40 protein-coding genes, 2 tRNA genes and 1 other annotated feature are annotated in these 48,527 nt (G+C 45.8%); of the genes, 2 read left to right on the top strand and 40 right to left on the bottom strand.

Features of this window, described 5'->3' with window-relative positions; translation table 11 throughout:
• Window positions 1-584: 584 nt before the first annotated feature.
• The 13 genes from ACWNM1_RS21590 to lspA all read right to left on the bottom strand — a co-directional run bounded on the left by ACWNM1_RS21590 (window position 585) and on the right by lspA (window position 15,639).
• Window positions 585-658: transfer RNA gene (locus tag ACWNM1_RS21590), tRNA-Ile, on the bottom strand.
• Window positions 659-702: 44 nt separating this feature from the next.
• A tRNA-Met gene (locus ACWNM1_RS21595) sits at window positions 703-779 on the bottom strand.
• A 359-nt stretch (window positions 780-1,138) separates the two neighbouring features.
• Window positions 1,139-2,626 carry an ABC transporter substrate-binding protein gene (locus ACWNM1_RS21600; protein ID WP_449602600.1) on the bottom strand — a complete coding sequence of 496 codons (1,488 nt, stop codon included), beginning with the start codon at window positions 2,624-2,626 and terminating at the stop codon, window positions 1,139-1,141.
• 563 nt (window positions 2,627-3,189) lie between these two features.
• Window positions 3,190-3,828, bottom strand: a complete 639-nt coding sequence (pyrE, locus tag ACWNM1_RS21605; protein WP_449602601.1) for an orotate phosphoribosyltransferase — start codon at window positions 3,826-3,828, stop codon at window positions 3,190-3,192.
• Window positions 3,825-4,541, bottom strand: a complete 717-nt coding sequence (gene pyrF / locus ACWNM1_RS21610) for an orotidine-5'-phosphate decarboxylase (protein WP_449602616.1) — start codon at window positions 4,539-4,541, stop codon at window positions 3,825-3,827. The genes pyrE and pyrF overlap by 4 nt, the downstream gene beginning before the upstream one ends.
• 140 nt (window positions 4,542-4,681) lie before the next feature.
• On the bottom strand, window positions 4,682-7,909 hold the full coding sequence (gene carB / locus ACWNM1_RS21615; RefSeq protein WP_449602602.1) for a carbamoyl-phosphate synthase large subunit: 3,228 nt from the start codon (window positions 7,907-7,909) through the stop codon (window positions 4,682-4,684).
• A gap of 1 nt (window position 7,910) precedes the next feature.
• On the bottom strand, window positions 7,911-9,089 hold the full coding sequence (gene carA / locus ACWNM1_RS21620; RefSeq protein WP_042190808.1) for a glutamine-hydrolyzing carbamoyl-phosphate synthase small subunit: 1,179 nt from the start codon (window positions 9,087-9,089) through the stop codon (window positions 7,911-7,913).
• 118 nt (window positions 9,090-9,207) lie between these two features.
• The gene (locus ACWNM1_RS21625; RefSeq protein WP_042190810.1) at window positions 9,208-10,491 is read right to left on the bottom strand and encodes a dihydroorotase; all 1,284 of its coding nucleotides are present in this window, start codon (window positions 10,489-10,491) and stop codon (window positions 9,208-9,210) included.
• 110 nt (window positions 10,492-10,601) lie between these two features.
• A complete protein-coding gene (locus ACWNM1_RS21630; protein WP_042190812.1) occupies window positions 10,602-11,507 on the bottom strand; it encodes an aspartate carbamoyltransferase catalytic subunit in 906 nt (301 codons plus the stop codon).
• Window positions 11,508-11,511: 4 nt separating this feature from the next.
• A complete protein-coding gene (pyrR, locus tag ACWNM1_RS21635; RefSeq protein ID WP_149647673.1) occupies window positions 11,512-12,075 on the bottom strand; it encodes a bifunctional pyr operon transcriptional regulator/uracil phosphoribosyltransferase PyrR in 564 nt (187 codons plus the stop codon).
• A 626-nt stretch (window positions 12,076-12,701) separates the two neighbouring features.
• Window positions 12,702-13,955 carry an LL-diaminopimelate aminotransferase gene (locus tag ACWNM1_RS21640; protein ID WP_341128912.1) on the bottom strand — a complete coding sequence of 418 codons (1,254 nt, stop codon included), beginning with the start codon at window positions 13,953-13,955 and terminating at the stop codon, window positions 12,702-12,704.
• A 207-nt stretch (window positions 13,956-14,162) separates the two neighbouring features.
• Entirely contained in the window at window positions 14,163-15,134 is a 972-nt protein-coding gene (locus ACWNM1_RS21645) for an RluA family pseudouridine synthase (protein ID WP_449602603.1), read from the bottom strand.
• A complete protein-coding gene (gene lspA, locus ACWNM1_RS21650) occupies window positions 15,127-15,639 on the bottom strand; it encodes a signal peptidase II (protein ID WP_042190823.1) in 513 nt (170 codons plus the stop codon). The genes ACWNM1_RS21645 and lspA overlap by 8 nt, the downstream gene beginning before the upstream one ends.
• Before the next feature lie 246 nt (window positions 15,640-15,885).
• On the opposite strand from lspA, the gene ACWNM1_RS21655 reads away from it, so the two are divergent.
• On the top strand, window positions 15,886-16,611 hold the full coding sequence (locus ACWNM1_RS21655; protein ID WP_449602604.1) for a TraR/DksA C4-type zinc finger protein: 726 nt from the start codon (window positions 15,886-15,888) through the stop codon (window positions 16,609-16,611).
• Window positions 16,612-17,037: 426 nt separating this feature from the next.
• Here ACWNM1_RS21655 and ACWNM1_RS21660 read toward each other — a convergent pair whose 3' ends face one another.
• The 12 genes from ACWNM1_RS21660 to spoIIGA all read right to left on the bottom strand — a co-directional run bounded on the left by ACWNM1_RS21660 (window position 17,038) and on the right by spoIIGA (window position 28,736).
• Complete coding sequence (locus tag ACWNM1_RS21660) at window positions 17,038-17,328, bottom strand: DUF5665 domain-containing protein (RefSeq protein ID WP_371915735.1); 291 nt, start codon at window positions 17,326-17,328, stop codon at window positions 17,038-17,040.
• Between the two features lie 335 nt (window positions 17,329-17,663).
• On the bottom strand, window positions 17,664-20,756 hold the full coding sequence (gene ileS, locus ACWNM1_RS21665) for an isoleucine--tRNA ligase (RefSeq protein ID WP_449602605.1): 3,093 nt from the start codon (window positions 20,754-20,756) through the stop codon (window positions 17,664-17,666).
• A 384-nt stretch (window positions 20,757-21,140) separates the two neighbouring features.
• Window positions 21,141-21,415 (bottom strand) — a binding site (T-box leader).
• A gap of 241 nt (window positions 21,416-21,656) precedes the next feature.
• A complete protein-coding gene (locus ACWNM1_RS21670; RefSeq protein WP_076299650.1) occupies window positions 21,657-22,169 on the bottom strand; it encodes a DivIVA domain-containing protein in 513 nt (170 codons plus the stop codon).
• Window positions 22,170-22,396: 227 nt separating this feature from the next.
• Complete coding sequence (locus tag ACWNM1_RS21675) at window positions 22,397-23,179, bottom strand: YlmH family RNA-binding protein (protein ID WP_449602606.1); 783 nt, start codon at window positions 23,177-23,179, stop codon at window positions 22,397-22,399.
• A 9-nt stretch (window positions 23,180-23,188) separates the two neighbouring features.
• Complete coding sequence (locus tag ACWNM1_RS21680) at window positions 23,189-23,428, bottom strand: YggT family protein (protein WP_042194359.1); 240 nt, start codon at window positions 23,426-23,428, stop codon at window positions 23,189-23,191.
• Between the two features lie 34 nt (window positions 23,429-23,462).
• Window positions 23,463-23,903, bottom strand: a complete 441-nt coding sequence (locus tag ACWNM1_RS21685; protein ID WP_042190833.1) for a cell division protein SepF — start codon at window positions 23,901-23,903, stop codon at window positions 23,463-23,465.
• Window positions 23,904-23,914: 11 nt separating this feature from the next.
• Window positions 23,915-24,601, bottom strand: coding sequence for a YggS family pyridoxal phosphate-dependent enzyme (locus tag ACWNM1_RS21690; protein ID WP_449602607.1), 687 nt, complete (start codon window positions 24,599-24,601; stop codon window positions 23,915-23,917).
• Between the two features lie 3 nt (window positions 24,602-24,604).
• The gene (gene pgeF / locus ACWNM1_RS21695; RefSeq protein WP_449602608.1) at window positions 24,605-25,462 is read right to left on the bottom strand and encodes a peptidoglycan editing factor PgeF; all 858 of its coding nucleotides are present in this window, start codon (window positions 25,460-25,462) and stop codon (window positions 24,605-24,607) included.
• A 133-nt stretch (window positions 25,463-25,595) separates the two neighbouring features.
• Window positions 25,596-25,940 carry a YlmC/YmxH family sporulation protein gene (locus ACWNM1_RS21700; protein WP_076284758.1) on the bottom strand — a complete coding sequence of 115 codons (345 nt, stop codon included), beginning with the start codon at window positions 25,938-25,940 and terminating at the stop codon, window positions 25,596-25,598.
• A 173-nt stretch (window positions 25,941-26,113) separates the two neighbouring features.
• The gene (gene sigG, locus ACWNM1_RS21705; protein ID WP_036683631.1) at window positions 26,114-26,896 is read right to left on the bottom strand and encodes an RNA polymerase sporulation sigma factor SigG; all 783 of its coding nucleotides are present in this window, start codon (window positions 26,894-26,896) and stop codon (window positions 26,114-26,116) included.
• Window positions 26,897-26,974: 78 nt separating this feature from the next.
• A complete protein-coding gene (gene sigE / locus ACWNM1_RS21710) occupies window positions 26,975-27,697 on the bottom strand; it encodes an RNA polymerase sporulation sigma factor SigE (RefSeq protein ID WP_028530613.1) in 723 nt (240 codons plus the stop codon).
• A 91-nt stretch (window positions 27,698-27,788) separates the two neighbouring features.
• Window positions 27,789-28,736, bottom strand: coding sequence for a sigma-E processing peptidase SpoIIGA (gene spoIIGA, locus ACWNM1_RS21715; protein ID WP_449602617.1), 948 nt, complete (start codon window positions 28,734-28,736; stop codon window positions 27,789-27,791).
• 173 nt (window positions 28,737-28,909) lie between these two features.
• On the opposite strand from spoIIGA, the gene ACWNM1_RS21720 reads away from it, so the two are divergent.
• Window positions 28,910-29,077 carry a hypothetical protein gene (locus tag ACWNM1_RS21720; protein ID WP_449602609.1) on the top strand — a complete coding sequence of 56 codons (168 nt, stop codon included), beginning with the start codon at window positions 28,910-28,912 and terminating at the stop codon, window positions 29,075-29,077.
• Between the two features lie 143 nt (window positions 29,078-29,220).
• Here ACWNM1_RS21720 and ftsZ read toward each other — a convergent pair whose 3' ends face one another.
• The 15 genes from ftsZ to mraZ form a co-directional block, all read right to left on the bottom strand.
• Window positions 29,221-30,342 carry a cell division protein FtsZ gene (ftsZ, locus tag ACWNM1_RS21725; RefSeq protein ID WP_042130228.1) on the bottom strand — a complete coding sequence of 374 codons (1,122 nt, stop codon included), beginning with the start codon at window positions 30,340-30,342 and terminating at the stop codon, window positions 29,221-29,223.
• Window positions 30,343-30,403: 61 nt separating this feature from the next.
• Window positions 30,404-31,666, bottom strand: coding sequence for a cell division protein FtsA (ftsA, locus tag ACWNM1_RS21730; RefSeq protein WP_449602610.1), 1,263 nt, complete (start codon window positions 31,664-31,666; stop codon window positions 30,404-30,406).
• 344 nt (window positions 31,667-32,010) lie between these two features.
• Entirely contained in the window at window positions 32,011-32,781 is a 771-nt protein-coding gene (locus ACWNM1_RS21735) for a cell division protein FtsQ/DivIB (RefSeq protein WP_449602611.1), read from the bottom strand.
• 63 nt (window positions 32,782-32,844) lie between these two features.
• A complete protein-coding gene (gene murA, locus ACWNM1_RS21740) occupies window positions 32,845-34,128 on the bottom strand; it encodes a UDP-N-acetylglucosamine 1-carboxyvinyltransferase (RefSeq protein WP_449602612.1) in 1,284 nt (427 codons plus the stop codon).
• A 308-nt stretch (window positions 34,129-34,436) separates the two neighbouring features.
• Window positions 34,437-35,549 carry an undecaprenyldiphospho-muramoylpentapeptide beta-N-acetylglucosaminyltransferase gene (gene murG, locus ACWNM1_RS21745; RefSeq protein WP_042190850.1) on the bottom strand — a complete coding sequence of 371 codons (1,113 nt, stop codon included), beginning with the start codon at window positions 35,547-35,549 and terminating at the stop codon, window positions 34,437-34,439.
• Window positions 35,550-35,554: 5 nt separating this feature from the next.
• Entirely contained in the window at window positions 35,555-36,652 is a 1,098-nt protein-coding gene (gene spoVE, locus ACWNM1_RS21750; RefSeq protein WP_042130238.1) for a stage V sporulation protein E, read from the bottom strand.
• A 54-nt stretch (window positions 36,653-36,706) separates the two neighbouring features.
• A complete protein-coding gene (gene murD / locus ACWNM1_RS21755) occupies window positions 36,707-38,128 on the bottom strand; it encodes a UDP-N-acetylmuramoyl-L-alanine--D-glutamate ligase (RefSeq protein ID WP_449602613.1) in 1,422 nt (473 codons plus the stop codon).
• 3 nt (window positions 38,129-38,131) lie between these two features.
• Window positions 38,132-39,097, bottom strand: a complete 966-nt coding sequence (mraY, locus tag ACWNM1_RS21760; RefSeq protein ID WP_042190854.1) for a phospho-N-acetylmuramoyl-pentapeptide-transferase — start codon at window positions 39,095-39,097, stop codon at window positions 38,132-38,134.
• Between the two features lie 21 nt (window positions 39,098-39,118).
• Window positions 39,119-40,522, bottom strand: a complete 1,404-nt coding sequence (locus ACWNM1_RS21765; RefSeq protein ID WP_449602618.1) for a UDP-N-acetylmuramoyl-tripeptide--D-alanyl-D-alanine ligase — start codon at window positions 40,520-40,522, stop codon at window positions 39,119-39,121.
• Entirely contained in the window at window positions 40,522-42,009 is a 1,488-nt protein-coding gene (locus ACWNM1_RS21770; RefSeq protein ID WP_449602614.1) for a UDP-N-acetylmuramoyl-L-alanyl-D-glutamate--2,6-diaminopimelate ligase, read from the bottom strand. Before ACWNM1_RS21770 ends, ACWNM1_RS21765 begins: the two co-directional genes overlap by 1 nt.
• A gap of 154 nt (window positions 42,010-42,163) precedes the next feature.
• Window positions 42,164-44,089 (bottom strand): stage V sporulation protein D, encoded by a 1,926-nt coding sequence (locus ACWNM1_RS21775; RefSeq protein WP_076299654.1) that lies wholly within the window; start codon window positions 44,087-44,089, stop codon window positions 42,164-42,166.
• An 80-nt stretch (window positions 44,090-44,169) separates the two neighbouring features.
• Window positions 44,170-46,401, bottom strand: coding sequence for a penicillin-binding transpeptidase domain-containing protein (locus ACWNM1_RS21780; protein ID WP_449602615.1), 2,232 nt, complete (start codon window positions 46,399-46,401; stop codon window positions 44,170-44,172).
• A 45-nt stretch (window positions 46,402-46,446) separates the two neighbouring features.
• The gene (locus ACWNM1_RS21785; RefSeq protein WP_076284765.1) at window positions 46,447-46,839 is read right to left on the bottom strand and encodes a septum formation initiator family protein; all 393 of its coding nucleotides are present in this window, start codon (window positions 46,837-46,839) and stop codon (window positions 46,447-46,449) included.
• A gap of 23 nt (window positions 46,840-46,862) precedes the next feature.
• On the bottom strand, window positions 46,863-47,816 hold the full coding sequence (gene rsmH / locus ACWNM1_RS21790; RefSeq protein ID WP_042190866.1) for a 16S rRNA (cytosine(1402)-N(4))-methyltransferase RsmH: 954 nt from the start codon (window positions 47,814-47,816) through the stop codon (window positions 46,863-46,865).
• Window positions 47,817-47,852: 36 nt separating this feature from the next.
• Complete coding sequence (gene mraZ / locus ACWNM1_RS21795; RefSeq protein ID WP_042130255.1) at window positions 47,853-48,290, bottom strand: division/cell wall cluster transcriptional repressor MraZ; 438 nt, start codon at window positions 48,288-48,290, stop codon at window positions 47,853-47,855.
• Between the last annotated feature and the right edge of the window lie 237 nt (window positions 48,291-48,527).

The raw sequence follows: 48,527 nt of genomic DNA on the forward strand, positions 1-48,527 counted from the left end.
GTTTAATTAATTTCAAACCTAATTGCATAGTATAAGTCCTACAGCCTTCATAATAATCTATTTTCTATCAATTTAAAATTTGGAGCGCCGCCAAACGAGACTTTACTTAAACCAACTAACTGTGTCTAAGGCCAAAATAAAAACGCCGCATAGGGCGCGATGGTATAGTCATCCGACGGGTAAAACTCTTTCAGAATATTATTGATGACCCTAAGGAACGCTACAAGCAAATCGAGGAATATAAAAAAGAATATGGAGACTCATATGAGGATAATGACTTAGTATGTTACTAGCTGGTGGAGGCTATATATATCCAAGGTAGCTCAACGGCTGGGTATGACTCTAGCGATGTTCAACGAACGATACTCACACCTACTCCCAACCATGCAGGAAGAGGCCGTTGACAAAAATGAAGCAGAACTGAATAAATACGCTGAAAAACAGCTCGAAACTGCAGAAAAATAATTTCCGTTAGCAAATCCGTTAGCAAGCTCATAATTCTGGCCTTTATCCACTCTATTTTCTCAGTATTGCTAAGCCTATAGACAGCAAAAAACCCTTACAAAGTAAGGGTTTTTGATAAGTGGGCCCTGAGGGACTCGAACCCCCGACCAATCGGTTATGAGCCGACCGCTCTAACCAACTGAGCTAAGGGCCCGGATCTAAAAATATCCGAATGTAGAATTGCTGTTGTAAATAAATTGGTTGCGGGGGCAGGATTTGAACCTGCGGCCTTCGGGTTATGAGCCCGACGAGCTACCGGGCTGCTCCACCCCGCGTCAGAAAAAATATTCAAACAGCGACAATAAATAATATACAGTACAAATCGGGTCTACGTCAAGGAAGAATTTATAAAATTTCTCAAGGCAGAAATCTAACCCCGTACCTTCCCTTACGGGATCGATAAATTTCCACAAAACTTGGGTCATGATAACCGTAAATCCAGCCATCTTGCTCCAATCTTTTAGCCAAACAACCTGCTTGAAATCTGGTCCTGAACAGTTTCGCGAAGTATATCCAATTCATGATGCCCTCTTCTCCTTTTCGCAAATTTATGATACACCGCTCTGAACTTATCATGCCCAAGTTCCACAAAATAAGCCACCAGAAAACTGGTGGCTAAGGGCATATTCCAGAGTCATTCACTGATCGAGTCGAAATAGACTGTGGGATCTTTTTCAAGTGTATCCAGCATGGTATTCCCTTGCTTCTCCCAAGCTTTGAGTGCATTCTCAACGGTTTTCTTCCCCTGATAAACATCAATGAATAATTGACGTCCAACATCGCTAATCCGGCTAATTCCAGGCTTCTGCATCTGTAAACTGATCAATAAAGGATCAGTTGCAGGTAAAGGCTTAAGCGTATAAAAAGCTTCCAAATTTACAGAAGGGGTCTGAGCGGTAATATAATCCTTACGGGAAGTCAGTTCACTCTTGTTATGGGCTTTAATTTTCGCAACCTCATTACTGTTGACGAACTTAATCAAATCCCAGGCATCTTCCTTATTAGTAGCCGTAGAACTAATAGCCATCATATTACCAAGCCATGTTCCAATGGCAACATCCGGTTTTTCCTGAAAGGTAGGTACAGTAACCACACCCCATTTGATGGGACTGTAACTTTTGATCTTAGCAGCATTACGGGCCACTCCCGCCAGTTCATTGAGATAACCATATTCTCCAACGACCATTGCTGCTTTTCCTGTGAGGAACAGATCGCCTTGGATTGGACTGTAGGCATTCCCTTCTGTTCCTGCAAAATCCAACCCATTTAGCTCTGGTACAATTTGTTTCTTAACCAACTGGCTGTAAGTAGTCCATGCCTGATTCCACTGTGTAGTATTTACAGTCATGTGCTGACCCTTATTATCGTACATCGTAAGTTCTAGCGGTGCGACATAGCTCTGCATATCCCAGAATGGATCACTTAAGTAACGGTTCATCGAGAACCCGTATATCCGAGTTTCTTTATTAGATGACTTCTTCGTCACCTTATCTGCCAGCGTAAACAGTTCATTCCAAGTCATCTTGTCCGTTGGATAGCCCACACCAGCAGCATCAAAGATTCCCTTGTTATAAAAAAGCGCACTAGACGAGAAGATCGGCGCCAACGCAAAAAGACTACCTCTACCCAGCTCACGAACTCCATTCAGCATCGTAGGCGCCATATTGCTTAAATCATACTGATCACGCGCTATAAGCGGCTCCAGCGATTGGACAAGATTATGATCCACCAAACTCTTCACTAATGCGCTATCACCGACGATCACATCAACAGGCTTATCCCCGCCCATAATCGCTCGGATATTTTCCAAATTGTCAGAACTTGCGTCTGAGGAGGTGTTATTGTACCGAAGGTCATTCGTATCTATAGCCGGAATAATCTCCAATTTGATTTCTGGATGCTGCAACTCATACATATCCGTAAACTGCTGACGAAAAAACGAATCGTCCTCCCCAGACCATAGACTCCCAATACGCAATACACGTTGCTCCACTGAAGCCTTAGAAGGCTCAGCCCAAGCCGTATTCCACCCATCAGAGATTAGTGGTAGTATCAGCGCAGCGCATACCCCAAAGCTTAACCAGCGGCGCCACAGCCGTTTATTGTTGTTTATATGATTCATTATTATATCCTCCCATAAAATACTTGATTCTTCTACATCTTATGGATAAATAATCCATAAGCCTAGTAACAGTATAAAGCTTTAATCAAGAAGGGAAGTTACAGGACGTTTAAAGTTATACTACGATTTCTTCATATTACTCTCATAAAAATGTTACTAGGAGCTTTTGCAGATACACGATCTCCACTTTCCCACTCACACTTGCTCACTTGCTACATCTCCATTGAGCGACACAATCCTACCCTCTACGACTGGATAGTTGCACTTTCTGCAACTATTAGAGCTCATTTATTTTATTTTTCCTTTTAATTGCACTCTGTACAGTTAAAAACCGTTACTAGAAGGTTTCGGCAGATACTAGGCTGATTATAATTGCACAAAGTGCAACTAGAATGCCAATTCCTCTAAGAAAAGTTAGTTTAAGTGTACGAAATACAACTATTCGTGTCTTGTATGACAGTTGAGTATGCTGTGCTTCTCTTTCCCACTCTATGCAATTAAAAAATAAAAGCCCCTCACTGAAAAGTGAGAGACTCGCCTAAACTATACTCATTTATTTAAGCTTAAACACCAAATGATGAAGGATCTTTTCTCCAAGACTTCAGTACTTCTACGTCCGTCGATTCAATTTTACCTTGTGCAAGAGCCACATCAATCAATGTGCTGTAGTTGGACAAGCTTTGCAATGGCATTTCAGCTGCAGCAAAAGCATCCACTGCACGATCCAGCTCATAGCTGAAGATTGCAAGTACAGCTAACACTTCTGCGCCAGCTTCTTGCACGGCCTGAGCCGCTTTAATGGAGCTTCCACCTGTGGAGATCAGATCTTCAATAACAACTACCTTTTGTCCCGGCTTAATCAGACCTTCGATCTGATTCTGCTTGCCGTGGCCTTTAGCTTTATCACGGATATAAGCCATAGGCAGATTGAGTTTATCTGCTACCCAAGCCGCGTGTGGAATACCCGCGGTTGCTGTACCTGCGATCACTTCAGCGTCCGGATACTCGCTCTTAATAAGCTGAGCAAAGGCATCTGCAATATAGTTACGAACCTCTGGGTAAGCCATAGTCAGACGGTTGTCGCAATAGATCGGCGATTTGATACCAGAGGTCCATGTAAAAGGCTCCTGTGGACGCAGTGCTACTGCTCCAATCGTAAGCAGATAACTTGCTACTTGTTCACTTCTATTTAATGCGCTCATGCTAGGGTCATCTCCTCAATAATGTTTAGTGCTGCTTGACGTGGATCTGGTGAAGCTGTAATCGGCCGTCCTACAACAAGGTAGTGACTACCCTGACGAATGGCTTTTCCAGGTGTCATAACCCGGGACTGATCGTCCAAGGAAGCACCTGCTGGCCGGATACCCGGTGTAACCGTGCAAAATGCCGGGCCGCAAGCTTCTGCGATAGCTGCAGATTCTTGTGGCGAAGCCACTACACCATCTAGACCTGCATCGGCAGCCAACTTGGCGTATCTTACCACAGTATCAGCTACCTCTCCAGCGATCCCAATTTCGTTATTCATCACTTCTTGACTTGTACTGGTTAACTGGGTAACTGCAATAATCAAAGGCATCTTAAGGGCAGCATTAGCACTAACTGCTGAAGCCGCTCCTTCGCGTGCTGCAGCCATCATGGCTGAGCCCCCTGCCGCGTGTACGTTAAACATATCAGCGCCAAGATTCGTAAGACTTTGAGCGCCACCTTTTACCGTGTTAGGAATATCATGCATTTTCACGTCAACGAACACAGAATAGCCACGAGATTTCAGCTCTTGAATAAATTCTGGTCCTGCCGCATAGAACAGCTGCATGCCTACCTTCATATAGCAAGGAATTCCTTCCAGCTTATCGATCAAGGCTCTTGCTCCATTCACATCAGGATAATCCAAAGCGATCATCAGACGGTTCGCCATTGCTTTCCACTCTACTTCTCCTACTCCCACAACCATGCTCCTATCCAGTGCAGACTAATTCCACACCCTTTATTTATTAGACCCTAGGCATAGCGGAACGGTCTGCGTAAACGCAAACCGCCCTATGCATCTTTATGAGATTAGTTCAATTGTCCGACAAAAGCAGGCATGGACTGTGACGAGAAGTTAATCGTCTGCAGCATTCTGAGAAGTGCCGTCACTGTATCCAATGAAGTCATACATACGACGCCATTCTCAACCGCTTCACGGCGGATTCGGAATCCGTCACGTTCTGGCGTTTTGCCTTTAGTCAGTGTATTAAAGACGAAGTTAGCTTGCCCACCACGAATCAAGTCGAGAATGTTTGGTGCACCTTCATCCAGCTTGTTTACATTCATTACGTTGAGGCCTGCTTCTTCAAGCGCTTGTGCCGTGCCTCCAGTTGCAATGATTTTGTAACCCATGGAGTGGAAGCCCTTCATAAGTTCAACAGCTTCTGCTTTATCTTTATCTGCCACCGTAACGATGATAGCGCCTGTCGCTGGAATTTTCATCCCTGCTCCGATCAGACCTTTGTATAAAGCTTTTGCGTACAATTTATCACGGCCCATAACCTCACCGGTTGATTTCATTTCAGGTCCGAGTGTAGGTTCTACTCTGCGTAGTTTGGCAAAAGAGAACACTGGCACTTTAACCGATACATAATCGCTTTCCGGCCACAAACCTTCTGTATAACCGTCATCCTTCAGCTTGCTGCCGAGAATGATTTTGGTTGCCAAATGCGCCATTGGAATTCCTGTCACCTTACTCAGGAAAGGAACCGTACGCGAGGAGCGTGGATTTACCTCGATTACGTATACTTCGTTCTGATAGATAACAAACTGGATGTTGACCAGTCCAATCGTCTTCAGTTCCTTAGCGATTTTAATTGTGATCTCAGCGATTTTCTCTTTTAGACCTTCATCCAGATATTGCGGAGGATATACGGCGATAGAGTCACCGGAGTGAACACCTGCGCGTTCGACATGTTCCATGATGCCTGGAATAACTACTGTCTCACCATCACAAATCGCGTCTACCTCAACCTCTTTACCTAGCATGTAACGGTCAATCAATACCGGATGCTCCGGATTCACTTTCACCGCTTCTACCATGTAGCTAAGCAGTTCAGTATCGTTATATACGATTTCCATTGCACGTCCGCCTAGTACGTAGGAAGGACGTACCAGCACCGGATACCCAAGAGATTGTGCAGTTTCTACAGCTTGATCCACGTCCGTAACCGTCTTTCCTTTCGGTTGAGCGATATCAAGGCGTGCCAGCAAAGCTTCAAATTTCTTACGGTTCTCAGCTTCATCAATGCTATCAAGGCTAGTTCCAAGAATCTTCACACCAGCAGCACTTAGAGGTGCCGCAAGGTTAATCGCTGTCTGACCACCGAATTGAACGATAACTCCAATCGGATTCTCTTGCGCAATTACGTTCATGACATCTTCGAAGAATAGGGGTTCAAAATACAACCGGTCCGAAGTATTAAAGTCTGTAGATACAGTCTCAGGGTTATTATTGATGATAACCGCCTCATATCCAGCCTTTTGAATAGCCCATACCGCATGGACTGTGGAGTAATCGAACTCAATCCCTTGACCGATCCGGATTGGACCAGATCCCAGCACGATAACCTTTTGCTTATCAGAATGAATGACTTCATTCTCAGTTTCATAAGTCGAGTAGTAGTAAGGTGTAGTAGCTTCGAACTCAGCCGCACAAGTATCTACCATTTTGAACACAGGTGTTAACCCTTGCTCCAAACGCAGCGCACGCACATCAGCTTCTTTAGTAAACTTGCCGTTCGCTTGTCCTTCTGCACGAATCTCAGCAATCGCACGGTCTGTAAAGCCTTTACGTTTCGCTTGGTATAGAGTTTCCGCAGACAACGTTTCTTCGCCGCGAATAACCTCTTCAAAGTTAATCAAACCTTCAATTTTGGAGAGGAACCACCAGTCTACGTTCGTAATATCCTGAATTTCTTGCAAACCGTAACCACGGCGGAAAGCTTCAGCAATCAGGAACAGACGCTCATCGTCAGGCTTCGCAAGACGTTCACGCAGCACGCTCTCTTCCAGTGTCTCTGCACCTGGCAGACGGAACCGGTGAACACCAATTTCCAAGGAACGGATCGCTTTATGAATCGACTCTTCAAAAGTACGGCCGATCGCCATTACTTCGCCTGTCGCTTTCATTTGCGTACCCAGCTTACGGTTCGCATGAATGAACTTGTCGAACGGCCAGCGTGGAATTTTACTTACGATATAGTCAAGTGTAGGCTCAAAGCATGCATAAGTCTGTCCGGTAACCGGATTGACGATTTCATCCAGCGTGTAACCCATCGCGATTTTGGCAGCCATTTTGGCAATCGGATATCCAGTTGCTTTGGACGCCAAAGCCGAGGAACGGCTGACACGCGGGTTTACTTCGATTACATAATATTGATAACTTTGCGGATCAAGTGCGAATTGTACGTTACATCCACCTTCAATATTCAGGGCGCGGATGATTTTGAGCGAAGCTGTGCGCAGCATTTGGTATTCGCGATCCGATAACGTCTGGCTAGGTGCCACAACGATACTGTCACCTGTATGTACACCTACAGGATCAAAGTTTTCCATGTTGCAGACAACGATACAGTTGTCATTAGCATCACGCATAACCTCGTATTCAACTTCCTTCATGCCGGCAATACTCTTCTCAACCAGACATTGTCCGATCGGGCTGTAACGAATTCCTGCTTTGACAGTTTCACGCAGCTCTTCTTCGTTATCGCAGATCCCGCCGCCTGTGCCGCCAAGTGTATAAGCTGGACGTACAATCAGAGGGAATCCAATTTCCTCAGCGAATTTCATTGCTTCATCTACAGTAGTGATAATGGTGCTGTCCGGTACAGGTTGATCCAATTCACGCATTAGATCACGGAACAAATCGCGATCTTCTGCTTTCTCAATGGAATCAAGCTGTGTACCGAGAAGTTTAACATTTTCTTGCTCAAGTACACCTGCACGAGCCAATTCTACAGCCATATTTAGGCCAGTTTGACCGCCAAGCGTTGGAAGCAATCCATCTGGACGCTCTTGGCGAATAATCGCAGTTACGAATTCAAGCGTAATAGGCTCGATGTACACTTTATCTGCAATATTTGTATCTGTCATAATCGTTGCTGGATTGCTGTTAATCAGTACGACTTCCACGCCTTCTTCTTTAAGGGCTTGGCAAGCCTGAGTTCCTGCGTAGTCAAACTCCGCTGCTTGGCCGATGACGATCGGTCCGGAACCGATCACTAGTATTTTTTTAAGTTTATCGTTCTTTGGCATGTTATAGAGCTCCTTTCACGGCTTCAAGCTGTAAGTTAGTTTTTGGCGCCGTGATTCTGGCGTTTGCCGCAAGTTGTGCCTGACGTGAAACAACAGGTGTCTTTGCTTTATGATCGGCAATCAATTGAAGGAAGCGATCAAACAAGTAGCTGCTGTCATGTGGTCCTGGCGCCGCTTCTGGATGATATTGCACCGAAAATGCTGGGTAACGAGTATGTTTAATACCTTCAACAGTCTTATCATTATTATTAATGTGAGTAACTTCTAGTTCAGTGTTCTTCACAGATTCCTCATTTACGGTATAACCATGGTTCTGGGAAGTGATGAAGCAGCGTCCGCTTTCCAGTTCCTTCACAGGGTGATTCCCACCACGGTGACCGAATTTCAGCTTCTCTGTATCCGCTCCACAAGCAAGTGCAAACAACTGATGACCAAGGCAGATGCCGAAGATCGGATATTCACCAAGCAATTCGGAAATCGTCTTGACAGCGTGAGGCACATCTTTCGGGTCCCCAGGGCCGTTGGACAGTAGGATACCATCTGGGTTCAGACGGCGAACTTCTTCCGCTTTTACATCATGCGGCACTACAACAACATCACAACCACGTTCGTTAAGCTCACGTAAGATACCAGCCTTCGCACCGTAATCCACAAGTACAATTCTTTCTTTGTTGCCTGGGCTGCTGTACGAACTTGCAGTTGATGTACGAGCTACCTGATTGCGCAATTCCTCAATCGTAGTATTTCCCATCATTTCCATCAGTTCCTCTACACGTTTGTTAGAGGTGGTCAGAATCGCTTTCATTGTTCCGTAGTGTCGAATAATCCGAGTCAACATCCGAGTATCAATCTCGCTGATCCCTGGAATATCGTATTCTTTCAACAAGTCGTCCACACTATATTCAGCACGCCAGTTACTAGGTACTTCTTCATGACGGCGCACTACAAAGCCGTGTACGAAAGGTCGAACAGATTCAAAGTCATCCCGAGTAATCCCGTAGTTCCCGATCAATGGGTAAGTCATAGTAACGATTTGTCCGCAATATGAAGGGTCAGACAGCACCTCTTGATATCCTGTAATTCCTGTATTAAAAACAACCTCGCCTGTCTTTTCGCCCTCAGCGCCAAATGCGGTACCTGTAAATAAAGTTCCGTCTTGCAGCAGCAATCTCGCCTGCATTCCATTCCACTCCTTCTTGTTTCTGTAGTCTAATACTTATGCCTTACAAGCCTTCCGGAGTGAACGTGTACACCATCGCTGCATCCGTAAAGATCAGCAACTCCGCCCCACCAGTCCGCTAGTTTTTCTCAGTCCATACGGCTTTGCCGTCTACCCATGTCATTACTGGCCAGCCCTTAAGCTTCCAGCCACCAAAAGGAGTATTCCGTCCTTTACTTGCGAAAGATCCTGGGTCTACTTCTTTCTCCTGCTCCAAATCAATCAGTGTCAAATCTGCAGGAGCTCCGATATCCATCACACCGGTGTTCAGTCTGAATACCCGTGCAGGATCAGCAGTCATTCTTTGTACTAGTAAGGATAAATCCCATTTCCCTGTTGCTACAAACGCTGTGTATAGTAGTGGGAAAGCTGTTTCGAATCCAACGATACCAAAAGGTGCAAGTTGCATGCCTTTAGCCTTCTCTTCCTCACTATGCGGCGCATGATCCGTAACAATCATATCTAGTGTGCCGTCAAGCAAACCTTCGATACATGCTTCAACATCGCGACGGGAGCGAAGCGGCGGGTTCATTTTCCAATTGGCATCAAGGCCTGGAATATCTTCTTCAGAGAGCAGCAAGTGATGCGGACACACTTCAGCAGTTACTTTAATGCCGATTTCTTTCGCTTGGCGAATCAGTCGCACCGATTGTTCAGTACTTACATGGCACACATGGTAATGAACGCCTGTCGCTTCAGCCAACAAAATATCGCGTCCAACATGGATCGCTTCTGACTCATTTGGAATTCCTTTCAGGCCATGCTTTCTTGCGAACTCACCTTCGGCTACACAGCAGCCTTCAACCAGTGAATTATCCTCGCAGTGAGCAATGACTGGCATATCCAGTGCTGCGGCGATGTTCATAGCATCTTTCATCATTTGAGCACTTTGCACGCCCACGCCGTCGTCGGTATAACCAATAGCTCCAGCTTCTTTAAGCGCTGCAAAATCAGTCAGCTCACGTCCGAGCTCATTTTTTGTAATGGCTGCATAAGGAAGTACTTTAACGAGTCCTGCTTCACGCGCTTTATCTTTGACAAATTGTACGATTTCCGGGGTATCTGTTACTGGACGGGTATTAGGCATACAAGCGATGGTTGTAAATCCGCCTTTGGCAGCCGAACGACTTCCGGTTTCCACTGTTTCCTTGTGTTCAAATCCCGGTTCGCGTAAATGCACATGCATATCAATGAGTCCTGGAATGAGCAGCTTGCCTTCAGCATCAATGATCTCTCCAGCTTCTGGAGCAGCTTCATTTCCATCGATTAAGGCCGAGATAACACCTTCTTCAAGTACAATATGTTTCCGCTCTAACAAGCCTTCCTTAGTCAATACGCTGGCGTTTCTAATAATCACTGTCATGATTCTACCTTTACCCACAGATCCCGACTGCGGGCCCTCTCGTTATTATATAATAAAAATTCATGTTTGTGTATATTTATTAGTCCTTATTCATCATCATTCTTTTAACTTTATAGTAAAGCTCTTTCGAGAACCGCCATCCGAACCGGAACCCCATTAGACATTTGCGGGAAAATCCTTGATTGACTGCTCTCTACAACTGCATCATCAATCTCGACATTCCGGTTAACCGGAGCTGGGTGCATAATGATTGTATCTTTTGCGAGCTTAGCTGCGCGTTCTTCCGTTAAACCATAATGTCTGCGGTAATCTTCCGCGGAAAGTACGATACCAGAAGAATGACGTTCCAGCTGCACACGAAGCATCATAACTACATCTGCTTTAAGAGCTTCCTCTATGGTTACATAAGGTGCATATTCCATAAGCTCAGGAGCCTTCATATTCTCCGGTGCACAGAATTGCACTTTAGCCCCTAACTTTGTAAGTCCCCACAGATTGGAGCGTGCTACCCGGCTATGCATGATGTCCCCGATAATAGAAACCGTGAGACCCTTTAAATCTCCAAACGTTTTGGTCATGGTGTAAAGATCAAGCAGCGCTTGTGTTGGATGTTCATTGTTGCCGTCACCCGCATTAATAAGCGGTATGGACACCTTCTCAGCTAACTGCTGCAGCACACCTGCAGGCTTCAAACGCACAACTCCGGCATCGATCCCCATCGATTCCAGTGTGCGTACTGTATCGTAGATCGACTCCCCTTTTTCTACACTAGAAGCTGCAGCCGTAAAATTCAGTACTTGTGCACCCAGTCGTTTTTCTGCCATTTCAAAGGAGAAACGAGTGCGTGTGCTGTTCTCAAAGAACATGTTAGAAATAAAATGCGAGTTCAAAATGGGAGTTAGCTTCTCGCTCTGATTGTCCCAGTACGCTGTTCTGTCCAGCAACCCAGTGATTTCCGACCGGTCAAGCTCTTTTATTCCCAGCAGACTACGTTCCTTTACCTTGGTAAGTGTCATGATGTTATCGTTCCTCCCGGTTTGAAATAATGTAGACCTCGTCTTTGCCGTCGTATTCCTTCAGCGCCACTTCAATCTGCTCATGCTTTGAGGTAGGTACATTCTTACCGATGTAGTCTGGTCGGATCGGCAGCTCGCGGTGGCCACGGTCAGCCAGTACTGCCAGTTGAATCATTCGCGGGCGTCCGCAATCCATCAAAGCGTCCATCGCCGCGCGGATCGTGCGTCCAGTGTAAAGTACATCATCGAACAAAATAACCTTCTTATCATGGATGCCATCATTGCCGGAAGTAATAATGACGTTACTCTTCACTACTGCTTCACTGCCTCCTACTTCACGGTCATCCCGATAATGCGTGATGTCGAGTTCGCCGTAAGGAATCTCGACGCCTTCAATTTCCTTGATCCGCTCAGCGATGCGCTGTGCTAGGTATACGCCTCGTGTCCGGATACCGACCAGCAGACAATTCTCAATCCCTTTGTTCTTCTCCAAAATCTCATGAGCAATACGCGATAATGCCCGGCGGATCGCCGTTTCGTCCATAATTACATTTTTCTCAGTAACCATAATCTTGTCACCCTCCACTTGTTTCGCCTGTTCAAGTTCCTGGAAATCAAAAAACTCCTTGCCTATAACAGGCAAGGAGTGAAATCCGCAGATGAAGAAGATGGTGGCCGCGCGCATAAAAAGACAGTCCGGTGTATACACACGGATACCTTTCTAAGAGTCGCGAACCTCGATTCACGTTACCTTGCCAGCCTCACAGGACTGAATTAAAGGCGCTATTCATTTAATGAGAATTATGACAGAACAAACCCTGCATGTCAACTTTATCTACCTAAACTACAACACTTTCCAAGCCTGCTTCTATTAACAACAAAAGGAAGGCGGTATTATAGGGAAAACCGGAAAACCTCCCTATAATTAGGCCACAATAGTCATTATGCTCAGGTTATGCGGAATTCCTCCCTATAAATTGAAGGATTTCCTTGAGTACAACCAAATATGCTGAAATAGAGGGGGAAATTCCCTATATTCTAGCGGATTGAAGCTAAAACACAAAATTAGAGGGAAGAATTCCCTATCTTACAATAGCTCTATTCTACAGTAGTCTAATCCACAGTAGACTAGCCACTACATAAAGAAAAGCCACCCAAGGTTTCCCCTAGACGGCTTAAATGTCTAACTAATGTTTAAAATTCAAACTCCACATCGCTTAAGCGTCTTTGGATTTCAGAGATGACACGTCTTTCTTCCTCTTCCCCTTTAGCAATAAAGGTAACAGAGAAACGTACAAACGGACCTGCATCATCCCAAGGCACGGTGGAGATTAGCTTCTCACGGATCAGGAATTGCGAGAAATCCTCACCGGATTCGAAACGGCGACCACCTTTGACACCCTTAGGTGCTGCAACATAAAGGAAGAAGGAGCCCTTTGGTTTCTCAGCTTGGAAGCCCAGGCTGTTCAGTGCATCTACCAACAGGTTGTGACGACGAGAATACTTGGCAGCAATCGCTTCAGTAATCTCTGGATGAGCAAGACCGTAAGCCGCAGCTTTTTGAATTGCGATAAATTGACCGGAATCATTATTATCCTTCACATCACTGAAGGCTTTAACCACTAAAGGATTCCCAGCAACAAAACCGATTCTCCAGCCTGTCATATTGTAGGACTTGGACAAAGAATGCAGCTCCACGCCAACATCCTTAGCACCTGGCACAGAGAGGAAGCTAAGCGGCTTTAAACCGTCATAGGTCAAGGCAGCATATGGTGCATCGTGGATAACGACTACATCATATTTTTTAGCCCATGCAACTACCTCAGCAAAAAACTCAGGAGTCGCACTAGCGCCCGTCGGATTGTTTGGATAGTTCAAGTAAAGAAGCTTGGCTTTATGAGCAACTTCTTCTGGAATTTCGTTCAGATCTGGAAGGAAGTTATTCTCCTTCTTCAGCTCTACTGTAAACACTTGTCCACCCAAGTATTTAGTGTGTGTACCCAGCACTGGATAACCCGGCACCGTCATGATCGTAATATCTCCTGGGTTAATGAAGCAAGAAGGCAACATCGCCAGTGCAGGCTTAGAACCGATAGAGTGAACTACCTCCGTAACGGGATCAATGCCTTCAACACGGAATACTTCCCGCAAGTAATCAGCAGCAGCTGTCTTAAATTCAGCAATTCCATTGTCCGCATAGCCACGGTTTTCTTCCTTAGCTGCTTCTTCAGCAAGCTTAGCCACGATACCTGCATCAGCCATCTCATCTGGCTCGCCTACGCCCATATCGATCAATTCAATATCAGGAAAATCCAGTTTTGCGGATGCTTTAGCACGTTTGATTTTCTCGAATTTATAAATCGAAGTGTCCTTGCCGTAGTTCGCACCGCCGATGCGGTCTGCAAAATTAGTCTGAATGAAGCTGTCTTGGTATTGTTCAATACTCATACTTTCATCTCATCTCCTGGCTATCTATTCTAATTTTAGAAGAAACGGCTTCGCCGTCCCTTGGATGGCTTATGTTTCTAGAGATCCGTTTCTGTGATAAAAAATAAGGATAAAGAATAAGGCATAACCTTCTCTTTATCCTTATGTTATTAAATATGATGGAAAGCAGAGTTCAATACCATAGACTAATTATCACTTCATTTGTACTTATCTGCTGCGCAATGTGAACAGAACTTCTTCCATGTCTTCCGGAATAGGTCTGCTGAATTCTTTATATTCACCTGATGTAGGATGAATAAATCCAAGCACCGCTGCATGTAACGCCTGTCCATTCATAGCTGTTCCTTTGCTACGTCCATAAACCGGATCACCTACAAGCGGATGACCAATGAATTTCATATGCACCCTGATCTGATGCGTGCGGCCAGTCTCCAATTGCAGCTCCAGTAGAGTACATTCACCGAAACGTTCCATCACCGTAAAATGGGTCACAGATTTCTTACTGTTCTTTTCTGTTACAGTGTATAGCTTGCGATCATGTGGATCTCTACCGATTGGAGCATCAACCGTACCTTTGTCATGCGACAAGTTGCCGTGTACAACAGCTATATAGCGGCGTGTTACACTGTGCTCTTTAAGCTGTGCTGCGAGCGACGCGTGACTGGCATCATTTTTAGCCACCATAATAAGACCAGAGGTATCCTTATCAATACGATGTACAATACCTGGACGAATCTCACCATTAATACCGGATAGATCCTTACAATGATACATCAGCGCATTTACCAAGGTGCCAGACGGGTGCCCGGCAGCCGGATGTACAACCATACCACGCGGCTTATTTATAACAATGACATCGCTGTCTTCGTATACAACTTCAAGAGGAATATTCTCTGGGATCAAGTCGGTCACTTCTGCTTCAGGAACGATGATGGAAACTACATCCCCTTCTGAGAGCTTATAATTAGCTTTCACGGGTGCTCCATTAACCGTAACATGGCCACCACTGATCCACAGCTGCACCTGAGAACGAGAAACATCCTCTTCCCAAGATTCCGTAATATATTTATCGATACGCTCCCGCGCGTTCTCTGCTGAAACGGTCCACTCCGTGACGTCCCTCTCTTCTTCGCTCGTAGATGCCGCTTGGTGATTGACGTCTTTACTCAAATCATTCATTCCCTTCTTTTACTTCCTTTGCTTCTTTTACTTCTTTGATTTCCGTGATTTCTTCACCATTCTTAAGATCGCGGAAGGAGTCCAAAAGAATCAACCCAACCCCAATGACGATACATGAATCCGCAACGTTAAAAATTGGGAAGCTATAGCTTCCAAAATTAAACAGAAGGAAATCGACAACCTCACCACTGATCATCCGGTCTAGGAAGTTACCTATCGCTCCACCCAGAACAAGTCCAAGGGCGACCGATAGCATCTTCCGCGAATGTCTAGTTTTGTTCAAGTACCAAACGATACCTGCAACCACTACAACCGTAACTAAAAAGAAGAACCATTGCTGACCTTGTAGAATCCCAAAAGCAGCCCCGCGATTACGATGTGAGGTAATTAGGAAAAAATTCCCGATCACCGGAATCTGTTCCCCAAGCTCCAGACGTGTGGCAATGAGATACTTCGTTCCTTGATCCACCAAAAATACAATAAGAGCAATCAAATAGTACACCACAGAAGTTGTCACTCCGTTCTTATTTTTCCCGCCAAATGCGGTACGAATACTGTTATAAGACTTGTATATTGTAGCACAGCCCTTAGAAGATCGTCTATTGCGTGACACCTCTCGGGCGCTTAATCTTGGGGACTATTTTCCATCGCTAAAATAACGCCTCTCAGGTCAACCTAACAAAGAACCATCCGGTGCAAATCGGTTTGTCGGAAGGATTCTTAAAAAAGTACAGAAAGGAGCTTACTCATCATGACGCACCTGACAGTACAGCAGCTCTCAGAGCTACGCGCCCGATTAGAAAAAGACCGTGATACCATTCAGCACAGGCTTCAGAATAATGAAAATTACGGCTTACAGGAATCCATGCGGGATGGCACCGGAGAACTTTCCGAGAATGACAACCATCCAGGAGATGCAGCCACCGATTTGTATAACCGCTCCATGGATATTTCACTGCTAGAGCGGGACGAGCATGAGCTGGATGATATTGAAGCTGCTCTCAACGCTATGGATGAAGGCACCTATGGGATATGTAAGGCTAGCGGTCAACCGATCCCTTTTGAGCGTCTATCCGCCATTCCCTCCACGCTTTATTGTAAAGAGCACGCCCCACGTCAAAATGCACCCTTTACTCGGCCCATTGAAGAAGAATTTTTGTCTCCTCCATTTGGGCGTACGAGTCTCGATGAACGAGAGGATCAAAACGGCTTTGACGGTGAGGATGCCTGGCAGATTGTAGAAAGCTATGGCAGCTCCAATTCCCCCGCTATGGCGGAGGGCAATAATATTGACTCCTATAATAATATGGAAATTGAAGCGGATGAGCTGGAAGGCTGTGTGGAGCCTTGGGAGAACTTTATCGCTACCGATATTACAGGTAATCATTTAATTGTAGTGCCGGGACGTAGCTACGAGCGTTATAAGGATAGCGACGAGGGAAGTTTCATGCTTGATCCACTCGAAGGCGAGGAGTAAAAGCATCGTCCCCACAAAAAAATGAACAGCGTGCGGTTCCAGTTTCATCGTGGAATGGCCCGCTGTTTTTTTATTTTTTCTGCGCTATGTCATTCTGTTAAGAAAATGTTCAGATTCAACTGGTAAACTGATCTAACGCATGCTGAAATCGACATACAAGGAGTGTAACGTAAGTGAATCACGACTATTTTAAAAATGTACAACAACTCAGTCATGAAGATGACCGACGATATTTATTATTAATGAGAGGCTTACGCATCTTACACGAGGAAAAAAAGCAGCGCAGCCCTCTCCAAAGATTAAAAAAGGAAAGGTACGGACTGGGGAGAAATATAGAAGTCCAAGGTTGGATAAATCCACCAAAGGAGATTGACCGAACCCCACTCTCTCCTACAAACCAAGTAAAGACAGCTACGCCTTAAAAAGCTATTTGAATTCCAGCTGACGCTGAACAATTCGTACAATATCCGCAATATAATCTCCGATGATCGGTAGATTCAAGGCTCCAAGAACCTGAAGAACATAGATGATCGTTGCCGCAAAAAAAGTAAAGCCAAGCGCGATCCCTACTCCACGAGCCGCTCCATATAAAATGTTTTTCCAAATTAGAGTCCAAGGTGAATATAACAGCTCCGTATACTGATAAATTCGTGATTTCTCTAAGATATGGGCCCATTCAAAGGTTAATCGATACATTGTATTCATTTTTTCTTCCAGTGGAATGTCTTCTGGATTGCGATGGTCTGCTGTTAAACGCTCAGGGTTTTCCTCAGGAATAACCTTTTTCTCCACTCCCTTATCTGGGCTGTTCTTGTTGCCGGATGTCTTGACGGAGATTCTGTTCTTCTGATCCTCCACAGCCACAGCTCCTCTCATACGTCTATATTCGCCACAAAGTAAACGAGCCCGGTCAAAGAGAATACATCTCCTTGAGCACGAGGCTCGTTATTTTCGCGGGCAAAATATAAAGACTATATTTCCCGCATAAACAGAAGTTCTCTGTTTACACTTGTGCCGCTAGTATATGCTGTTTTGGGACAGGTAATGCAGATTTACACTTCAATATGGATACCGATGGATTTACCACCGACATCTACCGTTTCAAAAGCGTGTTCTCCGCCAAAATCAACCGTAGTCACAAGTACATTGTCTCGCAATACATTCTCAAAGGCTGTAACTGCTGCTTTAAGCTCATCGTCTACACTCAGCGTGAGTGCGATCCGTTTCTCGATCGGCAGATCCAAACGTTTACGGTAATCTTGAACCGCACGAATGATCTCACGAACCCAGCCTTCTTGTTCAAGCTCAGGTGTGATTTCGGTATTGAGCGCAACCGTAATTCCATATCCGGAAGCTGCGGCGAAACCTGCTTTAGCTTCTTTTTCAACGAGTAGCTCTTCAGAAGTGATCACCAGCTCTTCTCCCTCTGGCGTCGCAATCGCGATTGAGCCATCTTGCACCGCTTTGCGGGTAGAGTCACTGTCCAAAGCTTTTAGGAAGCCTTGCAGGAAGCCGACGTTTTTACCGTATTTTTTACCGGCAACTTTAAGATTTAGCTTGAGTGTGAAGTCAACAAATCCACTGTCGCTAGTTTCTAGCACGATGTTCTTGATGTTGATCTCGTCTTTGATGATCTCTTCATACTCAGCCAAATGGAAGTCACGGTTCATCGAAACGATCAGCTCAGACAGCGGTTGACGATTTTTAATGCCTGTTTCGTTACGCACATTACGCGCCAGCTCAACGATTTGTCTCGCACTTTCCATATCCTCTTCCAGCTCTTTATCGATCAAGCTCTCATCAGCAACCGGATAATCTGCTAAATGCACACTTTCACCACCGCCAAGGTTCGTGAAGATATCTTCAGACAACATCGGTGTAAATGGAGCCATCAAAGACGCTGTCTTCAAAAGCACATGGGTCAGTGTACGGTAAGCATCCAGCTTATCTTCACCTAGACCACTACCCCAGAAACGGTCACGGGAACGACGGATATACCAGTTGCTCAGCTCATCTATAAAGTTCTCAATACCTTTGGATGTATTCACGAAGTCATTTACTGCAAGTCCTTTGTCTACCAAAAGAATCAAGCTGTTCAAACGGGACAAAATCCAGCGGTCCAGCTTATGTTCCGATACTTTAAAAGGATGATCGGCAGGATCATAACCATCGATGCCTGCATAAAGCGTCAAGAACGCATGCGTATTCACCAGTGTATCTACAACTTTGGATTTGGTTTCCCCTACAAGACCACGAGAGAAACGTTTGTTATTCCACGGTGCACTATCGGATAGAATCGCCCAACGGAAAGCATCCGTGCCGTAATCGTTCATGATATCCCAAGGATCAATAACATTGCCTTTTGATTTGGACATTTTTTGACCATTCTCATCAAGGATATGACCGTGAGCAATAACAGCTTTATATGGAGCTTTACCTTTAAACAAGGTAGATACAGCTAGTAAGCTGTAGAACCATCCACGTGTCTGGTCGATCCCTTCACAGATCATATCCGCTGGATATTGATCATTCAGCTTATCCTCGTTCTCAAATGGATAATGACTTTGCGCAAATGGCATCGAACCACTATCGAACCAAACATCGATAACTTCTGGTGTCCGAACCATCTCTGCCCCTTCGCTGAAAGGACTGCGTAGCTTGATCTTATCTACAAAAGGCTTATGCAGCTCGATATCCTCAGGTACATCGCCAATCGCCATCGCTCTCAGTTCTTCAATGCTGTGTGGAGCGAACTCTTTGCCCGTTTCTTGACATACCCAAACATTAAGCGGTGTACCCCAGTAACGATTACGGCTGATGTTCCAGTCCACCAGTTCATCCAGGAACTTCCCGAAACGGCCTTCACGTACATGCTCAGGATACCAATCTACACTGTTGTTGTTAGCAATCAGCTGATCTTTGATCGCTGTAGTGTTGATGAACCAGCTGTCTGTTGCGTAGTACAAGAGTGGTGTATCACAACGCCAGCAGAACGGATAGCTGTGCTCGTATTTTTCTTTACCATAAAGCAGTCCTTTTTCAGACAAAGCTTTAACGATATCCAAATCGCAATCTTTCACGAAGCGTCCAGCAAAATCAGACACTACATCCGTATACTTACCGGAATTATCAACCACGTTCACGAAGCTGATGCCGTTCTCGCGGCAAGTCTTGTAGTCATCTTCACCATGCGCTGGTGCCATGTGTACGATCCCTGTACCACTGGAATCTGTAACGAAGGAAGCACCTACGATGACATTGCTTTTCTCTGCCTTGATGTATCCGAATGGAGGAGTGTAAGATTTGCCGATAAACTCGGAACCTTTATGTGTAGAAAGGACTGTGTGCTCGCCTTTCATTACTTCCTCCACCAAATTTTTGGCAACAATGTAGATACCGTCTTCTTGTTGTACTCGTACATAATCCATGTCAGGGTTCATGGCTAACGCCATATGTGCTGGCAGCGTCCAAGGTGTAGTCGTCCAAGCTAGTACGTAGTCTCCACTGTCATCCAGTTTGAACTTTGCAGTCGCACTGAGATCCTTGACGGTCTTGTAGCCTTGGGCTACTTCATGGGAGCTTAGGGTAGTCTGACAGCTTGGGCAGTAAGGACTAACGCGGTGTCCGCGGTAGAGCAACCCTTTGTCATGCACAGTAGCCAAGATGTTCCACACGCTCTCGATATACGTGTTATTCAAAGTTACGTAAGGATTATCTAAATCCGTCCAGTATCCGATACCCTCTGTAAACTCGCGCCATTGCTTCTCATAACCGAAGACGCTGTCTTTACATTCCTGAATGAATTTTTCTACGCCATATTCCTCGATCTCTTGTTTGCCGGAGATGCCAAGCTTCTTTTGTACGCCTAGTTCTACTGGCAAACCGTGTGTATCCCAGCCCGCTTTACGTACCACGCGGTAACCTTTCATCGTTTGGTAACGACCGATGAAATCCTTGATTACACGGCCCAGCACGTGCCCGATATGCGGTGCACCGTTCGCTGTTGGAGGACCTTCGTAAAATACATAGTTCGGACGTCCTTCACGATTCTCCATGGATTTACGGAACGTATTCTCGTCGCTCCATTTCTTCAGTATGCGGACATCTCTTGCCCGCGCTTTTTCTTTGACATCTACTTTTTGCATGTGATGGTCAATCCTTTCATGGTTTAGTCTTTAATCTTCTTCGATCCCCTCTCCTGCCAAGGAGGGGATCTCGAGGGCACCCGAGCCGCGATCCCGTTAGGGCAGCACTGGCTCGGGGTGCCATATGGGCCGGCAAGTGAAACGCCGGCCTGCCCTAAAAGTGAAGGCCCTGCAGGCGAACCCGCCAGGGGGGCCTAAGAAGGGCCGTTCCTCCGCCGCATGAATCCTTTCACCTTCCACCATCGTAAGCGTGCCCGAGGTTTTACTTTGCAGGTGTCCAGAGGGCGGCAGCCCTTGGGGTCCCCCTTAGAAAGGGGGATTTAGGGGGATGGTCACCTTGGATTGGCCCGCCCCGGAACAACAAAATAAGCGTCATCCCACCCCCAAAGGGGCGAGACGACGCTCGCGATACCACCCTAATTCTGCGCATGAGCACATCCTTAAGGGGAGTGTATTCAGCACAATCTCAGTCCTGCGCGTAAATCTCATGCACAGGTCCGGTGTAACGTCCGGCGGACGGCTAAGCTTACGCACGATCAACGCTTCAGCTTAACTTCTAGGGGAAGATCTTCCGGCAGGGTTCGAACAATCGGCTCTCAGCAATCGCCGACTCTCTGGAGAACGTTACCTTGTCGTACTTGTCCCGTCATCGAATACATATAAACATTATACAGATATGTTCTATTTATAGACTTTTTAAGTCTAAATGTCAACAACCGCTAGCCAAATCCGCAATTAGGAGTATACCTGTGCAGGCGGAACACTTTATTATGATCGATTTTAGCGGAAAATAAAAATAGAGGGAATAACTCCCTCTATTTAGCCGATTATAGCATGAAATTATAAATTAGAGGGAATTCCCCCCTATAAATTCAAGCAGCATTCATTCATCATAATGCATTAGATACGATGTAGAACATCATCCTTAAAGGTTACGCTCTCGCTTGCCTCACGACTCTCCAAGGCATTCCAGTCATCCTGTGACAACAGCTCGAGCTGTGCTTCCACCAATGTGCGGAAACGAGTGCGATAGATCGAAGCTTGCTTACGCAATTCTTCAGTCTCAATAGCAACCTTACGGGATTTGGATAACGCTTCGTTAATAATCCGATCCGCGTTCTTTTCCGCTTCCTTGATAATGAGCTGCGATTCCTTCTTGGAGTTGTTCTTCACATCATCCGCCGCTTCCTGAGCGACTAAGATCGTTTTCGATAAACTCTCTTCAATATTCACAAAATGATCTAAACGCTCTTGAATGGACAAAAGCTGATTCTGCAGCTCTTTGTTCTCACGGATGACACTTTCGTAATCCTTAATTACTTGATCCAGAAATTCGTTGACCTCGTCCTCATCATAACCGCGAAGTCTCCGAGAGAACTCCTTGTTATGTATATCGAGCGGTGTTAATGGCATGCTGTGCACCTCCTAGAAATTTCGGACCTTCTAAGTCTCTGAACCAAACCTGCGCAGCAGACAAAGAAGAAAGACTGTACTTCAAGTAAAGGCAGAGGATGTATCGACGTTCCAACTGCCATTCATGGTTCGCCTCTTTTATAAAATATCGGCGTCCTGCTTTAAAAATGTTTGATTCCCTCGAAATAATCAATTTCGACAAGTAAAGCCGGATTCCTGCAAGGGATTCACACAAATTTACCAACCTGAACACGGTATCGGCCCTTTTTCGTCAAACTACCAACCTCTAGAACCTTGAATCGACCAAATCCTTGAATAGATACCATGTCACCATCTTTAAGTCCGCAGGAAGGGTCTTCTTCCACTTTCCAATTTACCCGAACGCGCCCAGCCTTGATGGGAGCAAGAATTTTGCTTCGGCTAAGCCGTGTTACATCTGCGGCAATGCCATCCAATCGTAGGGACGCTACAGTCAAATCCATCATTTCCAGCTTCACCTCACTATTACGCAAGGCAGAAAGTGGCAATACCTCCGTGCTCACCTGTATTCGGTGTACTCCAGTTAAATTCATGTCTAAATAATCTGCAATATCTGCAGCTACTACCACATGACAACCATCGTCCAGAACATGAATATCACCGATTTTTCCACGTTTTACTCCAAGACCCAGTATAGAGCCCATATAGTCCCCATGCTCTAACGCCAAAAACTTTTGCTCACCAGAGGTTATCGCAAGAACGCTCAGCTCCATGTCCTCATGATCCAGATCAAGGTAATCAGGCGCAATGAGTGCTCGCTTCCGCTCTGCCTCAGGGTGGCCGCCTTCCCATCTAACGATAACATCTGGATGTCGATTGACCAGACTTTGCAGAATAAATCCTTGGCGCGGATCTAGAAATTCGGTCAGTTTCGTCTCATGATATTCTCCAGCATGGGTAACCCATTCCCAAGCCTTGTCCACAAATTGTCTTTCATCGGGATGAAAATGCCCGTAAACTTCTGTCTTCATCACTTCTGCCTAAAAAATTAAGTGCAAAATGGATTTGAGTCCACCTGCCGCAAATTCCAAGACGAATAGTGCAATGATTGGGGAAATATCAAGCGTACCAAAGAGTGGCGGAATAAACCGACGAAATGGTGTCAAATACGGCTCAACAAGCTTGCTCAGCAGTTCTCCGATAAAGTTCTCACGAACGTTTGGTAACCACGACATCAGTACGTAGAAAATAATCATGTAAAAATAAATATTAAACAGCATATCAATAATGTAATCAATTTGGGGCAAAGCTCATTCACCTCATTCTGTTATAGTCTGGATCGTCACCTAGGATTTCCGTAATGGCACCTTGAATTTCAACGGTATCTGGCGTGCACATAAATATATTGCCCCCAATTTTAGAGATTCCTCCCCCAAGGGCATAAACGGTTCCACTTAAAAAATCAATAATTCTCATTGCCTGATCATTACGGACACGCTGAAGATTGATCACTACCGTCCGGTGAGAACGGAGATGGTCCGCAATTTCCTGAGCCTCATCGTACGAACGTGGCTCATAAAGTACAACTTTTACATTCTTCTGCGAATGGATACTGACAACGTTGCCCCTTTGATTTTTGCGGGTTTCGACAGGGGCTGGCTCATACTCATCCTCTTCATGGATTTGCTCCCGCTCCACAACTTCTTCTTCCTCCTGCAAGCCCAAAAAACTCATAAATCGGTTCATAACGCTCATCACGATCCCTCCTAATGGCCTACTAACACCGTACCTAGGCGTACCCAGGTGGCTCCTTCCTGTATCGCCACTTCAAAATCATTCGACATTCCCATTGATAGCTCCGTAATCGGTTCAGGTGTCAAAGCAAGTTGATTGAGCTCATCGCGCAGCTCACGAAGTCCGCGAAATACAGGGCGGGTAAGCTCCGGATCACCTTCTAAAGGCGCCATCGTCATTAGTCCAATTACTTTTACACGGTCTAGACTAGCAATTTCACGCAAAAATTCAGGTACCGCCTCAGGCGACAGACCAAATTTCGTATCTTCTCCAGAGATGTTTACTTGAAGAAAGACATTCACTTCTTGATCTGCGGCAATCGCCTTTTTGTGTAATTCTTGCGCCAGAGATATCCGGTCCAAAGAGTGTATATATTGAAACTTGCCAATAACGTCTTTCACCTTATTGGTCTGCAAATGCCCGATAAAATGCCATGTCCCTTGGTCCCCTAAAACCTTCCATTTATGCTCAGCATCCTGCCAGCGACTCTCGGCAATATGCTCCAGGCCTGCCGTAAGTACGGAGGACACCATTTCCAGAGAAACATATTTCGTCACTGCAATTACCTTGACGTCATTTCGATCCCGGCCGCTTGCCGCGCAGGCACGTGCTACACGTTCCTCTACCTCAGCAATTCTCTCCTGCAGTGTTAAAGCCAACTTTCAACTCTCCTTTATTCCGATCCAGCTCGTCATCCTGCCTGTAACCCCATCTTCTTTACGATAAGAAAAGAACAAATCTTGATTACAGCTTGTACACCAAGATGTACATTCGATATGAGTCGGCAATATTCCTGCTTTAATCATAATGCGTCGATTCATTTCTTTCAAGTTTAGCATGTATTTGTTCTCATCTGTGTCAGATGTTCTGTACAGCTCCACAGTACTGGCTGTTTCTGTTGATTTACTCAGATCACCTTCCAGTCGATGAACATGCTCCATTACATAATCGTCCACCTCATAACAGCAGTCACCAATGGATGGTCCGATCGCTGCAATAATGTCCTGCGCATGGCTTCCGTAAATGGTCTCCATTTTACTCACCATAGCAGCTGCAATCTGGGCCACAGTTCCCTTCCAGCCAGCATGGGCAAGACCGACGACTTGGTGCACAGGATCATAAAAATAAAGGGGTACACAATCCGCATAAAAAGAAGTCAGAAAAACTCCCGGTACATCCGTAAGCAAACCATCAGTTGCCTGAAATGCCGAAGTTCTATCCTTTTGACCCCGCCCACGATCGGCTTCCCTTACCACTGCTATTTCTGCTCCATGGGTTTGTTCTCCACAGGTCCAAGCTTCCGGCTTGAAATCAAGAGCTTCCGCAAGCGCCCCACGATTCGTTAAGACATCTTCCGGAGCATCCCCAACATGAAATGCACAATTCAGGCTGTCATAAGGCTTTTTGCTAGCCCCTCCCTGTCTACCCGTAAAACCTGCTGTAATTTCTTTATGCTTCACAAGCCAAGGCTCCAGATGGAGCAGCATAAGTGTTTCCTTCCCCTGCACAAACGGTTCCATATCCTCACCTCCGCCTTAGTGTACCACATGTAAATACCCCTACAAAATGCCGCTTAAGCTAGAACATCAAATTTACTAACTTTTAAGTCATGCCATTTCGAATCATTTTATAAAAAACAAAAAACGCACCTAATTAATAAGTGCGCCGTTCGCCTCGGTCCCCTCGTTCCAAATACATCGTTTCTCGCTCGTCCTGCCCTTGAGGCATTCTTGATTCTTCAATCTTCACAAGCACTACATCAGATCCGATTTTGACAATATTTCGCCATGGAATAATCAGATCGGTTCCGCCACCGAACAATCCCATAAACCGAGTATATCCGGGAATTACGATAGCATCAATGACACCTCGGCGTAAATCAAGCTCTAAGTCACTGATTTGGCCCAGTCGCTTGCCGTCCACAATGTTAATAACGTCCTTAGTCTGAAAATCAGAGATTTTCATTTTTTTGGCTGATCCTAAATAATCCTCGTTCATCTCACCACCCCTGTACAATCAGACCTATAGTCCAATATATGTTATGAAAGCTTGGCCACATGCATGAAATATCCCCACAAAGTGAGGCTATACTTTGATGCTTAAACATTAAAAAGAGGAGAACACCCAAAATCCTTATCACGGATTCTGGATATCTCCTCATTTCAGACGATTTAAGACTTCACATGCTTTTGCATTTGCTGAATCGCAGATTTCTCTAGACGTGAGACCTGTGCCTGTGAGATACCAATCTCATCTGCGACCTCCATCTGTGTTTTCCCTTCGAAAAACCGCATGGATAAAATTCGTTTCTCCCTTTGACCTAACTTACGCATCGCTTCACGTAAGGCGATTTCTTCGATCCACGACACATCCTTATTCTTATCATCGCTAATCTGGTCCATTACATAAATAGGATCGCCACCGTCATGATAGATCGGTTCGAATAAGGACACTGGATCCTGAATAGCATCAAGGGCAAAGACTACATCTTCCTTCGGTACGCCAAGTGCTTCAGAGATTTCGAATATCGTCGGTTCCCGCGAATTCTGATTGGTCAGACTATCGCGTACCTGCAGCGCCTTATAAGCAATGTCTCTGAGTGAACGCGATACTCGAATCGGGTTGTTATCACGCAAGTAACGGCGGATCTCACCAATAATCATCGGAACTGCATATGTGGAGAACTTAACGTTTTGTGATAAATCGAAATTATCGATGGCTTTCATCAGACCGATGCAGCCCACCTGGAACAAATCGTCAACAAATTCTCCCCTATTATTGAACCTCTGGATAACACTTAGTACGAGCCTAAGATTACCATTTACCAATTTCTCTCTGGCGGATCGCTCGCCCTGCTGCTGCAGCGAAGTGAACAGTTGCCGCATTTCCACATTCGTTAGAACAGGCAGCTTAGCAGTATCCACACCGCAAATCTCGACTTTATTTCGGGTCATGATGATTTACCTCCCAAGGAGAAACATTACTGTACATTATCTCCCGGGTTGGCCATTTTATTCCTTGCTAATTTCACCTTACACCATCTTGTTAAACTCCTTACGCAGCCGCTTAATAATTCGTTTCTCCAGACGAGAAATGTAAGATTGGGAAATGCCGAGCAGATCCGCCACATCTTTTTGCGTCTTTTCTTCGCCCCCACGCAGTCCGAAACGCAGCTCCATAATGAGTCTTTCCCGTTCGCTCAGCTTTTCCAGCGCCTTTTGCAGCAGCTTGCGGTCGACCTGTTCTTCAATGTTCCGATAGATGGTATCATTTTCCGTCCCTAAAACATCTGAGAGCAGCAACTCATTACCATCCCAATCGATATTAAGAGGCTCATCAAAAGAAACCTCACTCCGTGTCTTGCTATTACGCCGCAGATACATCAAAATTTCATTCTCTATGCAACGTGATGCATATGTTGCTAGTTTTATTTTTTTCTCGGGATCAAAAGTGTTAACCGCCTTAATTAATCCGATAGCCCCTATCGAAACCAGGTCTTCAATATTGATTCCGGTATTCTCAAATTTACGAGCGATATACACTACGAGGCGCAGGTTACGCTCAATCAGCATCGCACGAACAGCAGCATCGCCGCTAGATAGCCGCTGAAGCAGATACTCTTCTTCTTCCCGTGTCAGCGGTGGAGGTAGAGCCTCGCTCCCGCCGATATAATAGATTTCCTGACTCTTCAGCCCCAGTAGAAACAGCATGCGGTAATATTGCAGCTGCAGAGCAATTTTCCATTTGACCATTATTGTTCCTCCTCCAAGAAGTACACGGTTAGCGTATGAAGCTTTTAATTCCCGCTTTCAGCCATCAGAAGTTTGGTTCAGCTAGCTTTAAAGATTAGGAAGGTAGTGCTGCATCAGTGGCGCTCTCTTTTTGAGTTAAATCCGGATGTATGACCGCCCGATAGGCCCCATCTCCTGAGAGTGTCCCGCCATCCAGCCCAATTAAGACTCTTTTACTATAAAAGATATCTTCACCGAGCTTTATCGTCACAAGGTCTGGCTTCAGTGCGAGCATAAATGATGCCCCTCGGTTAATCCCCCTGTAAGGTACTAGTCGCATCCTATCCTGCCAAGCAAACGACTGCCCGTCCGTTTCTAGCAAAAGTCTGTCCGCACCATCCTGAGTGAGCCTCCCTTTCCATGCAGCAGGCAGATGCCCCTCCCAGAGCGTCGATTCCATCACCATCACCGGTATGCGGGTCAAAGGATCACAGAGACGATTACCTGTGTCTAACAGGCCAGGGCAGGAAACACTTACACCATCAATTTCAACAACCACCTCACCGATATAGGTTTCAAGCTGCTCCCTTCTGATTCGTGAAGAATGCACTGCCTTGAAGCAGATTAACACCAGGGGGAATACTGCAATGACAAACCAAAAGCCGATCTTTAAGCCGTAGGTATGCCCTCCTGAAGCAGTGAACATAATACCATTCCAAATGTCGCTGGAGCTCTGCAGCAAATAGTGAATACCAACAATTCCACCTGCGGCTGCAAAATTGATAATATAGAAAGCTCCCATAGTGCGAAGGTAGCTTTGCAGACTCCCAAAACCAAAGGCAATCCATAACATAACCACCGACAATCCAAACTTGATAAGGAAGGTATACATGAAAGACAGCTCCGGTACAAACATCATCACTACATACAGTGCGCCAACGAGAGCTGAGAGGATTAAACGCCACCATGAGATTCTCAGCTTAACCATCCAGCCTGTCAGCCACAAAAGAATTCCGTCGATCACTAGATTGGCGGCGAATATCAAGTCAATATAAACAACCAGTGCATTCACCTGCTTAATGGCGGAATCTATCCTCTAGCCAAATTGGATCAGGCTCTGTTTTTGGACGATATGATTAGTATAGAAAGTCTCGCATTCAAAGTCTGTCTAAACTTGGGGGGCATTCTTACGGTTTTTTTGTCGAGTTATAGCGCGTGGGGATTTATTCCTTCTTTATGGAATTTCTTATATCTTTTATTCATGGCCTAGCCGGATTCGCAGGAATCAACCCTTCAACCATCTACTTAATATTAAATACTGTATTTTTGCAGGATTATCCGATGGTTAATGGTTACCGCTTTCTGCTCTCCGACTACCAGTTACCACCTACTGTAACTACTTAGTCAACCATCACCCTCTTGTAGCTACACAGTGCCGTTCATAGTCTTGCTTGATACTTATTACATTTACGCAAAAAAAACACCGCACCGCTATAGCTAATCAGCTAAGCGATACGGTGTTCTCGTATAATTTTGATTCTCTTTAATTAGTCATTGTTGCCCCGAGTACGATTACGCAGGAACGTCGGAATATCGAGCTGGTCAGAAGAACTCTGATTGCCGAAAGGACGTAAATTAGCTGAACTCTTATCCGGTGCTGCCGCAGGCTCGTTATTCGTCGAGACCGGACGACGTCCTGGAGTTTCAGGCGATGGTTTATGTTCAAAGCCAGTAGCAATTACTGTTACTTTGATATCATCCTTCAGGCCTTCATCAATAATCGCACCAAAGATCATATTCACTTCAGGATCAGAGGCGGATGTAACGATCTCAGCCGCTTCATTAACTTCATATAGAGAAAGGTTGGATCCTCCCGTAATGTTCATGATTACGCCGCGGGCGCCTTCAATAGACGTTTCCAAGAGTGGGCTCATAATGGCTTTACGTGCTGCTTCAGACGCACGATTCTCACCATTTGCAATACCAATACCCATAAGCGCTGAACCGCGCTCTGTCATGATCGTCTTTACATCCGCAAAGTCAAGGTTAATCAGACCAGGAACCTTAATTAGGTCAGAGATACCTTGAACAGCCTGCCGGAGAACATTATCTGCTTCACGGAAAGCTTCCAACATCGGTGTTTTCTTATCAACGATCTCAAGCAAACGGTCATTTGGAATGACGATTAGCGTGTCGACTTTTTCTTTCAAAGCTTCGATTCCAAGCATTGCCTGGTTATAACGTTTTCTTCCTTCAAAAGTGAACGGGCGAGTAACTACCCCCACAGTCAAGGCTCCACACTCTCTAGCAATCTCAGCTATAACCGGTGCTGCACCTGTTCCTGTACCGCCACCCATCCCTGCAGTAACAAACACCATATCTGCGCCCTTAAGGGTATTAGAGATCAAGTCACGGGATTCTTCCGCTGCTTTCTTACCGACTTCAGGATTAGCTCCTGCACCCAACCCGCGGGTCAGCTTGTCCCCGATTTGCAGCTTGTGTTCTGATTTGGCCATATGCAACGCTTGGGCGTCTGTATTAACCGTAATAAATTCTACACCCTGAACGCCATTTTCGATCATCCGGTTGACAGCATTACTACCTCCGCCGCCTACGCCGATGACTTTTATTTGCGCCAAGCTCTCCATTTCAAAATCAAATTCTAACATATTGTTCCATCTCCCCCTCAATGTGCTTGGATGGCCGGTCCAAGTATATCTGGACTTACACTTATATAAACTCGCTGAACATGTTCTTTAGACGCTCGACAAACCCGGTCTTCTGAACCGTTTCCTGATTTGGAGTGGCGTTCTGCTTACTCCGGTTGACCGTCTTTTTGTTGCTGCTTCCACCACTGCTTCTTCCACGGAAGCTACGGACAACATTATGCAGAATACCAACACCACCGGTAAAACCAGGGTCCCGTACACCGATATAATCCGGTACAGCGATGCGTACAGATGCGGCCAATTCAGTCTGAGCCGCCTTTAATACGCCAGGCATCGAAACAGTTCCACCCGTTAGTATATAACCTCCAGGTAGTTCATTGTAACCAAGCCGTTTCACTTCCTGTTTAATCAGATGGAAGATTTCTTGCACCCGTGGTTCGATAATTGCCGCTAAATCCTCTTGGTTAAATTCCTTCTCTACATTACTGCCAATGCGCAGCACCTTGAAGACAACGTCAGAGGCTGCATCGTCAATCCATGCGCAACCATACTTCAGCTTTACTTTCTCCGCTTGATCAGTAAGTGTACGTAGTCCGTATGCAATGTCATTAGTTACAAATTCTCCGCCGATCGGAATCGTAGAGGTTGCACAAAGGGAACTTTCTTCGTATATGGCTATCGTTGTCGACCCGGCACCGATATCAACCAGAACAGATCCCATCGATTTCTCGTCCTTGGACAGCGCCAATCCACCAGCACCAAGAGACATCAGTACAAGATCCTTCACTTTCAGCCCTGATTTCTCAACACAGCGTAGTAGATTATGTATTGGCGTCTTAGCACCCGTAACAATGGTTGCGTCCACTTCAAGACGAACACCAATCATTCCGCGCGGGTCCTGAATACCTTCGAGACCATCGACGATAAATTGTTTAGGAACAACATCAATCACTTCTCGCTCCGGAGGCATAGCGATGACTTCCGCAGCTTTAATAACGCGATCGATATCATCCTCACCGATTTCACGATCCTCATTCTGAACGGCCACGACACCGTGGCTGGATTGCAGGCCAATATGATTCCCGGAAATGCCTACATAAACCTCTGATATTTGAATACCCACCATTTGCTCTGCATGATCTATAGCACTTTTGATCGATTGCACAGTTTGGTCGATATCTACAATCGCGCCTTTACGTATTCCTTCCGAATCAGCAGATCCAACGCCAATAATATTAAAGGTTCCATTGGTAACTTCCCCAATTATTGCCCGAACTTTGGATGTACCGATGTCCAAACTAACAATGATGTCATTGTTGCTCAAGTCCTATGGCACCTCCTGTTATAATCGAAATAATTTGCATAACCTTTTCCCGGTCCCGGGAAACTTCTCTGTACATATTCAACATACCTAACCCTTTCCCTCTTTTTTCTACAAATTTTTTGAACGGAATAATATTCCAACATCCCAAAATGTGATTAGTTACTCATAATTTTTTATAAGAATGATAATTATCACAAGAAATATAAGCCTTTTTGGTTATTACTAACCATATATTGAATTATATTTCAAAAAAATCGAAGAAAAAAGAGGGATATAGCTTCTTGCCCGTAAATCCGATTGTAGCATTTTTTGAACTCTATTAGTAGGGACTATTGACCTCTACTCTACTCTTGCACATCTTTTTGCTCATCGCCCTTTTGCTCCTCACTTTCGACCTGAAAAGGAACATACGAGTCGGCTTCAAGCATCGTGATAAGTCCAGGCTCCTTTGTCTCTATTACCTGATTCAAGTATGACACTTTACTCTTCAATAAAGAGATGGATGTGATCACCTCGAAACGGGATCTAGTATAGAGCTTGATACGATCCGGAAATGACAAGGTTGGCGAGGGAACAATCTCAGAGATATCACTTGTCAATTCATTAGAAATGCTTCCAAGCGTTTGGCATAGGATAGCCTTATTAGGATCAGCTGGATCCCAGTTGGTTAATATAGGTTTCTCTACAGCAATACCAGTCTCATTAACAGTCACCGCTGCTCCACTCGACAGAATCGCCTTCAAGACGCCGCCCTGCTCCAGTTCATAGGCCACCGCAGGGAACTCTTCAATCTTCACTGTGATTACCCCGGGGAAATCCTTCTTTACGGCCACAGCCTTAACCGTCTTAAGCTCCAGCAGAGATTGCTCCACAGACTTCGTAGAAACGGCAAAAAATTGTCCACCTATATGAATTCCACTTTGCGAGAGTAATTCCTCACTAGTAGAATACTTGCTTCCCTGAAAATCTATCACTGTAATGTGACTAATAGACGATCTGAAAAAAATCACAGCAAGAAGCGCAGTGAACAGTAGCAGCAGGATCGCCGTAATCTTACGGCTCATTTTTTTCTTAGGCTTGTCCTCTTTAAGAAGAGGTAATCGGGTTGTTGTCATTCTCATGTCTCCGTAATAAGGCCCTGTCTCCTTCCTTGGTAGAACTGAAGGAGACAGGGAGCTTTAATTGGCCAAATCAAGTGGATCCGGTACGGGTACCTTGCGGCTTATACGCGCGCCAAGCTTCTGAAACAGCTTCTCTATTCCATCATACCCGCGGTCAATATGGTGTGCTTGCTCAACGACTGTAGTCCCTTGTGCAGCAAGCCCAGCAATGACCAGAGCCGCACCTGCACGCAAGTCAGTAGCTTCCACAGTAGCACCATACAATCTCTGAACGCCGCGAATAAACGCACGATTCAAATCAATAGAAATATCAGCGCCCATCCGCGCCATTTCTTCAACATGCTTGAATCGTCCCTCAAACACCGTCTCCTTGATTACACTGAAGCCATCAGCAAGAGACAACAGCACCATGACCTGAGATTGCAGATCGGTTGGGAAAGAAGGATAAGGAGAAGTCACAATTCTCTCAACAGCACGTGGACGCCCCATACAACTGATATTAATTATATCATTGCACACTGTGATTTGAACACCAGCCCGCTTGAGCACATGAATAAGCGAAGTCAGATGCCCCGCATTGGCATGTGTCAAAGTCACATTTCCTCGTGTAGCTGCCGCAGCAATCATTACGGTTCCAGCCACAATCCGATCAGGTATCACCTCGTACGTACAGGGATATAGGTTTTTCACCCCTTGAATTGTGATGGTGTCCGTACCTGCACCGATAATCTGAGCACCCATGCTATTTAGAAATTGCTGTAGGTCCTGTATCTCCGGCTCTCTCGCTGCCCCCGATATTGTTGTTGTTCCCTCTGCCTTTGCGGCAGCCATCATAATATTCTCCGTTGCTCCTACACTTGGATAGTCGAGATGAATATCACTCCCTACAAGCTTAGAACCCCGACAGAATATTCTTCCGTTGCTCTCCTCGATCTCTGCCCCTAGCGCCTTAAGTCCCTGTAGATGAAGATCGATTTTACGCTCTCCAATCGCACAGCCCCCAGGCTGATAGATCGTTACCTCTCCAAATCTGGATAACAGCGGTCCCATTAGAAAAATGGAAGATCTCATCTGCCGCATTAAATCCTCAGGGATATGAGATGTCCCGACGGCAGACGTATCTATCGTCACCGTATCCTCTTGATGCACGCACCTGCAGCCCAGCCGATCTAGGATGTCTAGCATAGTCTCGATGTCCAGCAGCTTCGGCACATTATGCAGTGAGTGAACTCCTTCGGCCAGCAGGCTTGCCGCTAGAATCGGCAGCGCCGCATTTTTTGCTCCATGGATACGAATGGTGCCTGACAGGGGACTTCCACCCTCAATCACCAATTTGTCCAATGTATCACCTCCGAGATTACCGCTCACCCACCACAAACACTTCCGTTACAAGCTCATATGAAATGTACAAGTATAAACGTCTTCGGCGTCCTTTATAAGGACGATAAGCGTTTAAGCGAGAAATATAAGGATAATGTATAACGTGAAACTTATACTTTCTTATATTTCAAGAATATCCTGCACTACATCTCAGGTTTGGAAGTGTCCTGGGTGATTGTCACGATTATAGGATTATCCTATGTTCGTTCCTCCAAGTGTGTGACAGAGAGCTGCCAATAAGGAAAACCCGTATGGAAAACGATGATATCTTAAGACTTCTTACCCGCAAGTCTTCGGAGCTCGCTTGTGATTACTGCCGCAGAATCTCTTTTGCCGAGTCGTTTGGAGGCCACGGACATCTGCTCACGCACGGCTTCAGTTCCGATGATTTTTTGAACCGCCTCATATAGTGCCGTGCCGTTTAAATCTTTCTCAAGCAGCACCACAGCAGCACCTTCACGTTCCAACTGTCTTGCATTCGCCTCCTGATGGTTATTCGTCACATTAGGAGATGGAATGAGTACAGAGGGAATACCCAGCGCTGTAATCTCAGCGAGAAAAGAGGCTCCAGCCCGATTAACGATCAAGGAAGTACAAGCCAACACCTCTGGCATATTATGAACGTAAGGAAGAACATGCAACCAGTTTGGTATGCTACCCAGCTTTTGACGCAATTCCGCCCGAGTCTCTTCGAAATAAGGTTCACCTGTAACATACACATAATGAACACCATTACCCTTACCCACTTTAGGGGCCATTTCAATCATAGCTCTATTAATAGCCTTAGCTCCCTGACTGCCACCAACCACCAAAACAACAGTACTGCCATCCGAAATCCCCAGCGATGCGAATCCACGTTGCGGACTTGCTGTAGTAACTGTTGTGGCACGTGGATTGCCAGTATAGATCACATTTTTGCTGCCCGGAAAAGAGGACTCTGTTCCTTCAAAGCTTACGGCAACTGTACTCGCATACCGACTCAGAAAGCGATTGGTTAGACCTGGTATGGCATTTTGTTCATGGATCAAAGTAGGGATGCCCAACCGGGATGCAGCATAAACGACTGGACCACACACATAACCGCCTGTTCCAATCACAACATCTGGTTTGAATTCTCTTAACATTTCTTTGGATGCCTTAACACCCTTCAAGAAACGCATCACGGTCTTGACATTGTCTATGGATAGCTTGCGCCGAAAACCAGTGATGTCAATAGATTTGAAAGGGATATTCTCTTGAGGAACAAGCTTGCTCTCTAAGCCACGTGTTCCACCAATATAGAGGAAGGTAGATTTGCTATCTTCCAACTCCATTTGCCTAGCAACAGCGACCGCAGGATAGATATGTCCACCCGTGCCTCCGCCGCTTAATACGATACGCATCTCTTTCACCTCGCAAAACGGGATAAGTTCAATAGAATGCCAAGGGATGTTAGCATCAGTGTAAGTGAAGATCCACCATAGCTAATCAGAGGAAGCGTGATGCCCGTTACAGGCATTAGACCAATAACAACACCAATATTAATAATGACTTGCACAGCCACCATACAGACGATGCCAACGGCCAAATAGCTTCCAAAACGGTCAGGTAGACTCATCGCCACCTTCATCCCTCGCCAGATTAGAATAAGAAATAGGATCAACACAGCCAAACCACCGATAAACCCCAGCTCCTCGGCCAATATAGAAAAAATAAAATCTGTTTGTGGCTCAGGTACATAGCTGTACTTCTGCCGACTCATTCCTAATCCAAGGCCACCGAGCCCACCAGGACCAATCGCATATAACGACTGAATGATCTGGTAGCCTGCACCAAGGGGGTCGGACCAAGGATCAAGAAAAGCGGTAATCCGCTGCAACCGGTAAGGCGCTGCTGCAATCAAAGCAACAAACCCTGCCGCACCAGCTACTCCAAGTGAAAGTAAATGCTTCATTCTAGCCCCTGCTGTGAAGACCATCATCAAGGCTGCACCAAACATGACGGTACCTGTACCCAAATCCGGCTGGAGCATGATCAGCGCGAAGGCTGACCCAATGAGCGCAAGTGGTGGGAGCAAGCCGCGTGTGAAGGAAGTGATGTCGTATTCCTCTTTTCCTAGCCAATTGGCTAAGAATAGAATCATCCCCATCTTCATAAATTCGGAAGGCTGGATCCCGAAGGAGCTAATTCCCAGCCAGCTGCGCGCTCCCCCGCGTACTACACCAATACCAGGGATAAGCACAATAACAAGTAAGAAAAAGCAGATCAGAAGTGCCGGCTTAGCCAGCTTTTTCAGCACCCTGTAATCGGTATTCGCCGTAACGAACATTGCGACTAGTCCCAGTCCTGCAAACAAAAGCTGTCTTTTTACAAAGTAAAACGAATCTCCATAATTGCGGAAGCCCAGAACGGACCCGGCGCTGTATACCATCACCATGCCGATCACCAGCAAAGATAGAATAGGAATCAGCAACCAAATATCGGGAGCATGACGAGTTTTGTTCATCAGGAGCACACCTCTTGCATCCGTAGTAGGGATGGGGCTTATCCACCCCCCTACTTAAAGGTTATGCACCGCCTCTTTAAAAATACGCCCGCGCTCTTCATAGGATGTAAACATATCCCAACTTGCACAGGCAGGAGACAAAAGAACGATATCTCCTTCTTCCGCCAGAGCGGAAGCTTCCTGCACAGCTTGCTCTAGCACGGCAGCGGCACTCTCCCCATTATCGACGGAGATAATCTGCTTTAATCCTGCCAGCTGCGCTACATTCGTTAGCTTGTCCTTAGTTTCCCCTAACGCCACTAGCGCTTTAACACGACCGCTCAGGACAGGCAGCAGCTCCAAATAATCGGAACCACGGTCTAATCCACCAGCGATCAGCACTACAGGGCGCTCAAAGGACGTTAATGCCATAATCGTCGCTTTGGAGTTTGTTGCTTTGGAGTTATTATAATAAGTGGCTCCAGCCTTATCAGCCACATACTCCAGCCGGTGCTCCACACCGCGAAATGAAGCAAGCACTTCACCCAATAAAGAGGGGTCAGCTCCAGCAGCAATGGCAATTCCACATGCAGCCAGTGCATTTCCCACGTTGAACCGTCCCGGAATGCTAATGGAATCTACATCAGCAATGATTGTTTCTTGGTCTGCAGATTCGCGATAGATGATACGGCGCTTCAGATCGTCATCTTGACCCGTAATATAGGATGGGCTAACAAACACACCATGAGTGAGCTCCTCGGACATAGAGAACGGAAGAATAGTAGCTTTCATATACGGCACAAGTTCCCGGCAAAAAGGATCGTCCCAGTTCAGCACAGCCGTATCCGTATCTACTTGATTGGCGAACAGCTTTGCTTTGGAATCGACATAATCCTTCATGCTCCCATGATAATCCAGGTGGGTCTCCGCAATATTCAACAAACAACCTATTTTGGGGCGGAAAGTCTCCGTACCTTTGAGCTGGAAGCTGCTGAGTTCGACCACCATCCAGTTATCCTCTGTAGCTTCTTGCGCAGCCTCACAGAGAGGCGTGCCAATGTTACCTGCAACAATCGGATTCATACCTGCAGCATCCAGCATTTGACCTACCCAGGTCGTCGTTGTCGTCTTGCCATTGGATCCCGTGATGCCAATCATCGGCGCTGCACAAAGACGGTAAGCAACCTCTACCTCTGTAACTACTTCAATGCCAAGCTCAAGAGCCTTTTGCACAGGAGGCGCAGAATAAGGAATGCCTGGATTCTTAATGACCAGACTTACACCTTCATGAATCAGTCCATCCGGATGCCCACCGCTTATAACACAAATTCCCAAAGATTCCAATTCGGAAGCTTCGGGACTTATGTTTCTTTCCTTTTTATCGTTCACCGTAACTACAGCGCCTCGATCATGCAGCACTTTAGCAACCTGGACACCGCTTTTTGCGAGCCCAAGAACCACAACTTCTTCACCACGATACATATCTGGATGTTTCATTCGCTACAACCCCTTGCTAATAAATAGTCCAACAGCGGCTAAAATCAAGCTTACCGCCCAGAACGAAATTACCACACGCCATTCCGACCAGCCACCAAGTTCAAAATGATGGTGAATCGGGCTCATTCTGAATACACGTTTGCCACGGGTTTTGAAAGAAACCACCTGTATCACGACAGATAACATTTCCACCACAAACACACCGCCAATAATTAAAAACAGCAGTTCGCTCTTTGTGACAATAGCAATCGCACCTATCGCGCCGCCAATACCAAATGAACCGGTATCTCCCATGAACACCTTAGCTGGATGGGCATTAAAGACCAGAAATCCAAGAACGGCCCCGATCATTGCCGCTGCACACACGCCAGCTGCGATTGACGTAGCCTGCATCGCTACAACAGCATAAGCGGCCAAAGCAATAGCACTTACTCCAGAGAGCAAACCATCTACTCCATCGGTAAAGTTAACAGCATTCGTTACTGCCATCATCATAATAATAATGAATGGATAGTAGAAAAAACCGCCCCAGTCAAAGCTGAAATCAGTACCCGGAACGCTGATACTTGTGCTATGTCCTGCAGAAATCAACAGACCGCACATCACAGCACCTACCAACAGCTGCCCGAACAATTTTTGACGCGCCGTAAGGCCCAAAGAACGCTTGAATACGATTTTGATATAATCATCCAAAAATCCGATCAGTCCAAAACCAAGCGTAGCCACTAGTAGTACGTAGAAATCGTTATTCACCACGGAAAATTTCAGATAAGCCAATGTAAAAGCTACGATGATTACGATACCGCCCATCGTCGGCGTTCCCGCTTTCTTTAAATGGGATTGCGGTCCGTCATCTCGCACCTGCTGTCCGAATTTCATCCTGCGCAGTAGCGGAATGAAGAGCGGAGCGGCAATGACCGCAAGGATAAAGGAAACAGCAATAGTCAATAACAATAGTTGATAATCCATGGGTGCACCCCCTCCATTTTTTTAGGTCTCTTTAATCTCTTTATTAAGGCTCTGAAGCACTTCCTCAAGCCTCATCCCTCTAGATCCTTTGAATAGTACAATATCCTTGGAGCTGCTTTTCTCGATAAGGACGGCTGTTAATTCTGACTTATCCGTAAAAGCCAGCACACGCTCGTTTCCGAATCTTTCCTTTGCAGCTTCTGCAATATGGACTGACAATGGACCATAGGTATATACAAAATCAGTCACTGCGGGGTCTAGGTAGTAGCCAATTTCTTTATGAAACTGTATTTCATCCGGCCCAAGTTCCAGCATGTCCCCCAGTACTGCGATTTTTTTGCCACTGCATTTCATAGTTTGAAGCACATCAATGGCCGCCTTCATAGAAGTCGGACTGGCATTATAAGCATCATTCAAAAGTGTAAGCCCGGAAGAAGTCCGAATCACTTCAATCCGCATGCCCGTCAACTTAAGATTACTTAACCCATTCTCTACATTTTGTTCTGTAATTCCAAAATGGCGAGCAACCGCTAGTGCAGCCAACGCGTTAACAACGTTATGCTGGCCTGGCAGCGGTAATGTAAAAGCATGTTCCTTATGAAGGCTTGACGTAAACGTCATACCACCACTATGGGACATCATCCCAGTCGGATAATCATCATTATCTCCGTTCAGGCCGAAACGGAAGGATACCATCCCCTCCGGAGCCTCAAAAGTGGACTCTTGCATTACCTCAGTCAGCAGCGGTTCATCACCGTTATAAATTAGCAGTCCACCTGGCTTTAGCCCTTCGACTATTTCCAGCTTGGCACGGGCGATTTCTTTGCGGGATCCCAGTTGCAGCAGATGTGACTCACCTACATTAGTAATGACTGCAACATCTGGTGCAGCCAAAGAAGCCAGCAGAGCAATTTCTCCCCGCGAGCTCATACCCATTTCAAGCACTGCAATCTCTGTATCCTCAGCCATGGAAAGAATCGTGAGCGGAAGACCAATATGATTATTGAAGTTTCCCTCTGTCTTGTGCACCTTGTACTGCATTTCGAGCAAGGCCATAATGATATCTTTTGTCGTTGTTTTGCCATTACTGCCCGTAACAGCGACAACCTTCGGAGCGACCTCATTTAAATACGCAGCGGACAGCTTCTGAAGCGCCTCTAGCGTATCTTCAACAATTATGACTCCGCCACCCTCAGGCGCAGGACCTTTATCACGCTGCCATAAGGTCCCTGCAGCACCAGCAGCAATAGCTGTAGCTGCATAATGATGACCGTCAAATTTGTCTCCCGTTAGAGGAACAAACAGGCAACCTGTAGTTATCTTACGGGAGTCAGTAACGACGCCCGTAAGTGGTATATTCATAGCTTCGGCAGCAGGAAGTTCCCCTGCGCACATCACAGCAATTTGTCCCAGTGTTCTTGTAATCAATAGCTTCGACCCCTTATAACTTCTTTAGCGACGATGCGGTCATCGAAATCGTGAACCACTCCGCCAATCAGTTGATAGGTCTCATGACCTTTCCCCGCAATCAATACTACATCGCCAGAGCTTGCCATTTCAATAGCCTTCCCAATTGCTTCTCGGCGATCAACAATCATATGATACCGGTCAGAGGTGACTCCATCCTCTACTAGTCCTGCTTCTATATCCTTCAGAATTAGCCCAGGGTCCTCCGTCCGAGGGTTGTCAGAGGTTACGAATATCATGTCGCTATATTTTGCAGCTATCTTACCCATTAAAGGACGTTTCGTGCGGTCTCTGTCTCCTCCGCAACCAAACACAGTAAGCACTTTACCTGTAGCAAATTCGCAGACCGTTCTTAATACATTTTCCAGCCCGTCTGGTGTATGTGCATAGTCAACGATAACGGCATATTCTTGCCCCTCATCTACTGACTCCACCCGTCCAGCTACCCCATCAATCGCCTCAAGACTAGTCTTGATATCAGGCAGTGACACATCTTCCAACAACGCTGCCGTAATCGCTGCAAGTGCATTATAGACATTGAACTTACCAACCATACGAAGCGAAATGTCCGTCTCACCCTTAAACGTATCAACATGGAAAAAAGTTCCTTTTGCAGTGATCGAGATTTGCGAAGCTCGGACATTAGCGTTGTTATCAATGCCATATGTAATCACTTCCGCTGCAGTTTGGGTTGCAAAATAGTGGCTCGCCTCATCATCGGCATTAAGCACCGCATATTTGCGTTCTTCTTTCCAAGGAGAGATCACATTTCCTAGTCTAGAGAAGAATAGACCTTTAACCGCCCGATACTCCTCCATTGTATGATGATAATCCAGATGATCCTGGGTTAAGTTCGTAAATATTGCTGTACGGAAGTCCGCACCCTTCACACGTCCTTGCTGAAGCGCATGGGAGGAGACTTCCATTACACAACATTCCACACCTTTGGAGGCCATATCATGAAGCGAGCGCTGCAGATCTAGCGATTCTGGAGTGGTCCCTGACATAGGGTAGCTTTTGCCGTCATAGCGCATTTGAATGGTCCCAATCAAACCCGTCTTTATATTCTGGTCTTGCATAATTCGCTCAATAAGATAAGTCGTAGTTGTCTTCCCGTTTGTTCCCGTAACTCCGATCATTCTCATTCGGCTGCTAGGTGAGCCAAAGAATGCATTCGACATGACAGACATCGCAAAACGGCAGTCATCCACAACGATCTGTGGGATATCAAGCTCTAGCTTATACTCACATACGATAGCAGATGCTCCAGAGGCTACGGCTTGCGGCGCAAATTTATGTCCGTCTACGGTGTGACCCGGTAAACAGATAAACAGATCACCCGGACTTACACGGCGGGAATCCGTCTGAAGATCAGTAATCTCCACCTCCCCGTCCCCATATAGACGCGAAGTAGCAAGACAAGCAGATAATTCATTAACTTTCATAGTAATCCCTCACTCTACATTTTCGGATAACAAGCTAAAACGCCTTCGGCGTCCTTTTAAGGACGGTAAGCGGTTATGCGAGAATTATAAGGATAAAGTATAACGTGAAACTTATACTTTCTTATAATTGAACTGAACCCTTATACCTTTATCATTATTCACTAGAAGCTCCCATATAAATCCTGATGGTTGAGCCCTGTTCTACTCTTGCCCCAGCTTTCGGAGCCTGATTGATGACCGTATTGCCAGAGCCTGAACGCGCCAGATTAAAATTCATATTTAAATCCTCATAGATATCTTGTACGGTTGCCCCTGTAAGGTCAGGCACGGTCACAATCGGAGTTTCACCATACTTATAAGTTTTTGGAAGCTGATCACTGCGTTCAGGAACCTTCATATAGTGCAGCGAGTCTTCCAAAATATTTTGCACGATTGGAGCTGCAACTACACCCCCAAATTGAATCCCTTTTGGATTATCCACTGCAGTGTAGACAACGATCTGTGGATCATCCGCCGGCGCAAAACCAATAAAAGAAACAATATGCTCTGTCGGAGAATAACGTCCATTTACAACCTTCTGTGCAGTACCCGTCTTGCCACCTACACGATAGCCGTCGATAAAAGCCGGCCGTCCCGTGCCTTTGGCAACCACGCTCTCAAGTGCTGCCCGCACCTTCTTGGATGTCTCCTCCGAAATGACCTGCCGCACTAGCTCAGGTTTCACCTCTGATACAGTCTCTCCCGTTTCAGGATTAACCCATGATTTTGTTACATGTGGTTTATAGAGATTGCCACCATTGATAGCCGCGGATACCGCAGCAATCTGCTGGATAGGTGTAACCGAGACCCCTTGGCCGAAGGCCGTAGTCGAAAGCTCCACCGGACCTACTTGACTAAGCTTGAACAGAATCCCATTAGATTCTCCGTTTAGATCAATTCCTGTTTTGCTGCCGAAACCAAAATCTCGAATATATTTGAAGAGGGTTTCTTTGCCCAGCCGTTGCCCAAGAGCAACAAAACCAGGGTTACAGGAGTTCTCTACCACCTGAAGGAAGGTCTGGCTGCCATGGCCGCCTTTTTTCCAACAGCGCAGCTTCGCACCCGCCACTTCGATAAACCCAGGATCATAGAAATGATCATTTTGCAGGTCTACCTTACCTTCTTGCAGTGCTGCAGCAAGTGTGATGATTTTGAACGTCGAACCAGGCTCGTAGGTCATCCAAATGGGCAAATTCCGATTATAGATCTGCGGATCATATTCCTTATATAAACCCGGTTCATAACCCGGTCTACTAGCCATGGCCAGAATTTCACCATTCTTCGGATTCATCGCTATAGCCCAAGCACCCTGGGCCTGATATTTTACCATAGCTTGATCCAGCTCACGTTCCATAATGGATTGAATCTGTTTATCAATCGTCAATTGCAGATTAAGTCCATCCTGAGGGGCAGAATACTTCTCCGATGATCCAGGCATGAGTCTTCCACCTGCGTCAGACAAATACGAAATATTGCCTGCTATTCCTTTAAGTAAATTATCGTATATGTTCTCGACCCCGGTAATCCCTTGGTTATCAATACCTGTAAAGCCTAGTATATGCGCGGCAAGATCGCCGTACGGATAATATCTTTTGCTATCCTCAGCGACAACGATGCCCGGCAACTGCAAATCACGGATGCTCGCGGCAAGTTCCATCGTAATTTTGCGGCCGCCGGGCTGTAGTTTCACCGACATTGATTTTTTAGTCAGCAAGCTCATCAGCTTCTCCTCGGTCATCCCAAGCAGAGGCGCCAATTGCTGCGCTGTCTTTTGCTTCTCCTTCACCTGCACAGGCACCGCATAAACCGTAGGGGTACTGATATTATAGGCCAGTGGTATACCTTCACGATCCAAAATTTCACCACGCTTGGCTGTAAAAGGAATATTGCGGCGCAAGGAATCTTCTACCTTGTCACTTAATTTCTCGCCTTGGGATAATTGCACAAAACCAAGACGCACGACCAGCGAACCGAATAGCACTGCCAGTCCCAGCAGCGTCCACAACATTCTCCGCCGTGTTACGACCTTCGAAACCTTCATTCCGTTCTCCCCCGCTTTCACCTATAGACATGAGCTCTTATCTTCATGACTATTCGGGACAAACAGGGGTTAGAACAAGCCTATGGCCCACTCTCCGATTCCGTACCCTCATCAGCAGTCGAAGTTGCAGGATCATCTTCACTCTTATCATTTAATGGTTTCAGCTTCAAAGTAACCAATGTTTTGCCGTTCTTTGTTCCTTCAATCTGTTCCGAGACATATCCTTCGCCTTCTACCGCAATCTCCACTTTTAGAAGTGTTAGAATCTCAAGCGCATCACGCAGCGACTCTCCTTGTAATTTTGGAATGGTAGGCTTGTCCCCTTGCTTGCTTAATAGGTATATACGCTGACCTTGAGCAAGCTTCGTTCCAGCCTCTGGATATTGGGTTTCCACAGAAGCTTCTTCACCGACAACTTCAAAATCAAATCCTTGATCCAGAAGCGTCTCTCTTGCTTCCTTCATCGTTTTGCCCATCAGATCAGGTGTGGTCCGGAGCACAGGCGCTTCAGATTCAACTGTTTTTTTACTATCCTTATCGCTAGTTTCAGTCGCTAACTTTGGAACTCCCATGTATTGCAGAGACTGAGATACGATTTCTTTAAATACAGGAGCTGCAGCTTTACCGCCGCCAACCTCAACGTTCGGTTCATCAATAATAACAATAACAGCGATCTTTGGATCATTCACAGGCGCATAACCAATAAAGGAGACCAGTACTTTGGACTTCACGTAGTCCTTACCTTCAACCTTGATAGCCGTTCCTGTCTTACCTGCGACACGGTAACCTTCTATGTGAGCGTTGCGTCCTGTACCTTTGACTTGGTCGGCAACTACCTGCTCCAAGTATTCACCGGTTTTCTTGGCGCTTGCCTCATCAATCACCTGACGCACTACACTAGGCTGAGTAACCTTAGTGTCTCCGGTGTTTGGGTCCGTAACCTCTTTTACCACATATGGAGTCATCAGTTTCCCACCATTGGCGATAGCAGATACAGCAACCAATTGTTGAAGCGGGGTAACTAGCACTTTACCATGCCCATATGCAAGTGTAGCAATTTCGATAGGACGTCCAAGGTTAGGGTTAACGACCCCACTGGCTTCCCCTGGCAAATCGATTCCTGTCTTCCCATTAAAGCCGAAATCATCAATATACTGTAAAAGTCTATCTTGTCCGAGCATTTCATAAAGTTTTACAAAAAGAACGTTACTAGACCGCTTCACACCTTCCAGGAAACTGATTTGCCCCCAGCCGGCACGATTAATATCATGTAATGCCTTACTGTATCCCTTAATTCTGATAGATCCTGACAGAAATGTAGCTACGGGATCAAAAAGCTTCTCTTCTACAGCTGCAGCAAGTGTTACAATTTTGAAGGTCGAACCGGGCTCATAAGTTGATTTGATAGCATGATTGTAGAAACCCGCTGCATCAGCACCCGTATCCATATATTTATTAGGATCAAAGGTAGGCATATTCGCCATCCCCAAAATCTCCATCGTATTCGGATCAGCAGCAATGACGCTCATACTTTTCGGCTTATATTGCGCATATGCCTTTTCCATGGCCGCTTGTATATATTGCTGGATTGTACTGTCGATTGTAAGCTTGAAATTACTTCCATTTACTACAGGTTTATAGGTATCTTTTGAATCCGGCAGCTTAACCCCTTGACCGTCACTTTGATAAAGCAGCTTGCCATCGGCACCCTTAAGCTGTTCATCTAGGGATTTTTCCAGACCCATAATCGCCTTGCCATCTCGATCTGTATAGCCTAATATATGCGCAGCAAGCGAACCCTTAGGGTAATATCGTTTCTGCTCTCTAACAAGACCAATCCCAGTCTCTTGAATTTTATGCTCTTTCCCTAGGGCTACATAAAATTCTTTCACCTTATCCGCAAGTTCCTGATCGATCTTCCAGCCTTCGTTACGAACCTCACGATTCTTAAGGTATTTGCCGTTCTCGTCTTTAGCTTCAACCAGCTTCCTCAGCTCATCTTCTGGCTTGCCGAGTAGCTCATGCAATCCCTTGACGACCTCATCACCAATTCCCTTTTCAGCAATGACTGCCGGGTTTACAACCACAGTATAAGCAGGGACATCACTTGCGAGCACACTCCCATTACGGTCAGAAATCGTTCCTCGCTCTGCTTTGATAGTCGAAGTGTGCGCCCAAAGTGTAGCAGCCTTTTCTTGCCATTCTGAGCCCTCTATAACTTGAATCCAGAACACTCTAGCTATCAAAACAAGAAAAAAGAGGGTAATACACCCTCCTATAAACAGCGTGCGAAGTTTTATTCTCTTTACCATAAGCGAACCTCACAATTTTTTTATTGCGATCTTGCCAATCGCTCACTAATTATCGCCTTCTGTAGATATCGGATTCGCCGGAATAAAGATTGTAGCATTTTCATCCGGTGCTACGTATCCAAGATCCTTTGCCTTTTGGGCAACCTTCTGCTCCAAGTTCTGCTTCTCCATCTCAAACGTGGAAATTTGCTTCTTAGCAGTCGCTATATCCTTATCTAATTTCTGGGCCTGCAAGTTCAAATCATAAATATGAACGTAACGTGAAATCAGGGTGATAGCCACCAAAACGCATACTCCTAGCGTCAGCATATACAAAAGTTTCTCTTGCAGCGGAAGTACTCTTCGTTTGGTAACTACTTTTGTCTTCTCGCGGTAAAGGGGGTTTACCTCTTCTTTTCTTTTGGGCTGAACTGCTAAATTGCCGCGGGTATAGGCCATCTCTGACTCTCCTTTATCGTCAATTACAATTTTTCTGCAATGCGCAGCTTAGCTGAACGGGCTCGAGTATTAAGCTCAAGCTCTTCTTCAGAAGGCACAAGCGGTTTGCGGTTGATTAACTTAAGCGTGCCTTTCGCGCCACATACACAAAACGGAAAGTCAGGCGGGCATGTACATCTGCTTAAATAGCTGCTTAGTATTTGCTTGCAAATTCGGTCCTCAAGTGAATGAAAAGTGATAACGGATACTCTACCTTCTGGTGCAAGGCAACGTACTGCGCTATGTAATCCTTCTTCAAAAGCACCCAACTCGTCGTTTACAGCAATCCGTAAACCTTGAAAGCTCCGTTTAGCGGGGTGTCCTCCCGTTCTTCGTGCAGCCGCCGGAATACCTTCCTTGATAAGCTCAGCTAATTCTCCTGTGGTCTCAACAGGACTTTCTTCTCTTCTGTCTACAATTTTCTTAGCGATTCTTCGCGAGAACTTCTCTTCTCCATATTGGAAAAGCACACGGGCAATCTCCTGCTCAGACCACGTATTCACAATATCAGCAGCCGTTAATAGCGCTGTCTGATCCATCCGCATATCCAGCGGAGCATCATGATTGTAACTAAATCCGCGTTCTCCCTCATCAAACTGGGGAGAGGATACGCCAAGATCAAAGAGGACTCCATCCACTTGGGGAATGCCATCTTTTTGTGGTACAAAGGGTACATCCTTAAGTACACTCTCCAGATCACGGAAATTGGTCTTAATGAGTACAACCTTGTCTCCGTATTCAGCTAGTCTTTCTTTTGCGTTCTCCAGAGCCCAATCATCTTGATCCAAACAGATTAATCGGCCTTCGCCGCTAAGTTTGGAAGCAATTAGTGCGCTGTGGCCTGCTCCACCGAGAGTGCAATCTACATAGATTCCGTCTTTTTTGATGTGCAGCCCTTCTGTCGCTTCTTCTTTAAGCACCGTGATGTGGTGAAACAAGCTGCATCCCTCCAGGACAGTATTCGATATTGTGTTTTATAGATCAAAATTGAAATCCACCAATTTTTCGGCAATTTCGTTGAACGATTCCTCGGACTGTTCGAAGTACTGCTCCCATAGCTCTTTGTTCCAGATTTCCACCCGGTTCGAAACGCCCAGAATAACACAGTCTTTGTCCAGTTTGGCATACTGCCTTAAATTGGCCGGCAGATTTACCCTTCCCTGCTTATCCCATACACATTCTGTTGCGCCTGAGAAAAAAAAGCGACTGAATGCACGGGCATCTGATTTCATCAGTGAAAGGCTTTTTAGCTTTTGTTCCATGATTGCCCATTCTTCCATGGGATAAACAAATAGACACGAGTCTAGACCACGGGTCGCCACAAAGGAGGTTCCAAGCAATTCACGGAGTTTAGCCGGAATAATAATTCGGCCTTTGTCGTCAATGCTGTGTTGATACTCTCCCATGAACATCCTTTTTCCCACCCCTAATCCCCGAATCCCCACTTTACCCCACTTTTCACCACTTAAGCATAATAGATTCGCCATTAAAAATCAAAAACCTTTTTCTGGTGAAAGGAATTTTTTGCTAAATCAGATGAATCGTTGCCCAAAAAACATTTCGCCACAGAAAAAAGCCATACAATCGGAATCTTGTCCGCTGCATGGCTTTTCAAGCATAAACGTCTTCGGTGTCCTTATAAGGACGCC

The sequence above is a fragment of the Paenibacillus sp. Marseille-Q9583 genome (assembly GCF_976954365.1).

Bases quoted from the DNA above. Each gene is read 5' to 3' on its own strand.
- ACWNM1_RS21680 (WP_042194359.1), bottom strand. From the start codon at position 23,428: ATGCTGTTTAATATTTATTTTTACATGATTATTTTCTACGTACTGATG.
- ftsZ (WP_042130228.1), bottom strand. From the start codon at position 30,342: ATGTTAGAATTTGATTTTGAAATGGAGAGCTTGGCGCAAATAAAAGTC.
- mraZ (WP_042130255.1), bottom strand. From the start codon at position 48,290: ATGTTCATGGGAGAGTATCAACACAGCATTGACGACAAAGGCCGAATT.
- sigG (WP_036683631.1), bottom strand. From the start codon at position 26,896: ATGACCCGAAATAAAGTCGAGATTTGCGGTGTGGATACTGCTAAGCTG.
- pyrF (WP_449602616.1), bottom strand. From the start codon at position 4,541: ATGGCGAACCGTCTGATGATCGCTTTGGATTATCCTGATGTGAATGGA.
- ACWNM1_RS21625 (WP_042190810.1), bottom strand. From the start codon at position 10,491: ATGACAGTGATTATTAGAAACGCCAGCGTATTGACTAAGGAAGGCTTG.
- ACWNM1_RS21655 (WP_449602604.1), top strand. From the start codon at position 15,886: ATGACGCACCTGACAGTACAGCAGCTCTCAGAGCTACGCGCCCGATTA.
- ACWNM1_RS21780 (WP_449602615.1), bottom strand. From the start codon at position 46,401: ATGGTAAAGAGAATAAAACTTCGCACGCTGTTTATAGGAGGGTGTATT.
- ACWNM1_RS21670 (WP_076299650.1), bottom strand. From the start codon at position 22,169: ATGCCATTAACACCGCTCGATATACATAACAAGGAGTTCTCTCGGAGA.
- ACWNM1_RS21775 (WP_076299654.1), bottom strand. From the start codon at position 44,089: ATGAAGGTTTCGAAGGTCGTAACACGGCGGAGAATGTTGTGGACGCTG.
- ACWNM1_RS21685 (WP_042190833.1), bottom strand. From the start codon at position 23,903: ATGAGCGTTATGAACCGATTTATGAGTTTTTTGGGCTTGCAGGAGGAA.
- spoVE (WP_042130238.1), bottom strand. From the start codon at position 36,652: ATGAACAAAACTCGTCATGCTCCCGATATTTGGTTGCTGATTCCTATT.
- ACWNM1_RS21630 (WP_042190812.1), bottom strand. From the start codon at position 11,507: ATGACACTTACCAAGGTAAAGGAACGTAGTCTGCTGGGAATAAAAGAG.
- ACWNM1_RS21600 (WP_449602600.1), bottom strand. From the start codon at position 2,626: ATGAATCATATAAACAACAATAAACGGCTGTGGCGCCGCTGGTTAAGC.
- ACWNM1_RS21700 (WP_076284758.1), bottom strand. From the start codon at position 25,940: ATGAACGAGGATTATTTAGGATCAGCCAAAAAAATGAAAATCTCTGAT.
- pyrR (WP_149647673.1), bottom strand. From the start codon at position 12,075: ATGGTTACTGAGAAAAATGTAATTATGGACGAAACGGCGATCCGCCGG.
- murD (WP_449602613.1), bottom strand. From the start codon at position 38,128: ATGAAACATCCAGATATGTATCGTGGTGAAGAAGTTGTGGTTCTTGGG.
- ACWNM1_RS21720 (WP_449602609.1), top strand. From the start codon at position 28,910: ATGGAATTTCTTATATCTTTTATTCATGGCCTAGCCGGATTCGCAGGA.
- ACWNM1_RS21735 (WP_449602611.1), bottom strand. From the start codon at position 32,781: ATGACAACAACCCGATTACCTCTTCTTAAAGAGGACAAGCCTAAGAAA.
- pyrE (WP_449602601.1), bottom strand. From the start codon at position 3,828: ATGAGCGCATTAAATAGAAGTGAACAAGTAGCAAGTTATCTGCTTACG.
- ileS (WP_449602605.1), bottom strand. From the start codon at position 20,756: ATGCAAAAAGTAGATGTCAAAGAAAAAGCGCGGGCAAGAGATGTCCGC.
- ACWNM1_RS21770 (WP_449602614.1), bottom strand. From the start codon at position 42,009: ATGAAAGTTAATGAATTATCTGCTTGTCTTGCTACTTCGCGTCTATAT.
- ACWNM1_RS21785 (WP_076284765.1), bottom strand. From the start codon at position 46,839: ATGGCCTATACCCGCGGCAATTTAGCAGTTCAGCCCAAAAGAAAAGAA.
- carB (WP_449602602.1), bottom strand. From the start codon at position 7,909: ATGCCAAAGAACGATAAACTTAAAAAAATACTAGTGATCGGTTCCGGA.
- ACWNM1_RS21675 (WP_449602606.1), bottom strand. From the start codon at position 23,179: ATGAAGACAGAAGTTTACGGGCATTTTCATCCCGATGAAAGACAATTT.
- ACWNM1_RS21645 (WP_449602603.1), bottom strand. From the start codon at position 15,134: ATGAATGATTTGAGTAAAGACGTCAATCACCAAGCGGCATCTACGAGC.
- ACWNM1_RS21640 (WP_341128912.1), bottom strand. From the start codon at position 13,955: ATGAGTATTGAACAATACCAAGACAGCTTCATTCAGACTAATTTTGCA.
- mraY (WP_042190854.1), bottom strand. From the start codon at position 39,097: ATGGATTATCAACTATTGTTATTGACTATTGCTGTTTCCTTTATCCTT.
- carA (WP_042190808.1), bottom strand. From the start codon at position 9,089: ATGCAGGCGAGATTGCTGCTGCAAGACGGAACTTTATTTACAGGTACC.
- murG (WP_042190850.1), bottom strand. From the start codon at position 35,549: ATGCGTATCGTATTAAGCGGCGGAGGCACGGGTGGACATATCTATCCT.
- pgeF (WP_449602608.1), bottom strand. From the start codon at position 25,462: ATGGAACCGTTTGTGCAGGGGAAGGAAACACTTATGCTGCTCCATCTG.